This window comes from Pseudoclavibacter sp. JSM 162008, from assembly GCF_041366455.1.
Lineage (GTDB): Bacteria > Actinomycetota > Actinomycetes > Actinomycetales > Microbacteriaceae > Pseudoclavibacter.
In genome coordinates, this window is the sequence record NZ_JBEWYX010000021.1 from 1 (window position 1) to 56978 (window position 56978).

Sequence of the window (56978 nt, forward strand, 5' to 3'; positions counted from 1 at the left end):
GACTCGTACAGATCCACCGCCCGCTGCCGGAACTCGTCCGTGTAGTTCTTCCTAGCCATCCCTTGGATTCTCGCTTCCCCAGCGCCGTGCTGGAATCAGCGTGTCCAAGATCAGGGGTCAAGCGCCCTCCCCCCGGGGCGCACGATCACGACGTCACCGACCGCCAAATCGGCGGGCGCGACCTTCGACACAACGTCCCCCTGCACTCGTTCCGCCTCATCGGGCAGCAGCGCGGCGAGCGAATCCAACGCCGAGGTCGTCTGCGCCAGGGAGCGCATCTCGATCCAGTGCCCGAGCAGCATGATCACGATCAGCAGCGCCAGTTCCCACCAGAACTCGAGCTCGTGGTGGAGCAGCCCCAGGCTCGCACCCCACGACGCAACGAACGCGACCGTGATCGCCAGAGCGATCAGGAGCATCATTCCGGGCTTGCGGGAACGGAGTTCGGCAACAGCACCCGAGAGGAACGGAGCTCCACCCCACACGTACATGACCGTGCCGAGGATCGGTGACACCCACATCGCCCACGCCGCATCAGGGAGTTGATAGCCGAGGAGCATCGCGAACATCCCCGAGAAGACGATCACTGGGACCGCGAGGATCAGGTTCGCCCAGAACAACTTCCTGAACTGCGCGACATGGTCTCCGTGTCCAGAGTGCCCGCCGTGCCCCGCGTGCTCGCTCTCCGGCTGATGGTCGTGGTGTGCGTGCTCGTCGTGATGTGCGTGCATCTGGACCATGAGGTCCTCCTCGGTGCGCTGATCGGTCACTACTACCAAAATACCCCCATGGGGTACCGGTAAAACAGCGAGGACCTTCGACGTATTCCCGCGCGAATGCGGACGACATCTCCGCGAGCAAGGCAATGAATGCGGAGAAGCCTCAATAACCATTAGCTTTCCAAGACACCCCCATTCGTCGGACATCCCGTGTGGCGTATCGCCTACGTGCAGGTTCGTCAGCGTCTCGGAAACTCGTCTCGCCGCGGAACGTTTCGGCCTGCGTTCGTGTCGGTCTTTTTGAAGCACTCAGATCGAGCGAGGGACACCAATGCACTCGAGTCGACACCGCTGTCCCCGACGTGCAGGGTCAACTCGAGCGCTTGCCGCGCCACGAGCTCCGGCTCGGTGTTCGGTACGAGGTGGCCCGATTTCTCCGCCCGAACGTGCACGGCCCCCGGATGCGCGGCGACCGTCTCGTGGTGCGCCGCGATGAGCGGCCCGGGCGTGCGATCCGCTGACGTCTCCTTCATGCCCGAGATCACCCGCATCGGCAGGTCGCCAAGCCTCGGTGGGCGCGATCGCAACCCGGCGAGCTCGCTCGCAACGAGGCGCTGCTCGGCGGCCGCCGCCCGCGCCGCACCCGGGTTCGTGGATGCATCCAGGGTTTGCGCCGCCGCGACTGGGTCCATCCCCTCGACGAGGCTCCGCAGCTGCACGCGCAGCAGACCAAGCCTGGCGGCCGGCTCGAGCACCGCCGCCGAGAATCCGAAGAGGCGCCGAGTCGACGGCCGGAAGTACAGCGCCGCGTGCTCGTCGCTCTGGTCGACGAGCACAAGCCCATCCATCGGCGCACCCGCCGCCATGCGACGAGCTGCCAGGCGCCGAACGATCGGCCCGCCCCAGCTGTGGCCGACGAGCACCAGCCGCGACGGCTCCTGCGCATCCACGACCACGTCGAGGTCGTCGGCGAGGCGATCCAGCGTTCGAGGGGCTAGATCCGGCGTGCTCTCCCCGTACCCCGCTCGCTCGTAAGCGACGACCCGCACGCGCTCCGCGAGCATCCCGTGCACGAGCCCCCAGTACAGGCCGCTCGCACCCAGGCCCGCCTCGAGCACGACCACGGCGCCCGAGTCGCGCGGCCCGCTCACGAACGTGCGCAGGCAGCGACCGTCAGGGGTGGTCACGAAGACGGCGGAGTCGATCATCCCGGCATGCTCTCACGCCCCGACAACCATCCGCCAGGCAACGGTTGCGGCCTCCGGTGCAAGGATGGCCCCAATGGATATCGAATTCTCGGCCATCGACGGCGGCACCGTCGAACTGCACGACGCGCGACGCAAGATCCGCCGCCGCGTGGAGCTCGAGCCGTTCGAGATCGGCGTCTACGCGGTCACCCAGTCGCAACTCGGCGAGCTCCTCGGCGAGGCGACCGACGACGGGATGAGCCACCCCGACCGGCCCGCGACCGATGTCAGCTGGCTGCGCGCCATCCGCTTCTGCAACGCCGCCTCCGAATGGGAGGGCCTCGACCCCGCCTACTCGTACGACGGCGAGCAGGTCACCTGGCACGTCGACTCCGACGGCATCCGCCTCCCCACCGAATCCGAGTGGGAGTTCGCGTGCCGGGCCGGATCGACGGCCGCGCAGTACGGGCCGCTCGCTGACGTCGCCTGGACCAGCCTCGACGGCGTCACCAGCCCGCAGCCCGTCGGTGGCAAGCACCCCAACCTCAACGGCCTCTTCGACACCCTCGGCAACACGTGGGAATGGTGCTGGGACTTCCTCGACCCGGCCCGCTACGACGACTACCGCGTGTTCCGCGGTGGCGGCTACGCCGACGACACGTGGAGCGTGCGCGCGTCCGTCCGCCGTGGTGGTGCGCCACGCATGCACCACGAGGACGTCGGGTTCCGTGTCGCCCGCGGTGGATTCGACGCCGAGGATGCGGCCCAGGGGTGGTCTGCGCGCGCCGACCGCGAGCGCGCAACACTCGAGGGGCCCACCCCGTTCGGGTGGACCCCGCTGCGCTGACGCATCCGCTGGCCTGATCTGCGGCCGGCTGACCGGCCGGGCATGCGCCGGATCAGACGGCGAAGGCGATGACCCCGGTGATGAAGAGGGTCAGCAGCGTCGTCCACAGCACGATCGCGACCGCCTGCCAGACGAGCACGCGCCCCTTCGAGATGCCGCTGCCCGCGAGCGCCGCGGCCGTGAAGTGCGTCGGGAGTAGCAGCGGGCCGAGGAGGCTCACACCGGCGACGCCGTACCGGTTGAAGGCGCGCTGGAACTTCTCGCGTCGGGCCGTCTTCGGCGTCGCGTCCTCGGGCGACTTCGCGAAGCGGGCCCGGATGGCAGCGCCAAGGTAGACGACAAGCGCAACGGCGATGAAGTTGCCGAGGGCACCCGCGGTGGCGGCGATGACCGGGTTGATGCCGCCGATGATACCGATCGTCGCGGCCCCCTCACCCTCGATGAAGGGAACGGCGCCGGCAAGCGCGACGATCAGCGGCTGCAGCCACTCTGGCAACTGCGCCATCAGGTCCTGGAAACCGAGGATGAGCTCTGCGATGGGGTTCATGGTGTGGCCTTTCGGAGCTGAAGTGGGCTGCCGCGTCGGGTGCCGCGGCGATGTCTCCATTCCACCCGGGATGCGCGGCGTGCGGCAGTGCCGCCGCGTCACCACTCCTCGTGAGGATGCGCGTGCGGGTTCATGACAAATGTCACGGGCCGCTCGCCCACGCCTGGCCTACCGTGGAGGGATGAGCACTCCACGCATCGGCGAGACGGCGCTGGCCCGCGGCGTCACCGCCACCTGGTGGTACACGGCGGTGGGGGTCGCCTTCTTCGTCGCTCTCACGGCCCTGTTCTGGATCCTCTGGGCCTGGGCGGCGCCGGCACTCGACGCGCCCTGGCGGTTCCCCCTCTCGATCGCCGGCAGTGTGGCCTGGATCGCCGCCAGCATCCTGCTGCTCCTCGACTACCGGCCGAGCGTGCTCGCGGCGCGCGACGGCGAACGGCACCCACCCTCGACGCTCACCATGGCGGGGTTCGTGCTCGCGGCGCTCGGCGCGCTCCTCCTCGGGCTCGGCACATCGTCGCTGCTGGCCGCCGCGGCGGTCGTCGCGTTTGTCCTCTCCGTCCGCCCCTGGACACCCGGGGTGCGGTGGCGGGTCGTCGTCGGCGCGACGCTGCTCGTGCTCGTGCTCGTGTTCGTGGAGGCGTCGGCCTTCGCGACGCAGGGCATCCCGGTGAGCGCGTTCTCGGCGCCCGCCTTCTTCGTCCTGATGGTGCCCTCGATGACCGCGTTCTCCCTCTGGTGGTGGGAGATCGTGCTGGAACTCGACTGGGCCCGCACCGCCGAGAGCCAGCTCGCCGCGACCCGCGAGCGCCTCCGCCTCGCCAACGACGTGCACGACCTGCAAGGGCACCACCTGCAGGTCATCGCCCTGCAGCTCGAGCTCGCGGAGCGCCTCATCACGAAGGATCCAGCCGCGGCGGCCGAGCAGATCCGGGCCGCGCAGGGAGCCGTCAACGAGGCGCGCGCTGGCACGCGCGCCCTCGCGACGAGCTTCCGCGGCGTACCCCTCCCAGATGAACTCGAGAACGCGGCCGACCTGCTCCGCGCCGCAGGCCACGACGTGCGGATGCACGTGGGAGCCGGCGCCGCATCCGCCCCCGCCGACGTGCTCGGGCCGATCGTGCGCGAAAGCGTCACCAACGTGCTCAAGCACGGTGACGGTGCCCGCGCCCGCATCGAGCTCGCCCGCGACGGCGACACGTGGGTGTACCGCATGATGAACGACGCGGCGGGCCACGACGGCGGCGCCGGAGGCGTGGCCGGAGCTGAGGGCGGGGCCGGGACCGACGTTGCGTGGGGCAGTGGCTTGACCGGCATGGGCGAGCGACTCGAGGTCAGCGGCGGCAAAGTCGAGGCGTGGAACGACGGCACGAGCTTCACCGTGCAAGTGCGCCTGCCCGTCGGACACGCCCCGGTCGCCGGCGACTCCGGCCTCCCCGCGACGACAGGAGACCACGCATGATCCGGGTGCTGCTCGCCGACGACGAGGACATGATCCGCACGGCCCTCGCCTCACTGCTCCGCCTCGAAGACGACCTCGAGGTGATCGCCGAGTGCAGCACCGGCACCTCCGCCGTCGAAGAGGCGCTGCGCCTCAAGCCCGACATCTGCCTCCTCGACCTCGAGATGCCGGGCCTCGACGGCGTCGAAGTCGCCGAGCGCCTGCAAGACCTGCCCGAGGTGCGATGCATCGTCGTCACCCGGCACGCCCGGCCCGGGGTGCTGCGCCGCGCGCTCGCCGCGGGAGTCCAGGGGTTCATCCCGAAGTCCCGCCGCGCCGAAGAAGTCGCCGACATCATCCGCCGAGTCGCCGCCGGTCGACGCTACGTCGACCCCGAGATCGCCGCGGACGCACTGGCCGACGAACGCAGCCCCCTCACCGACCGCGAGCTCGACGTGCTGCGTGCCGGACAGCGCGGCGAGACAATCGCCGAGATCGCCCGCAGCCTGCACCTCTCCCCCGGCACCGTGCGCAACTACGTGTCGTCGGTGCTCGGAAAGCTCGCCGTCTCGACGAGGCAGCAGGCGACCGTCGTCGCCCGCGAGCGCGGCTGGATCTAGCGCGGCGGCGCATCCGCCCACACCGTAGCCTGGCGAACGTCTCGGGCTGGCGCTCGTCTCGGGACGGGATTCGTCTCGGGATGGCAACGTCACCTCGTTGAGGAAAACTTCCCTGAACGAAGCGAGGTTCTCATCCCGAAACCGCCGCCGGCGACCGTCCCGCGACCCCGGTGGTGACCGTCACCCGGACCACATTTCGAGATGTCTTCCACGCACGCAGGTGGCTTGCAACCCATCCCGAAGCGAGGAACCCATCCCGAAAACCCCGCGCAGCCGCGCGTCAGCGCGTCAGCGCGCGGCCACGCCAATGGCCGGCTGCACGCGGCTCGCGGCTTGCATGGGCGCGACCGCGGCGAGCACGGAGGTGGCGATCACGCCCACCCCGAGCACCGCGAGCGTGCCGAACGGTGGTATGCCGCCTGCCATTCCGAGGATGTGCAGGGCGAGCACCCCGTATCCGCAGCCCACGGTGACGCCGATCGCCGAGCCGACCGTGGCGGCGAGCGCGGCCTCGGCTGCGACGGAGCGGCGAGTCCCCGACCGGCTGACGCCCAGGGCGCGCAGCAGCGCGATCTCCTGGCGCCGCTCGGCGACCGAGAGCGCCAGCGTCACGGTCACCCCGATCATCGCGACGAGCAGCGTCACGCCGATCATGGCCGCCCCGATGAGCTGCCCGACCAGGATGGTCTGCTCGATCCCGGCCTGGACGTCGGCGGCCCAGTAGACGGGGACGCCCGGCACCAGGCGGTCGAGCACGGCTGATCGCAGCGCCTCGGGCGTCACCCCTGGTGCCGGGTCGATGAGGATGTCGGACTCGCCGAGGCGTGCCTCCACGGACGGGTCCGCCGATAGGCGTTCGACGACCGCGTCGGGGTCGTCGACGAGGTCGACGGGGATGATGGCCGCGGTCGGGAAGTTGCGGGCGACGCTCTCCTCGGCGTCGGCGGTCGCCCCTGCGACGCCGACGGTGAGCGCGGCCGTGAGGCCGACGCCCAGCGTCAGCACGGTGGTCATGGCGGCGGTGCGGCGCGATGCGCGACTCGCGTTGGACATCGTCAGTCGGAGCGCGACCGACCGGGATGCGAGCGGTCGCAGCAGGAGCGCCGAGCAGCGGATGAGGAAGGGCCCGGCGGCGACGAGCCCCGCGAAGACGAGCGTGCCGCTCAGCGCGGCGAGCGCGAGGCCGAGGAACTCGTCGGTGGATGCGACGGCCACCCCCGCGAGCGCGGCCAGGGCCGCGACGACGAGCGCTGCGCCAGCGAAGAGCAGGCGGGGCGCACCTCGCAGCGAGCGGGCATCCGAGGAGCGAGCCTCGCCGAGCGCGGCGACCGGTGAGGTCCTGCCCGCCGCCCGCGCAGCTGGCAGTGCGGCGACGATGGAGCAACACACGGCGAGGACGAGGCACGCGATGAGTCCCGCCGGCGCGGCATCGAAGGGCGCATCGAGCAGCCCGGCGCCTCTGGCCGCCGCGACGAGCACCGCCGCGGCCGCGAGCCCGACCGCGACGCCCACGGCACCGCCGACGAGGCCGATGAACGCCGCCTCGACGAGCACCGAGCGGCGCACCTGAGCGCGGGATGCTCCGACGCAGCGCAGCAGCGCGAGCTCGGCGGCCCGGCGGGCGAGCAGGACGCGGAAGGTCGAGCTGACGATCACGACGGCCGACAGCACGGCGAGGCCGACGAACACGGTGAGGGCACCGAAGACACCTACGAGCGTGTCGATCACCGAGCGGGCCTCCTCCGCGCGGCGCTCCTCGCCGCCCATGACGGTGCTCTCCCCCGCGACCGCGTTCAGCACGTCGAGGTCGGGGTCGCCCGTGACGAAGATCTGCACCGGGGCCAGCGACCCGCCGAGCGCCACCGCATCCTCTTCCCGGATGAGGGCGACGTCCTGCCCGAACTCGTGCACCTGCCCGATCCCCGCGACCATGAGCTCACGTCCGCCCGCGACGAAGACGTCACCGACGGCCGCGCCGGAGCGCTCGGCCGTGCTCGTGCCGATGACCACCTCGCCGACCTCCGGTGCGGAGCCGGCCGACAGCTCGCCGATGCCACTCAGGGGGCCGGAGCCGGGGTCGCTCGTCAGCTTCCAGACGGCGGTGGTGCCGCCGAGCTGCACCTCGACGTCGCCGAGGTACTCGACGGCGACCTCGTCCACGCCGGGGAGCGTGCGCACCCGCTCGGCGATCTCCGCGGCCGCCTCCGACGTCAGATCGCTCGGCGGGATGACCACGGCATCCGCCGTCGTGGGCGTGCTCATGCCGAACGCGACGAGCGCGGTCCTCGCGGTGAGGGCGATGAGCAGCGACGCCGCCGCGAAGGCCGTCGCCGCGACGATCGCGATGCCGATAAGCACCGCCTGGCCTGGCCGCCGGAGCACGCTTCTCGCGGCCGCGCGGATGACGATCATGCGGGCACCCCTGCACCGGCCGCGAGCGCCGCGACGTGCTCGAGCACCCGACCGCGGGTGGGCGCGCTCAGGCTGCCGGCCGCCCTGCCGTCCTTGAGCAGCACGACCTCGTCGGTGACGGCCGCAGCCACCGGGTCGTGGGTGACCATCACCACGGTCTGCCCGTACTCGTCGACGCACGCGCGCAGAAGTGCGAGCAGCGAGCTCCCCGACTCGCTGTCGAGGGCGCCCGTCGGCTCGTCGGCGACGATCAGGTCGGGGCGCCCGAGCAGGGCCCTCGCGACGGCGACCCGCTGGCGCTGGCCGCCGGAGAGCTGCGCCGGCAGGTGCCGGAGCCGGTCGGAGATGCCGAGGCGTTCGACGAGCTCAGCCCGCCAGCCGCGCTCGGGGCGACGCCTCGCAAGCGACGCACCCAGGTCGATGTTCTCGCCCGCGGTGAGATGCGGGAGCAGGTTGCCGTCTTGAAACACGAACCCGATCCGGTCGCGCCGCGCAGCCGTCAGGGCCGCGTCGTCGAGCGGCCCGAGGTCGGTATCACCGAGCAGGATGCGGCCGGTGGTCGGCTGGTCGAGCCCCGCGAGGCAGTGCAGCAGGGTCGACTTGCCAGAACCGGATGCGCCCATGATGGCCGTGAACCGCCTCGCGGGCAGATCGAGGCTCAGCCCGTCGAGGGCGCGGACGCGGTTGCCGGTGTCGCCGTACTCGCGCACGACGTCGATGGCCCGGGCGGCCAGCGGAACCGGCGGAGCGGAGGGCGGGGAACGGAGGTCGCCGAGGTCTGAAGTCATGCATCCACCCTCTGAGGTGGGCACGGCTGCCCGCGTCGACCGAGGGGACGGTCATGGCCGGCGCGCTCGTTCCTTCGAACGATTTGCCCACAAAACGGAGTGTTGCTTGAGGCGCGTCCGCGAGGATGGAGACGTGACGACAAGCAGCGATGGCGGACGGCGGCGGCTCGGGTCGCTTGCAGCCCGCCTCAAGGCCGCGCCGAAGATCGCCGAGTTCGCGGCGCTCGCGCTGCTGTTCGTGGTGGACTTCGAGCTCGCCGCCCGGGTTGCGGTCGTCCCGGAGACCGGTCCCGCCGACGGTCTCATCGCCGGGGCCCTGGCGACCGCGTTCGTCGCCATCGTCGTGGCTGCACTCGCGCTCGCCCGCGGCCGGCTGCCCGTCGTCGTGACCGTGGGATCCGCCTTCGCGGTCTCGCTCCTCGGGTCCGGGGTCGCCGCATCCGCCGGCGCCCCTGGCCTTCGCTGACCGAGTCGGCAGCCCTCGTCGTGCTCACGGTGTTCGGCGTGCGCGCGGCTTCCCTCCGGGGCGCGATCGCCGCCGGCGCCGGCGCTCTGGTCGTCGCGCTCGCCATGACCCTGCTGCGCATCGGCGTCGACGAAACCGCGATCCTCCGTGCCGTCCTGGTGTGGGGGTGCGCCGTCATCGGCGGCGTCGCCGGGCGGTTCGTGCGCCTGCGCCGCGAATCCGCGCTCGAGGCCGCCCGGCGAGCGGAGCGGCTGGAGCTGGCGCGGGAACTCCACGACGTGGTCGCGCACCAGGTCACCGGGATCGTCGTGCAGGCGCAGGCGGCGCTCGCGGTGGCCCGCGCCGACCCCGAACGCACCACCGAGGCCCTAACCGCTATCGAGGCGGCCGGCACCGAGGCGCTCGCCGGCATGCGTCGCATGGTCGGCGCGATCCGCGACGAGCACAGCGATGGGGAGCCTGCTCCCCTGACCGTGCCATACGGCCTCGACGACATCCCGACGCTCGTCGACCGGTTCGACCCAGGCCACGAGCGCACGACCCTGCACCTCGAGGACGCGGACGCTCCCCTGCCGCCCGGCGTCGGCGAGTCCGCGTACCGCGTGGTCAGGGAGGCGCTCACGAACGCGCGCAAGCACGCGCCCGACGGGACAACCGCCGTGTCGGTGCGCGTGGTCGACGCCGAGCTGCTGCTCGAGATCGAGAACGACGGAGTGCGCGCCGGCAGCCGCGAGGAAGGCGCCGCCGGGTTCGGACTCACGGGCCTGTCCGAGCGGGTCACGGCGCTCGGCGGGGCCATGCGCGCGGGCGCCGACACCCCCGACACGTGGACGGTCTCGGTCACCCTGCCCCTGGAGCCGCAGCGATGATCACCGTCGTCCTCGCCGACGACCAGGAGATGGTGCGCGCGGGCTTCCGCATGATCCTCGAGGCGGAGGGCGACATCCGCGTGGTCGGCATCGCCGGTTCGGGTGACGAGGCGGTCGCCGCAGCCACGCGGCTGCTGCCCGACGTCGTGCTCATGGACATCCGCATGCCCGGGATGAACGGGCTCGACGCCACACGGATCATCACCGCCCGGCAGGACGCGCCGCGAGTGGTCATCGTCACGACCTTCGACACCGACGAGTACCTGCGCTCGGCGCTGCAGGCCGGCGCATCCGGGTTCATGCTCAAGGATGCGGGGCCCCGGCTGCTCGTCGAAGCGGTTCGCGCCGCGGCAGACGGCGACGCGCTCGTCTCGCCCTCGATCACGGTGCGGCTGCTCGACGAACTCGCCGGGAGTGCCACCAGACGGCTTGCATCCGATGTTGAGCACGAGCTGTCCGACCGCGAAGTGGAGATCGCGGCCGCGATCGCGCGCGGCGGCACCAACGAGGAGATCGCGGCCGACCTCTTCGTGTCCGTCTCGACCGTGAAGACCCACGCGCGCAACATCAGCGTGAAGCTCGGCGCCCGCAACCGCGTCGAGATCGCGGCCTGGGCGTGGCGGATAGGCCTCGTCAGGTGACCGAGCGATGACGGAGGCGGGAGCCGCTGCGCGCGACCCCCGCCTCCGTTGTCAGACCTGCGACCGAGCTCAGCTCTGGCGGCGGCGCGTCAGGCCGTAGGCTCCAAGTCCCAGCAGCAGGGCGCCGATGCCGGCGATCCAACCGAAGGTCGCGGCGCCGTCGAAGCCCGTGTTGGCGAGCGCGTCAGGGGTATCGGCTCCGCCCGTTCCACCCGCTCCGCCCGCTGGCGGGGTCGTGCTCGTCGAGCCAGGGCCGGCAGTCGCGGACGGCGGCGCGGAGGCCGTTGGGGTCTCGCCGCTCGTGGAGGTCGGGGAGGTGGTCGGGGCCGTGGTCGGCGTTACGGTCGGGGTCGGAATAGCCGTCGGTGCTGGCGTGGATGCGACCGGCACGATCTCGATGGCGTCCCAGCCGATTAGTGCGTCGGTGGCGTCGGAGACCGCGATGGTCCGGGCTCCGGGCTCCAGCTCGGCCGGCAGGGTCACGGTGATGCTTCCGGCGTCGTCGACAAGCACCGAGCCGAGCAGGAGCGGCTCCGGGGTCTGCAGCCAGACATTGACCGTCGCGCCCGCGTAGTCGGCGCCCACGCCGAGGGCGATCGTTCCGCCGACCTCGGCGGATGCCGGCGCGGAGATGCCGCCGCGGCGTTCATCCGTCAGATCCTCCGCACCGATGGGTGCCGGGGCGGGAGTCGGGGTGGCTGTGGGGGTCGGGGTGCCCGTCGGCGTCGGGGTCGCGGTCGGCGTTGGCGTCGCGGTCGGCGTTGGCGTCGCGGTCGGCGTTGGCGTCGCGGTTGGCGTTGCCGTCGCGGTTGGCGTTGCCGTGGGCGTCGCAGTCGCGGTGGCAGTCGGCGCGGGGGTTGCGGTCGCGGTCCCAGTCGGCGTGGGCGTCGCAGTCGCCGTGGGCGTCGGCGTCGCAGTCGCCGTCGGCGTCGGCTGCGGAGTCACGCCGCCGATCGCGGCGGTCCACTCGAAGGGCGAGGCGACGCAGGGTAGGACGGGCAGGTCCATCTGCGCCAGTCCTTCCCCGGTGAAGGTGCCATCCGCATCCAGTACCCCGGAGAGCTCGTAGGTGGTGGTGCCGCTGCCGCCGCTCAGCTCCCATTCGACCTCGAAGGGCACGCCGACCTCGACGTCGACGGCCGGGTTGTCACCGGGCCACACGATGAAGATCGTCTGCGGGAACATGCCGAAGATCGTGCAGGTGCTGGTGGTCGAGAAGCCGGTGAGCGAGCCGGTGCCGTCGATGTCGAACTCGACGTCGCGACCGCTGTCGGTGGTGCCCGAGTAGCTGCCGGCGGTCGCCGGTGCCGCCGAGGCTGGGAGTGCCGCTGCCGCAGCGAGGAACCCGCCGAGCGCGAGCGAGGCTCCAGTGAGCAGGGCCGCGCGCCGCCGCGTCCGTCGTCGTGTGGTCATAGGGGAGGTCACCTTTCATCGAGCACCGGCACTGGCCGCGCCACCTCGTTGCAGGGCGCAGCCACACCAGCCTCGCGGCGTGCATCCGAGCACGGCAAGGCCGCACCCCGAGCCCGTACGAACCCGTACGGGGTCGACGCCTGACGGCCCGCCGACCCCTGTGCCGGCCAGCGGAGGCGACAATCCGCTCTCTGCTACCTTCGTCGGCATGAGCGCGCCGGCCTCGACCCTCGACGATCCCGACCTCCCTCCCGAGACGTTCGACGAGCTCGTCGGGCGCCTCCGGGAGCTGCGGCAGCGCGCCGGTTCGCCGTCGTTCTCGGAGCTCACGGAGCGAGTGCGCGTCGTTCGAGTCGGCCGCGGGGCTCACGCGCGGGAGTCCACGGTCGGCCGCATGACCGTCTACGACTGCTTCAGGCTTGGTCGCCGTCGCCTCGACGTGCCCCTGGTGCTGGACATCGTTCGGGCTCTCGGCGTCGACGATCTCGTCGTGCAGCTGTGGTCTGACTGGTGCGGACACGTGCTGAGCGGCGGCACGGCGCTGCGGGTCGCGCGGCTCGGGCTCGGTGACGCCGCCAGCTCCGAGACTTCCCTGGTCGGTCGGGCGGACGAGTTGCGCCTGCTGACGGCGGGCGAAGGCCCGGCCGTGATCACGGGGATGCCCGGGGTCGGCAAGACGGAGCTCGCGATCCAGGCGCTGCGCACCCTGCTGGGCACCGGCGCGATGAACGACGTGGTCGTCGTCGACCTGCGCGAGCAGCTGAGCCAGGGCGGGGCAGCGGATGCGCGCTCGCTCGCGGATGCGCTGGCTCGCGCCCTCGACGTGCCCGCGGAGGCTCGCGACGCCGAGGCGTCGGTGATCGCCGCGGTCGCCGACGCCACCGCCGAGCGCCGGATCGGGGTCTTCGTCGACGACGTCAGCGAGCTCGCTCCCCTCGAGTCGCTCCTCCGTGCGCTGCGCACCCCCACCATCGTCGTGTCGCGGAACGAGGCCGAGCAAGCGCGGTGGCTGCGGCTCGTCGAGCTCGCGCCCTGGCGCGAAGAGGAGACCAGCGACTACCTGCGGGCCAGCATCGGGGCGGATCGCGCCGTCTCGGAGCCGGAAGCGCTGCAGGGGCTCGCTGCCGCGACCGGCGGACTGCCGCTTGCCGCGCACCTGCTGGCAACGCGCATCCTGCAGCGACCGCAGTGGCGGCTCGCCGACCACCTCGACGAGCTCGATGAGCGCGACACCGCGCCGGATGGGCCGCTGCGGGCGTCGATCGAGCTGAGCTACGCGGCGCTCGACGCGCAGGCCCAGCGCTTGCTGCGGCTTCTCGCGACGGTTCCCAGCGACGGCCTCGACACGGCGGCCGTCGGGGTCGTGGCGGATGCACGCGCCGAGGTGCGCGGATCCGCGGATCCCTCGGCGCTCTCGCAGGCGTCGATCCTCGACGCCCTGCAGGAGGCGCAGCTCGTGCGGCGCTCGACCGGGGCGACGCTGCACCCGGTTGTCCGATCGTTCGCGGTGTCGCGCAGCCTCGAGGAGGACGCCCCGGCTGAGCGCCGGGCCGCGCTCGACCGAGTGCTCGACCTCTACCTCCGACGCGGCTGGGCGGCGCTCGAGACCAGCTACCCCGACGCGTTCGAGCGCGCACGTTCGGGTGCACGACCGGTCGCCGGGGCGGTGGGCTCGGCGGGGCCGGCGACGGCGGAGGACTCCGACGCCTTGGCCGACTCGGCGGGGAACCGCGGGCTCGAGCCACCGCTCGGCGACGGCAGAGCGGCGGAGTTCTGGCGGACCCAGCTGCCAGTGCTCATCGAGCTCTCCGCGGCGGTCGGGGGCAGGCGACCCGAGGTGCCCGTCGAGGTCAGCGAGCTCGTCGCGCACCACCTCGACGTCGACGGCCGGCACCGCACCGCCGAGCAGGTGCACCGCGAGGCCCTCCGCCACGCGGAAGCGCTCGGAAGCGCCGATGCCATCGCGGTGGCGGCGCACCGCGTCGGCCAGTCGCTCGTGCGGATGGGCAGCCCGTATGCACGTGCCGAGCTGCTGCGAGCTCAGCAGCTCGCGGAGCACGCTGGCAACGCTGAGCTTGTGCTCAAGGCGTCGAACACCCTCGCCATCCTCGCGGCGCAGGGCGGCGACCTCGACGAGGCCGCCCTCCGGTTCGAGCAGGCCGTCGCGGCCGCCGAGCACGGCGGACTCGACCACTTCGCGGCGTCGCTCAACGACAACCTGGGCATCGTGCTGCGACGCCTGGGCGACGTCGAGGGCGCCCGGAGTCGGCACGGTGCAGCCCATCGGATCGCGCGCGACCGGGGCGACGAGGTCGCCGCGGGTGTTGCGCTGGTCAACCTGAGCGACGTCGAGGTGGAGCTCGGCGACTTCTCGAGCGCCGCGGACACCGCGCGCGAAGCGGTTCGCCTGACCGAGCACCAGGCCGGGCTGCCGCACGCCTACGCGCTCACGAATCTCGCCCTCGCGTTCGCCGGCCTCGGTGACCCGGACGCCGCGGCGGAACAGCACGGCGCCGCGCTCAAGCTGGCCGAGTCCATGGGGAACTCGTCGCTCGTCGCGTCGGTGAGGAACAACTTGGGGGAACTGCACGGACAGGCGGGCCGGGTCGCGGATGCGGCCGGGCACCACACCGTCGCTCTCGAGGTTGCCGAGGGCTCCGCGAACGCGCACGAACGCGCCAGGGCACTGCTCGGACTCGCGGAAGCCGAGATCCAAGGCGGACAGCGGCACCTGGCCCGACAGCACCTCGAGGCTCTGGTGACCGGCAGCAGTTCGGCCGCGCCCGAGGCGGCGACGGTAACGCCGACGCCGCAGCTCGAGCGCGCCCGCGCGCTGCTCGCCGAGCTCGACGCCGTCTGAGACTGCCCCGACCTCGCCGCCCATCCGCTCTCGGGATGGAAAACTCACCTCGTTGCGGGAAAATTCCCCGAACGAAGCGAACTTGCCATCCCAAGACCGCCGTCGGCGACCGCGGGCTCCGGTCAGGTCACCACCCCCGACTCCGGATGACGTTCACGCACGCAGATGGCTTGCACCCCATCCCGACGCGGAACCCTTCTCAAAGTTCCTCTGGAGTCGGTCGGCGGCGAACGGCGGGACTCAGCCGCCGGTGAGGCGGTCGAGCACGTGGCGCAGCAGCGGCCACTCCGCGGTGCCGCGGAGGTAGGCGGCGGATGCGCGCAGCATGGGCGGCTGCTGCATCCGCACGATCTGCACGTTGTCGCGCGGCGCTCGCGTGAGGGGGAGCATCCCGACCCCGAACTCGGCCGCGATGAGGTCTTCGACCAGCGCGAGGTCGTCGGACTGGTGGGTGACGTTCGGCTCGTAGTCGGCGAGCGACGCGAGCACGCCGATGGCGATCTCGTCGGCGTCGTTCCTGGAGTTGCCGATCCACTCCTGGTGGCGCAACGCGAGCATGAGGTCGCGGTTGGGCAGAGGCTCGAGGCCGCCGCCGGGGAGGGCCGCCGCGACGCTGTCCGGAACGCCGATCCCCCACTCCCCTTCCCACAGGCGCACGCTCTCGTAGCCTGGCGGGATGCGCAGGGGTGCGAGCGTGTAGTCGTAGACCAGCGCGAGGTCGATGCGGCCGGCGTCGACCAGCGCGAACGCCTCGTCGGGTTCCTGCTCCTCGAGCACGAGCCGCACGCCGGGGTGTGACGCGGCGAGTTCGCGCATGATCGGGAACAGGGCTCGCGCGGCGGTCGCGAAGCCCGCCACGCGCAGCGTGCCCTGCGGTTCCGCGTCTGGATCGAAGTCGCGTCTCGCCTCATCGAGGCTGGCGAGGATCCCGGATGCGCGTGCGGCGAGCCGCGAGCCGGCGGCGGTCAGCCGCACCCCACGCCCCACCCGCTCGAGGAGGTGCGCGCCCAGTTCCTGCTGGAGGAGCGCGAGCTGCTGCGAGACGACGGAGGTCGTCGTGAGGTGCTGGTCCGCGACGGCCCGCATCGAGCCGAGGCGCTCGAGGTCGACGAGGTACTCGAGCCGTCGCGTCTCCATGTGGACTCCCGCCGATCATCCGGACCGCGGGCCAGGCGCCCACGGAACCATTGTGCGCGAATCGCGAACGATGCGTTCGTATTTCTCGCGTGGACACGGATGCACGGGCGCGCCATCCTGAATCCATGACCGCGTCCACACCTCAGGCAGCTCCACGGGGCAGTGCCCGCTCTGGCACCCTCATGACGATCAGCGCCATGCTGTTCGTGCAGCTCGGCCTGGCGCTCAGCACCGGTCTCTTCGAGCAGCTCGGGCCGCTCGGCACCGGCTGGATCCGCCTGGTGTTCGCGGCAGCACTCGTATTGGTGATCGTGCGGCCGCGACACGCGTGGTTCACGCGCAGCAGCTTCCTCGCGTGCGTCGTGCTCGGCGCGGCGACCTCGGGGATGACGCTGCTCTTCACGCTCGCGATCGACCGCATCCCGCTCGGCACTGCCGCTGCCCTCGAATTCCTGGGCCCCCTCGCGGTCGCCGTGCTGCGCAGTCGGGGCCGGGCGCTCCTGTGGCCACTGATCGCGGCCGTCGGTGTCGTGCTGTTGACGGAGCCGTGGACCGGGAACATCGACCCGATCGGCGTGCTGTACGCGCTCGCCGCGGCGGCCTGCTGGGCCGTCTACATCCTGTGCACGCAGCGCGTGGGCGACGAGCTGAGCGGGGTGCGCGGCCTGGCCGTTTCGATTCCCGTGGCGGCCGTCATCGCGAGCATCATCGCGGCGCCGAGCACCATTCCGCTGCTCACGTGGGAGGCGGCCCTCGCCGGCCTCGGCTTGGCCGCGCTCCTGCCGACCGTGCCGTTCATGCTCGAGATTCAGGCGCTGCGCCGCATCACGGCCGCCGCCTACGGAACTCTCACGAGTCTCGAGCCCGCGGTCGCGCTCGTCATTGGCTTGCTGCTGCTGCATCAGGTGCCCGGGTTGCTGCCGGTCGTCGGCCTCGTGCTGGTCATCGTCGCTGGCATCGGCGTCGAGCGCTCGGCCGGACGCGCACCCACGGCCGCTGCGCCTCCAGATGCAGCTCCAGCTGCCACCGCGACACCGAGTACTGATGCGGCGGCGGCACCCTCAGGCTCCGGTGAGGCGCCCCTTGAGCGCGGCGAGCTCCGCACCGGTGAGCCCGCCTGACTGCAGGTACGCGGCTGAACCGCCCTGCGCATCAACCCACTCGAGCGCGTGCTCGATAGCGGATGGGGGCGTCGCGGCGACCAGGTCTTTGATCTGGTCGGTGAGCGGCAGCCCGTACTGCGCGACCATGCCGTACATGCGCTCGGCCCACTCACCTGAGAGGTTCGCGCCGGACGACGCGTAGTCGGCGATGGTCGCGGAGCGCTCGACCCCGACCGCGTCGAGTACCAGCGCCGAGCCGATGCCGGTGCGGTCCTTGCCAGCCGTGCAGTGGACGACCACGGCGTTCGGCGGGGTGACGGTCGCGGATGCGACGAGTCGGGCGAGCTCGGCGAACGTGGTCGCGCTGTGCTCGAGCATTTCCACGTAGAGGGCGCCCAGGGTCGGGATCTGCGCGAGCACCGCATCCATCGCCTTCGCCTGCTCGGCGGGGTCGCCGCCGCGCGCAGCCGACTGCAGGCCCTGCTGCACCAGTCCGGTCACGGCCCCTTCAAGCAGCGGCAGCTCGACGACGTGGAAGGGCCGACTCACGGGCAGGCGATCGGGCGCCATCTGCCGCTCGGCGGGTGTGCGGAAGTCGACGATCGTGCCGATGTCGCTCGCCGCGAGCTGCTCCAGCCCCTTCGGAGTCAGCGAGCTCAGCGCGTCTGATCTGTAGAAGATGCCAGGCGCGGTCACACCGCCGGATGTGACCGGCATGCCGCCGGTGTCACGGAAGTTGAAGGTGCCGTCGAGGGAAGTCGCCGTCGTCATGCGATCACCTTAGACGCGGGCACCGACATTCGGGCGAGGCGGGTCTCACCAACCCCCTGGCTTCGCAGGCCACCTCGGACGCCTCAACCGGGTGCATCGGCACGAGAGAACCACCGTCATCGGACCGGGAGACTGCGTCTCTCGTGTGGATCCACCGGGCTCGCGACCACCCCGACCCGGTGCGACCGGCGTCGCGCGGGCGTAAGACCGTGTCGGGAGCGGACGCGGGTTTGTGGGGCGCATCGTAGCGCGTGGCACCGACCTCGTCCATCGTCCGGTCGAGCGCTTGACACGGTCGCCGACTGGTGTCAGTCTCTACGAAAGGAAACCGGTTTTCTAACCGCTTTCGAGGACAACCGAGAGGGCCCCAATGGCGAGGATCCAATCAGTGGTTGCTGACCACTACCGAGTACCCCTGCCCGTGAAGCTGACCGACAGCATGCACGGCGATATGGACGACTTCGAGCTCATCACCGTGCGCATCCGCGATGAGGATGGAGGCGAGGGCCTCGGCTACACGTACACGGTCAATGCCGGCGGGCGGGCGGTCGCCGTCATGATCAATGACTACATGGCCGGCGCACTCATCGGCGAAGAGGCGAACCGCATCGAACAGCTCTGGGAAAAACTCTGGTGGCAGCTCCACTACGCGGGGCGCGGCGGTCACCAGACATCGGCGATCTCGGCGATCGACATCGCGCTCTGGGACCTTCTCGGCCGACGCGTCGAGGAACCGCTCTGGAAGATCTTCGGTGGCTATGACCCGAAGGTTCCCGTCTACGCCGGTGGCATCGACCTGCAGTTCAGCCTCGACCAGCTGCTCAGGCAGGCCGACGGCTTCCAGGAGGCTGGTTTCCGCGCAATCAAGATGAAGGTCGGCCGCGACAGCATGCGCGAAGACATCGAACGAGTCGCAGCGATGAGGACGCACCTCGGCGACAGCTTCCCGCTCATGGTCGACGCCAACATGCGATGGAGCGCGGACCAGGCCATCGCAGCGGCGCGTGAACTCCGCGAGTACAACCTCGTCTGGCTCGAAGAGCCCACGATCCCGGATGACCTTCCCGGCCATCAGCGGATCCTCCGCGAAGGAGGCATCCCAATCGCCGGAGGGGAAAACCTCCACACGCTCCACGAGTTCCGAGCTGCGATCACCTCGGAGGCGCTCAGCTATCCCGAACCGGATGTGACGAACTGCGGCGGATACACGGTCTTCCGCAAGATCGCCTCGCTCGCGGAGGCGCACAACCTGCCCGTGACAAGCCACGGCGTGCATGACCTCACCGTGCACGCCCTCGCCGCCGCCCCCAACCGCACCTATATGGAAGCGCACGGCTTCAGCCTCGAGGCCTACATGACGGACCCCATGCCCATCGTCGACGGGCATGTCACAGCCCCCAGCACTCCCGGCCACGGAATCGACCTCGACTTCGCGGCCCTCGAACCCCACCGCGCCTGATCGCGCGCCCCAGAACCCAACAAGGAGCATCATGAAACAACGACGTTTTATCTTCCTCGCCGCGGCTGCCGCCACAGCCCTCGGCCTCACGGCCTGCACGGCACCGTTGGAGAACGGCGCGGGCGCGAGCGGCGCACCGGCGGCGACCGGAGCTACGCAGGTCGTTGAGTCCGAGTCAGCGGAGACCTGCGTGAACGACGCCCCGAGCGATATCGAGATGTCCGAGATGGTCATCGGATTCTCCCAATCGGAGAACGAGCAGAACCCGTTCCGAGCCGTCGAGACGGAGTCGGTCCGGCAGTCCGTGGAGGGTGCGGGCGCGGAGTTCGTCTACACCAACGCCAACAGCGACCAGGCGAAGCAGCTGACCGACATCCAGTCGATGATCAACCAGGGTGTGGATGCGCTCATCGTGGCCCCCATCAGCTCGACCGGCCTGCAGGGTGCGTTCGCGGACGCTCAGGCGCAGGGCATCCCCGTTGTCACCATCGACCGGCAGTCGGAGGGCACGCCGTGCGATGACTACCTGACGTTCCTTGGCTCGGACTTCTACGAGCAGGGGGTGCGAGCCGCACAGGCCGTCGTCGAGGCGACCGGCGGGGAGGGCAAGATCGCGGAGATCCAGGGTGCCCCCGGGAGCGACGTCGCGACGCTGCGCACGGAGGGTTTCGCCGAAGAGATCGCGAAGCACGAGGGCCTTGAGATCGTCGCGCAGCAGACCGGCAACTGGTCGACGAGCGAGGCCCAAGAGGTGCTGAGCCAGATCGTCTCCGCCAACTCGGACATCACCGCCGTCTACACGCACAGCGACACGATGGCCCTTGGTGCGGTGACCGCGCTCACGAACTTCGGCAAGGATCCGGGCGCTGATGTCTCGATCGTGTCCATCGACGGCACGGCCGACGCTGTCACCGAGATTGCGAACGGCAACATCTACGCCGTCGTCGAGACCAATCCCCGTTTCGGCCCGGCCGCCGTCGATGCCCTCACCTCGTGGTTCGCGGGCGAGCCCGTGTCGCAGGAGATCATCATGAAGGACGCCCTGTACACGAGCGAGAACGCGCAGGAGGCGCTCGACTCCGGCGCGGCCTACTGAGCCGGCTGCGGCCGACGAACCTCGATTGGCAGTCATGGCTGACACATCACTCGTGCTGCAGGCACGCGGAATCACCAAGACCTTCGGCGCCGTTCGCGCGCTCACGGACGTCTCTCTGAACCTCTACGCAGGGGAAGTGCATGGGCTCAACGGCGAGAACGGCGCCGGGAAGTCGACGCTCATCAAGATCATCACGGGCTTCCACAAGCCGGACGAGGGGGAGCTCCTGCTGCAGGGCGAGAACGTGAGCTTCGCCCGACCCCTCGACTCGCAGAACGCCGGTATCGCAACGGTCTACCAGGAGGTCAATCTCATCCCGGAGCGAACGGTCGCGGAGAACATCCTCCTCGGCAGGGAGCCACGGGTGGCCGGGATCCTGAACAAGCGGGCGGCCCTCACGCAGGTGCAAGAGATCCTCGACCGATACGCATTGCGTCTCGACCCGAAGTCGAAGGTCTCCGAGCTCGGACTCGGGATGCAGCAGATGGTTGCGATCGTCCGCTCGGTGGCGTTCGAGGCGAAGGTCGTGATTCTCGACGAGCCGACCTCCGCGCTCAACGGCTACGAGATCGAAACGCTGTTCTCCGTCATCCGGCAGCTGCGCGACGAGGGCACCGCCATCCTCTTCGTCAGTCACCGGATGTCAGAGCTGTATGAATTGTGTGACCGCTTCACGGTGCTGCGAGACGGTGCGTTCGTGACCGAGAGCACCCCGTCGAAGCTGCCGCGGCCAGCACTCGTGAAGGCGATGCTCGGCGGCGTCGACCTCGAAGAGGGGGTGCTCGACCGCGAGGCCGCCCAGCAGCGCGTCGACGCGATCTCAACCCATGACGTCGGGCTGTCGGTGCGGAACCTCAGCTGGAGCACTCGCGTCCGCGACGTGTCGTTCGACGTCCGCAAGGGCGAGATCGTCGGCCTCCTCGGTCTGCTCGGCGCGGGTCGCACGGAGACGTGCAAGGCCATCTTCGGTGCCGTCAAGCCCGACTCCGGAACCGTGATCGTGGACGGCACTCCCCTCAGGAAGGTCACCCCGTCTGGTTCGCTCGCCGCTGGCATCGCCTACCTGTCCGAGGACCGCCGCACCGAGGGGATCTTCCCGGGCCTCAGCATCAGGGAGAACATGACCGCCGCCATCCTGACCCGTATCTCGAAGCTCGGCTTCGTGAGTCGAGCCGCGCAGAACGATGTCTTCCGGGAGTTCTCCGATGAGCTCCGGATCAAGGCGGCCGCACCCGATCAGGCGATCAACGAGCTCTCCGGAGGCAACCAGCAGAAGGTGCTGCTCGGACGCTGGCTCTCCCTCGGTCCGAAGGTCATCCTGCTGGACGATCCGACCCGCGGCATCGATATCGGAGCGAAAGCCGAAGTGCACCGGGTCATCCGGGAGCTCGCGAAGAAGGACATCGCCGTCGTCGTCACCTCGAGCGAGACCGAGGAGCTCCTCGCGCTCTGCGACCGCCTGGTCGTCCTCAGCGAGGGTGCCGTGACGGGCGAGGTCTTTCCACACGAGGTCGACTACGACTCCGTCATCTCGCTGCTGTCAGGTCAGAGCGCAGCGACTCACACGATGGAGGAAACAGCATGAGCACGCAAACTTCTGCAGCTGGCACCACCGGCCTCGTCCGTGGACCGACACCGGGCAAGACCCTTGCGACGTGGGCGAGCAAGTACTCCGTCTACGCGGCGCTCGTGCTCCTGTTCGTGTTCAACCTGGTCGCGACCGAGGGTTTCGCGAGCGCCTTCACCTTCCAGAACCTACTCTTCTCGGCGGCACCGATCATCATGATCGCGGTCGGCCAGACCCTCGCCATCGGGACGGGCGGCATCGACCTCTCCGTGGGATCGGTGATGGCGCTCGCCTCCGCGACCGTCGCGCTCTACCTGGGCTACGGCGAGGTCGCGGCGATCCTCATCACGATCGCCGCTGCGGCACTCATCGGGCTCTTCAACGGCTCGCTCATCGCCTTCGCCCGCATCAACCCGCTCATCACAGGTCTCGGTCTCCTCGTGGCGGTCCGAGGATTTGCTCAGGCGGTTTCGGGAGGTTCGCGGAGCACGATTCCCGCCGGCGGTGTCTTCACTTGGATCGGCAATGCCACATTCCTCGGGATCCCCGTCGTCGCCCTCTTCGCGCTCGCCGTCGCGGGAGCGATCGCGATCGTCGTCCGCTCGACAGCATTCGGTCGGTACGCACTGTTCACCGGGTCGAACCGCAGCGCCGCCTACCTCGCCGGGACGCCGCGCAACGCGACGCTGCTCACCATCTACACGATCAGCGCCGCACTGGCCGGAATCGCCGGCCTCATGGTCTCGGCTCGCATCGGCGCCTCCGACCCGAGCTTCATCGGCCTCAACTTCGAGCTGACGGCTATCGCGGCAGTCGTCATCGGCGGCACCCCGCTCGTCGGAGGCCGGATCTCCGTGCCGGGCACCGTCGCAGCGGCCATCTTCCTCCAGCTGATCGACACCACGTTCGTGATGCGGGGAATCGACTTCGCATTCGCACAGGTCCTCAAAGCGGTCCTCATCATCGCAGCGCTCTACCTGCAGCAGTCGAGAAAGGACACCAGGTGACCACCCCAGCCACACCGACGGCCGCCATCCCGCGCCCAACCGCCCAGCGCCGCAACCGGGTGCTCGAGCTCACCCAATCCCACGGCGTGATCGGGGCGGTGCTGCTCCTCTGCATCGTCGCAGCCATCGCGTTCCCCTCGTTCGCAACTCCCGCCAATCTGTCGGCCATCGCCACAGCGGCTTGCTTCATCGGACTCATCACCATCGGGCAGAGCCTCGTGCTCATCTCCGGCGGGATCGACCTCTCGGTCGGATCCACGGTGGGGCTCGCGACCGTCGTCGCCGCCCTCGCGGCACCGTACGGGTGGGCGGCGGCGCTCCTGGCTCCCGTCCTGGTCGGTGCGGTCGGCGGCCTGCTCAACGGCCTGCTCATCGGCAAGGCGAGGATGGCACCCTTCATCGTCACGCTCTCTGCCCTGCTCGCTTTCAAGGGCATCGCGGTCGCACTTGCATCGTCGAGCATCGTGATCGACGCCAGCAGCGGCTTCAGCGCCATCGGCAACGGCTCCTTCCTCGGCATCAGCAACCTGATCTGGGTACTGCTCGCTGCCTTCGCGATCGCCGGCCTCGTGCTCAACCGGACCGCGTTCGGCTCCGACCTCTTCGCGCTCGGCGGCAACGAGGACGCGGCGCGCATGATGGGCAGCAACACGAGCCGCGTGAAGGTCGCTGTCTATGTCATCAGCGGTTCGCTCGCGGGTCTCGCCGGAGCGCTCCTGGCTTCGCGCCTCTCCTCCGGCGTCTCGACGCTCGGGACCGGGTACGAGCTGACCTCCATTGCCGCGGCCGTCATCGGTGGCGTGCTCCTCACCGGCGGCGTCGGGACGATGCTCGGCGCGCTCTTCGGAGTGCTGCTCATCGGCATCATCCAGAACATCATCAACCAGGTCGGCACACTCAACGCCTACTACCAGGACCTCGTCACGGGCCTCTTCCTCGTCCTCGCCGTCGTCGTTCAGGGCGTCCTGTCCAACCGTCAACGACAGTGACCACCCACCCCAGATCCGCACCAGCATCACCCCCACCTACCCCACAACGAAGGAGAACTCCCTTGGGAACCCTCGACAGCAAGATCGCACTCATCACCGGAGCAGCCTCAGGCATGGGCCGCGCCATGGCACTCGGATACGCGCAGGAAGGCGCCCACGTGGTCATCGCCGACCTCAATCTCGACGGCGCCAACACCGTCGTCGACGAGATCCGAGCGGCGGGCGACTCCGCGTCCGCGAAGTCGCTCAACGTGAGCAGCACGGAAGAATCGAAGCGGGTCGTCGACGAGATCGTCGCCGAGCACGGGAGCCTCGACATCCTCGTCAACAACGCGGGGGTCGGCCTCATCAAGCCCCTCGACGAGATGACCCCGGATGAGTGGGACCGCATCTTCAACGTCAACGTCAAGGGGCTCATGTTCCTGACGCAGGCCGCCTGCGTGCCGATGCGCGAGCAGAACAGCGGCAAGATCATCAACATGGCCTCCATCGCGGGACGCCGCGGCGAAGCCCTGGTCTCCGCGTACTGCGCCTCGAAAGCGGCCGTCATCTCCATCACCCAGTCGGTCGCCCTCGCCATGGCCCCGTACGGCGTGAACGTCAACGCCATGGCCCCTGGCATCGTCGACACGCCCTACTGGAAGCAGGTCGACAAGCAGTTCGGCGACCTCACCGGCAAGGCCGAGGGTGAGACGTTCAAGGAGAAGTCCGCGGACGTCCCTCTGGGGCGCACCTCCGTGCCCGAGGACATCGTGCCCCTCGCCGTCTTCCTGGCCGGCCCGGGATCCAACTACATCACCGCCCAGACGTACAACGTCGAGGGCGGGATGGTGATGAGCTGAAAGGCACTCAATGACCTACGACATCTTCACAACCGGCTCGCTCCTCGGAGCGCAGCCCGCCATGCGCATCGGCGGGGACTGGGTGCACACCGACAGCACCAGCACGGTCGACAATCCATCGACTGGCGACGTCATCGCTCGCGTCCCCATCGGCGAGACCGCGCATATCGATGCCGCCCTCGAACAGGCCAGCGACGCGCAGCGCGTCTGGGCCAAGCGCTCGTACGCGGACCGCGCATCCGTGCTCGAGGAAGTGGTGAGGCAGGTGGAAGCGCACGCCGAGGAACTCGCGCAGATCGTCGTCGCCGAACAGGGCAAGACCATCGTCGAGGCCCGTGGCGAGATCGAGGGCGTGAAGGGGTTCCTCGGCTACGCGATCAGCCAGAAGTACCGCAACATCGGCGAGCTCGCGGCCCCGTCGAATCGCGATCAGCAGCTTGCAATCCGGGAGGAGCCCGTCGGTGTGGTCGCTGCGATCATCCCGTGGAACTTCCCCGCCGCGATCTTCTCCAGGAAGGTGGCGCCCGCCCTCATGGCAGGCAACGCCATCGTCGTGAAGCCGAGCGGCGTCACCCCGTTGTCGTCGATCGCACTCGCACGCGTCTTCGAACGCGCCGGGGTGCCCGACGGACTCGTCAACGTCATCACGGGGCCAGGCCGCACGCTCGGCTCGGCGCTCGTCGAGCATCCGCTCGTCAGCATGGTGACCGTCACCGGGTCGACGAGGGCGGGGCAGGAGATCCTGGCCGCCGCGGCGAAGAAGGTCATCCCCGTCTCCCTCGAGCTCGGGGGCAAGGCTCCCGTGATCGTCTTCGACGACGCAGATCTCGACCTCGCCGTCGACCACGCTTTCGAGGCGCGCTTCATGAACTGCGGCCAGGTGTGCACCTGCAACGAGCGCACGTACGTGCAGCGCGGCGTCTACGACGAGTTCGTCGCTCGGTTCCTCGAGCGGACGCGCAATCTCATCGTCGGCGATCCGATGGATGAGGCGACCCAGATGGGGCCGAAGGTCTCTCAGGAGGAGTGGCAGAAGGTGAAAGAGCACGTCGACCGCGCTGTCGCGGCGGGTGCGACGCTCGAGTTCGGCGGTGGCACACCCGCCGGTATGGAGGACAGCCCCGGCTACTGGTTCGCCCCCACGGTGCTCACCAACGTCACGAACGACATGGACATCGTGCAACAGGAGGTGTTCGGTCCGGTCCTGCCGATCATCGTCTTCGACGAGTACGAGGAGGTCATCGAGTGGGCGAATTCAACCGTCTATGGGCTCACCTCACACGTCTACACGACTGACATCCGCACGGCGATGTCCGCAACCGACGACCTGGAGTTCGGCGAGGTCTACATCAACCGAATCGGCCCGGAAGAAGTCCAGGGGTTCCACGCGGGCTGGAAGATGTCCGGTCTCGGCGGAGACGACGGCATCCACGGGTTCGAGCGGTACACCCGTCGCAAGACGATCTACACGGAGTACGCCAGAAGGGCCGGATAGCCTGGGGGCGAGGGCCGGCGCCGCGCGCGTCGGGCCTCGCACCGCTCAGCACGCACGAGTACCGACACACCGCGAAAGCCGGCCGCACCATGAACGCCACCCCTCAGCCGATGCGCGCTCGCCTCATCGACGTCGCCAACGCGGCCGGCGTCACGAAGTCGGTGGTCTCCCGGGCGCTCAACGGTGACACGACGCTGAGCATCAGGGACGAGACGCGAGCGCGGATCCTCGAGACCGCGCTCGCGTTGAACTACGAGCCGCACGCGGGCGCGCGGGCGCTCGCAGGTGCCCGTACACGCTCCATCGCACTGCTTGTTCCCGACCTCACCAACGCCGTCTATGCGCGGATCGCGCGTGGAACGTACCTCCGCGCCAGGGAGCGTGGCTTCGTCGTGCTGCTGGCCGAAGACGCGGAATGGTCCGAGACGCAGTCCGACTACACCGACCTCGTCAGCGCCGGGCGAGTGGAGGGCCTCCTCATCGCGTCGGTAAGGGAGAAGCACCCTCTTCTCGAGGATGGGCGGCTCGACAACGTGCCGCACGTCTTCGTGAACCGGACCGTGGCAGGGTCCAACAGGAACGTCGGGGTCGACATGGCGAATGCCAGCAAGACGGCGCTCGACTACTTGTACGGTCTCGGCCACCGGACCCTCGGCCACATCTCGGGGCCCGGGGATGTCTCTCCGGCGAGGGAACGGGAACGCGGTTTCATTCTCGAAGCCGTCGCGCTCGGGATCGCCCGGCCATGCGTCGTGCGCGAGCCGTATACGGAGGCCGGAGGGTACGTCGCGACGCAGCGCATCCTCGACACGGATCCGGCAGTGACCGCCATCTACGCCGGAACGCTGCCGCAGTCGATCGGAGCGCTCAAAGCCCTCCACGATCTGGGAAAGCGGGTTCCGGAGGATGTCTCGCTACTCTCCTACGATGACATGCCGGTTGCCGCCTACCTGCAACCATCGCTGACGACCATGGCCCTTCCCCTGCAAGAGCTTGGTACCGCGGCGACGGACGCACTCCTCGATCAGCTCAGCGGCATTCCCCCGAGCGATGTGATCTTGACGAGGCAACCGGAGGTCATCGAGCGCGACTCGACGGCACCGCCTCGCCAGTGATCGTCGGTGTGGGCGTATCAACACCAGCCACGCACCTTCATCGCGCCGAGAAGCTGCATCTCACGTGTGGATGCATCGGGCGCGAGCTGAGAGGGGTCAGCCGCGGCGGCGGCGCATGCCGAACAGGGCCGCGATGACGGAGACGAGAAGTCCTGCCGCCCCGGTGACGAGGCCGACGATGATGAGGAAGCCCGCGCCGATGTTGGCGTCGAGGGCTGTCGGGTCGGTGATGAGGTGCGCTCCCGCGAGCGCGAGGAATCCGACGGCGAGCAGGACGGTGCCGAGGCTCTGCAATTGGGTTCTCGCTTTCGTCGCGGCGTTCGGGGGTCACTCCACCCAACAGCACCGGGATGCGCCGAAAACCGGGAGCGGGCGCGGCTCGCGCTTTGACAGCACGCCTCGTCTCTTCGGGCAGGTTGCGAATCGTGGATGTAGCCATGTGACCCCCTCGAGTGCGAGCACTGCCAGCACTCGAGAAGGTCGACTTCAGTCAGCTGATCCTGCGCTGGTAGACCACGTTCGCAACCACGAAGGCTGCGAGGAGGATCCCGACGCACCAGCCCAGCGCGACCCAGATGTCCCCGCTCACCGGCTGCCCCTCGAGGAGCTGCCGGATGCTGTTGACGATGGACGTCACGGGCTGGTTCTCCGCGAACCACCGCACTGGGCCCGGCATCGTCTCGGTCGGCACGAACGCGGAGCTCACGAACGGCAGGAAGATGAGCGGGTAGGAGAAGGCGCTCGCGCCCTCGACGGTCTTCGCGGAGAGACCCGCGAGCACCGCCATCCAGGTGAGGGCGAGCGTGAAGAGCACGAGGATGCCCGCGACCGCGAGCCACTCGAGCAGTCCGGCACCCGACCGGAAGCCCATGATCAGGGCAGCGCCGACGACGACGGCCACCGAGACGAGGTTCGCGACCAGGGAGGTGATCACGTGCGCCCACAGGGCCGACGATCTGGCGATCGGCATCGACTGGAACCGCTCGAAGATACCGCCCTTCAGGTCGAGGAACAACCGGTACGCCGTGTAGGCGACGCCGGATGCGACGGTGATGAGCAGGATCCCTGGCAGCAGGTAGTCGACGTAGGCGCCCGCGCCGATGTCGATCGCCCCGCCGAACACGTAGACGAACATGAGCATGAACGCGATCGGCATGACGGCTGTCGTCACGATCGTGTCTGGGCTGCGGAGCACGTGGCGCAGCGAGCGACCCGTCAGGACGGCGGTGTCGCCGACGAAGTGCGCGGTCATGAGGCCAGCCCCATTTCTCCGCCGGAATCCCCGACGACAGCCAGGAAGAACTCCTCGAGCGTCGGCTGCTTCTCCACGTATTCGACGTTGGCAGGCGGCAGCAGCCGCTTGAGCTCGGCGAGCGTGCCGTTCGCGATGATGCGTCCCTCGTTCAGGATCGCGATCCGATCGGCGAGCTGCTCCGCCTCGTCGAGGTACTGCGTCGTGAGCAGCACAGTCGTGCCGGTGGCGGCGAGCTCGCGCACCGCGCCCCACACCTCGAGCCTGGCCTGCGAGTCGAGTCCCGTCGTGGGTTCGTCGAGGAACACGACGGGTGGGTTGCCGATGAGACTCATCGCGATGTCGAGCCGACGCCGCATGCCGCCGGAGTATGTCGCGGCGCGACGCCTGCCCGCGTCGGCCAACGAGAAGCGCTCGAGCAAGGCGTCCGCGACCTCGTTGGGCCGCGGAACGTGCCGCAAACGCGCGACGAGGGCGAGGTTCTCGCGACCCGTGAGCACCTCATCCACCGCCGCGAACTGGCCGGTGAGGCTGATGGATCCACGAACCTCGGACGCCTGCGACGCCACGTCGAAGCCGGTGACGGCTGCCGACCCGTCGTCGGCGCGGAGGAGCGTCGAGAGGATGCGCACCAGTGTGGTCTTGCCGGCCCCGTTCGAGCCGAGGAGCGCGAAGATGCTGCCGCGCTCGACGGCGAAGTCGACGCCGGTCAGTACGGCGAGGTCGCCGTACGACTTCGTGATGCCATCGACGACGATGGCCGGAGGAGCGCTCATGGCTACTGCCCTCGCTCCGCTTCCTCGACGGCCTTCACCAGTCGCGCACGTTCCTTGTCGATCCACTGCTTGCCGGAGTACGACTGGCCGAAGGTCTCGGCGAAGTCGACCGGGTCGGAGCCCACGATGTCGTGGACGGGAGTGCCGTCGGCGGCCGCGCGCTCCCACAGGTCGGCGAGGTCCGCATTCATGCGCACCATCGACTCCCCATCGGTGACGCCGCCGTAGTACATGAGGTAGCGCTGGATGGCCTGCGCCACCTTCGCGTAGGGAGCCGGCAGCGCATCCAATCGCGCCTGTGCCTCCTTGTACAGCTTCTTCTCCTCGAGTGAGCCCGTGAGCGCTTCGATCCACTTGGCGGCCATGTCAGTTGCCTCTTCCTTCATCTGTGCTGGTTGCAGTTGGTTCTGCGGTGGTGGTGCGGAGCTGCTCGAGGCGCTCCGCGAGGAACCCCCAGGTGCGCCAGAACTCCGCGAGGTACTCGGTGCCTTCTGCGTTGATCGTGTAGACCTTCCGCGGCGGACCCTTCTCCGAGGGGACCTTCTCGACGTCGACCAGCCCCTTCTGCTCGATGCGCACAAGGAGCGCGTACACCGTGCCCTCGGCGATGTCCGCGAAGCCCTGTTCGCGAAGCCAGGTCGTGATCTCGTACCCGTAGGCGGAACGCGTGGCGAGAATCGCGAGCACGATGCCCTCGAGCGTGCCCTTGAGCATTTCGGTTGCTTGCTTGCCCACGATCACCCTCTCTACTCAGTAATGATGACTACCAGTACAAAGTAACACTGAGTACCAGTACCTAGCAACACTTGGTTCCTTCAGTTCAACCCGCATTCAGGAACCCCGGAATGCACAGCTTCACCGACATTCACCGATGTATCGTCGGGTGTCGTCAGGTATCGGCACCCCTTCGAAAGGAATGCTCATGGTCGCTCAGCACACCCCAGGCGGACTCGGCTTCGGCCTCCGCGAAGCCGTCGACGAGATCCGCGAGAGCTTCGCATCCCGTCCCACCACGTCCCGCGCTGGCCGCGGGGACGTCCGCACCGCACTGCTCGTCGCGCTGCTCGAAGGCCCCCAGCACGGCTACCAGCTCATCCAGGCCATCGAGGAGCGCACCAGCGGCGCGTGGAAGCCGAGCCCCGGCTCCGTCTATCCGACGCTGCAGCTCCTCTCCGACGAGGGCCTCGTCGTGCCGGAGGTCACCGGCGAGCGCAAGGTCTACGCGCTCACCGAAGAAGGCCGCGCCGTCGCCGTCGACGCTTCGACTGGCGACCTGCCGTGGGAGTCCCCCGCCGCACGCCGCGCCGAGCGCGCCGCGACCCTCCCGAAGGCCGGCGCCCGACTCGCGCAAGCCGTCGTTCAGGTGCAGAGCAGCGCAACCCCGGACCAGGCCGAGCGCGCCGCGGCCCTCCTCGACGAGACACGGCGCAAGCTGTACTCGATCCTCGCCGAGGACTGAACGTGACAGATGGCCCCGGCCTGACCGAAGAGCGAGCGGCGGCGGCGAGCAGGCTGACCGCCGCCGCCGCACAGGCGCAAGCAGTCACTCGAGCCCGGGCCGCCCGGGACGGCGACACGAAGCTCTCGGCCGAGGGCCGCGCCAGGTACCGCAGGATCGTCCGCTTCGCGCAGCGCGCGATGCTGCAGATCTGGTGGTTCGAGATCTTCCTGCCGCGCATCCGCCTCGGCAAGCTCTCGGAGCGAGGACGTACCGCGCGTATGCAGCGGCTCGCCCGCCGCTTCCATGCACTCGCGGTCGACCTCGGCGGGCTCATGATCAAGGTGGGGCAGTTCATGTCGTCGCGCCTCGACGTGCTGCCTCCCGAGATCACAGCCGAACTCGAGGGCCTGCAGGATGAGGTTCCGGCCGTCGCCTTCCCCGCCATCCGGGCGCAGGCCGAAGCTGAACTGGGCATGTCGCTCAGCCAGGCGTACGCGCGCTTCGACGAAGCCCCCATCGCGGCAGCCTCGTTCGGGCAGGCCCACCGCGCGACGCTCACGCCCGCCCTCGCGGAGGAGACGGGTTACACCAGCGTCGTCGTGAAGGTGCAGCGGCCGGGCATCGAGGACCTCGTCGAGACCGACCTGCGCGCGCTGCGCCGTGTCGGCCAGCTCCTCAAGCGAGTCGAGCTGGTGTCGAAGCGCGCCGACGCACCCGCCCTCGTGGAGGAGTTCGCGGCGACCAGCCTCGAGGAGATCGACTACATCCACGAGGGCTCCAGCGCTGAGCGCTTCGCCGCCGACTTCGAGACCGACCCCCGCGTGGGCGCCGCGCAGGTCGTGTGGGAGCGCACGGCGTCCCGCATCCTCACCCTGTCGGATGTCACCGCGATCAAGATCACTGATGTGGATGCCCTCCGCGCCGCGGGCATCGACCCCGTCGAGGTCGCCAACGAGCTCGCGAGGGCCACGTTCCAGCAGCTCTTCGTCGCCGGCTTCTTCCACGCCGACCCGCACCCGGGCAACATCTTCGTGACGCCGCTGGCGACGCCGCGCATCCCAGCTCCATCGGACGTGGAGGGCGAGGCCACCGATGAGCGTCCCGCACCCGTCACATGGGAGCTGACCTACATCGACTTCGGCATGATGGGCGTCATCTCCGACACCCTGCGAGCCAGCCTGCGGGAGCTCATCTTCGCGATCGTGTCCCGCGACGGGCCTGGCCTCGTCAGGTCCATGCGCAGCGTCGGCGTGCTGCTGCCAGCCGGCGACACGATGGAGCTCGAACGGGCCATGACGGAACTGTTCGGTCGCTTCGGCGGCATGGGCGTGGCCGAGCTGCAGCGCGTCGACCCCGCAGAGCTCGGCGACTTCGCCGACCGCTTCAGGGACACCATCCGCGAGATGCCGTTCCAGCTGCCAGAGAACTTCCTGCTCATCATTCGCGCGATCTCCCTGGTCTCGGGCGTGACCTCGGCGCTCGACAAGAACTTCAACATGTGGGAGGCGGTCGACCCGTTCGCCCGCACCCTCACGCGCGACGAGGGCGGCAACACCATCCAGGCGGTGGCGAAACAGGCCGTCTCCGCACTGGCAACCGCAGTGACGCTGCCAGGGCGACTGGATGCGCTCACGACCCGCCTCGAAGCTGGCCAGCTGAAGGTGCAGACGCCGAGCGTCGACCGACACATGCGCTCCCTCGAGCGGATGCTGCGCGGCGTGGTGTCAGCAGTCGTGTTCGCCGCGCTGCTCATCGCGGGCGTCCTGCTGCTGCCTCAGCTCGCTCCGCTCGGAATCGTGCTCATGAGCGTCTCCGTCGTTCCGCTGCTTCACGCCGCGGCCGTCGCCCTCGGCCGACGGCGCCACTGACCGCTCGCCGAACGCATCGGTCAGACGGCGAGCTTGCCGCTTTTCGAGAGCTCGGGGTCGGTGCACGATGAGAGGTCGAAGCAGCACGGGCGCCGCTTTCCGGCCTCGAGCTTCGACAGGCCGACCTCGATGCGACGCTCTCGGGTCTTCACGACGCGCGTGGAGTTGATCCACCGCACCCACTCCCACCTCGCCATCGGCGTGATGTCACGCCAGGTCTCCGCAGAATCGGGGGCGTCCGCGAGCGCCTCGGCGAAGTCCGCCGGGATCTCGGGCTCGGGCCACTCGCCGCCCGGCCGCAGCTCGACGCTGACGGTGTCGCCGTCGGCGGCACCGGCTCCGAGTGCGGCGGCGGCGTCGAGCCAGTGCCCGCGCAGGCCATCGGGCTCGATGACCGTCTCGAAAGCTCGCGGAGCAGCACCGGAGTCCGCGGTGGAGCCTGAGGCGGGCTCGGCGCGGATCACGCCCGCGACGGCGACCTGCCCACGCGACGGCAGCATCCGGCTCGCGTCCTCCGGAAGCCGGACGATGAGCCGTTCGCCCTCGTCGCCCACAACGGGGACGGCGATCACCCGGGCCGTGAACCGGACGGCGCTCGTGTCCGGAACCGCGGTGTCCTCGGCGAGCGCGCCCTGCTTGTCAGCCATGGCAGAAAGCGTACGCCCCACCGACGCGTGAACGCAGATTCCCACAGTCGTCCACGAAAACCTCATCGCTCAGTACCCTGATTGCATGACTGACCAGCCCATCATCCTCATCGCCGCCGATGAGCGACTCGCGCGGATCGAAGCCGAATTCAGGGCAAGGTACGACCGTGACTACAGAATCATCACGGCAGAAGATGCTGAGGGCGGCCCTGCAGCTCCTGAGGGAACTCGTCGATTCCGGTGCCGCTGTCGCCATGGTCGTCGCCGACGTCTCCGTCGGCGAGACCCCGGGCCCGACGTTCCTGCGCCGCACGCAATCGATCTCCCCGACAGCGCGCAGACTCGTCCTCGCGACACCCGGAGCTGGATATGCCGCGAACCTCGACGCTCTGCGGGAAGCAACCGTCCGTCGAGACATCGACACCTTCACCGGCATCCCGATGGGACCGCGCGACGAGGAGTTCCACACGGTCGTCACGGAACTGCTCTCCGAGTGGGGCTGGTCGGTCGCTCGGCCGGCGGTCAGCATGATCGATGTCGTCGCCGAACCGCATGACCGCGAGGCGGGCGCCATTCGGGACCTCCTCGAGCGACTCGGCTTCCCGAACCGCATCCTCACCCCGGACAGCATCGAGGGCGCCGCACTCATCGCCGCGGCGACTGCTGAGTCCTCGGCGCCAGTCGTGCTCCCGCTGGCCCGGGCATACGACGGCAGGCTCTTTCCCTCAGCAACGGCGAGGGGTCTCAACGAGCTGCTCTCGACCCGCTTCGACTTGGTGCCCGAAGGCGAGGTCTCGGATGTCCTGGTCATCGGAGCAGGCCCCGCAGGCCTCGCCGCCGCCGTCTACGCGGCCTCCGAAGGGCTCACCACGGCGGTACTCGAGCGGGATGCGATCGGCGGGCAGGCAGGGTCGAGCTCGATGATCCGCAACTACCTCGGCTTCCCACGGGGCATCTCGGGCATGCGCCTGGCGCAGCGCTCCCGCATTCAGGCCGGACGCTTCGGCGCGAAGTTCTACACGGGACGGTCCGTCACCGGACTGGAGCCCTGCACGCTCGACGGCGTCCCCAGCTACCGGGTGCATCTCGGCGACACCGAGCTGCGTGCACGGACCGTCCTCATCGCGACCGGGGTCGCGTATCGGCGCCTCGGCATCGAAGCGGTCGATGTGCACACGGGCGCCGGCGTCTACTACGGGGCGGCCACCTCGATGGCCAGGGAGATGCAGGGCAAAGACGTCATCGTCGTCGGCGGTGGCAACTCCGCCGGTCAGGCGGCCGTGCATCTCGCGAAGTTCGCGAAGCACGTCACCATCCTCATCCGGCGCGCATCGCTGAACGAGTCGATGTCCGAGTACCTGATCCGCGAGCTCGACTCGACCCCGAACGTCTCCGTCGCCAGCAACAGCGAGATCGCGGATGGCGGGGGTGAAGCCGCCCTCGAGTGGGTGACCGTGCGCGACCGGACCTCGGGCGAGGAGCATCGCTTCGACGTCGGCGGGCTCTTCTGCATGCTCGGCGCCCACCCGGACTGCACGTGGCTGCCCGAGGGAATCGCGCTCGACAAGGCGGGCTTCGTCCTCACGGGACGAGATGTCCCCAAGGATGCTTGGACCGATGGCATGCCTCCCGCTGACCTCGAGACCACCCTGCCTGGCGTCTTCGTCGCCGGCGACGTGCGCTCCGGGTCGATGAAGCGCGTCGCCTCGGCCAGTGGGGAGGGCGCATCCTCACTGCCCCTCATCCACGCCCACCTCGCCGCCCTCCGCGCCCGCGAGTTCGGCGGGGAGTAGGCTCGCCGGCCCTCCCACGCGGCCGGCGGCGCATCCACACGAGAGATGCCGCGTCGTTTCGAAACGAAGCGGCATCTCTCGTGTGCTTGCAGATGGATGCGGCGCGCGGGGGTCAGGAGTACGCGCGCTCAGGACCGGCGACGGATGGCGGCTTCCTTGCGTTGCGCCTCGATCGTCGCGATGAGGGTTCGTGCGTCGTGGGCGCCGCTGTGCCGCGTCTCGCCGAGGAAGAACGTCGGGGTTCCGCGGGCTCCGCTGTCGATGGCGCTCTGCATGTCGGCGCGGATGCGCTGCGGCAGCGCCTCGTCGAGCATGTCCGCGTCGAAGCGGTGGAGGTCGAGCGCTATCTCTTCCGCGTAGCCGCGCAGGTACTGCGCGTCGAGTCGCTCCTGGTTCGCGAAGAGCAGGTTGTGCATCTCCCAGAACTTGCCCTGGTTGGCGGCCGCCTCGGAGGCGATCGCGGCCTGGAAGGCGTGCGGATGGTAGTCCTCGAGCGGCAGGTGGCGCACGACGTAGCGCGCCCCGCCGTCGCTGAAGTGCTCGCCCAGGTCCTGCCACATGCCGGTCGCCCGAGCGCAGAACGGGCATTCGAAGTCCAGGTACTCGACGATCGTGACCTGCGCGTCCGGGTCGCCCAGCATGTGGTCGCGCTCCGGGTCGACCGGGCGGGAGAGGGTCGTCGGCAGGTCAGCCGTGGTCTCGTTCATCTTGACGCGCGCGAACGTGAACGTGAGCCAGCCGATGACCCACGACAGCACCATGGCGATGAAGACGCCGACGATCGCCTGCCCGGCGACCTCACCCTCCAGGGCCAGAGAGATGATGAGCAGCGACATCGTGAAGCCGATGCCGCTGAGCGCGGCACCACCGAAGACGCTGCCCATGCCGACGCCCTGCGGCAGCGAGCCGAGACCGGCCCGGACCGCGATCCAGCTGCCGAGCGCGATGCCGCCGAACTTGCCGAGCACCAGACCTGCGACGACACCCCAGGTGACGGGGGACGTGAGCGCGTTGCCGAGCATCCCGCCCCGCAGGTCGACACCCGCATTGGCGAGCGCGAAGACCGGAACGATGAACAGCGCCACCGGGCTCAGCAGCACCTCGTGGAGGCGTTCGTTGACGGAGATCGACTTGGCGAGACCGAGCCGCACGTTGCGTGCGGCGTCGGCGCGGGGCGACTGCCAGAAGTCCCGGAAGAGGCGCTTCGCGCGAACCACGTCTTCGCGGTCAGGGTCGGAGGCGGGGATGAGCAGGCCGGCGGCCATGCCCGCGAGCGATGGATGAACGCCGGACAGCAGCGTCGCCGCCCACAGCACGACGATGATGACGATGTACGGCGTGCTGCGCCACTCGTTCGCTCGAGCGAGGAGGAAGAGGAGGACGAGGCAGACGACGGCGATCGCAAGCGGCATCCACTGCACCGACTCGGTGTAGACGATGCCGATGATGGAGACTGCGAGAAAGTCGTCGACGACGGTGAGCGTCAGCAGGAAGACGCGCAGCTGGCTCGACATCTTCGGGCCGACCAGTGCGAGCGCGCCGAGGAGGAAGGCGGTGTCGGTGCCGATGACGGCGCCCCATGCCTCAGGTGCCTCACGGCCGGCGATGGCCAGGTAGATCAGGGCCGGCAGGACGACGCCTGCCACTCCGGCGACGATCGGAACGAGGGCTTGCCGCCGGTCGCGCAGGGAGCCGACGGCGAACTCCTGCCGCACCTCGAGTCCGATGAGGAAGAAGAAGATGACCATGAAGCCGTCGTTCACCCAGTGGTGGAGGCTCATGTCGATGCGGAAGTCGCCGATTCCGACGGCCGCGTGCGTCTCCCAGAGGTGAACGTATGACTCCGACCAGGGAGAGTTCGCCCAGAGGAGCGCGAAGACCGCGACTCCCACCAGCAGGAGCGCGCTTCCAGACTCTGTGCGAAGTCGGTCCGCGACCAGACGCACCCAGTCCTGTTTCTGCTTCCCCAATGGATCCCCCTCCACGTCGGCGCGGGTCTGCGTTCAGACCCCTGGCACCGGATGGAAAGCATACGTCCCAGCGGAGACGCGCGGGGGCCTCAGGCAGGCCCCGCCAATCCCTCCTGGCGTCGAGGTCGACCGCGTCAGCTGTGGCGAGCGGATGCGTCGAGCCAGGCATGCACGTCTGGCCAGTGCGGCGCGTCCGGCGCGATCGCGGCGCGGTGCTCGAGGCTCGCGGGCTCGATGAGCTCGATGTCGGCGCCCGCCTGCCTGGCGGCGGCGACGTAGGCCCGGGTGTGCTCGACCGGCACACGCGCGTCGTCGGCGCCGTGCACAAGCATCGCTCGCGCCTGCAGGGGCAGATGCTCGATCGGTGACGCAGACGCGTAGACCTCCGGGGCTTGGGCAGCCGCCACGCGGAAGAAGTCCGAGACGGCTCCGTCGCCGTTGCCTTCTTCGTAGCCGCGCGCGAGGTCAGTGACCGGCGCGAGCGCTACAACCGCGTCGCCTGGTTCTCCGCCGAGCAGCGCGAGCTGCCCGCCAACCGAGTGCCCGACGATCACGAGCCGCGCATCCCGCGTCAACCGGAATGCCTCGCTGCGCGCCACCGAGAGGCCACGCAAGAGGTCCGCACGCGTCGCCGACCACCCATCGTCGCCTCGCCGGTACTCGAGATTCGCCACGGCCCAGCCGCGTCGGGTGAACTCCGGCACCAGCGGCAGCATGAGTTCGGCGGTGAACTGCGATCGCCAGTACCCACCGTGGATGAGCACCGTGAGCCCGCGAGCGGACCCGGAAGGTGCCCAGAACGTCAGATGCTGGTCTCCATCTGGGCCGTACGTCTCGCGCCTTGCTTTCGGGTCGCCCGGCATGCCCCGGATGCTCGCATCCGTCACGTGCGCCGTCTCACGCGCCTTCCACGGCACCTTCTGGCAGGAAGTCGACGCCGTTCAGGGCTGAGAGACGCACGACTTCGGCCGGGTCGGTCACGTTGTGAAGCAGGCTGAAGAGGTTCGCGAGCTTGCCGCCTGGGCTCACCCAGAACAGCGACTTCGCTGCCGCGTCCTGCTTGTTGTAGTAGGCGTGCGGAATGCCCTTCGGCATCTGCACGAGGTCGCCCGGGCCGGCCGTGGTCCATTGGCCGTCGAGGTAGAGGGTGTAGACCCCCTCGAACACGTAGATGAACTCGTCCTGGGTGGGGTGCACGTGCGGCGGCACCCCGGTTCCGGCTGGGTCGAGCGAGAGCCATGAGTAGGTCGAGGCGCTCTCGGCCTTCGTGATGTAGGTGTGGCCGAGCACATTCCACACACGGCCGGCCACGGCCTCGTCAGCTCGGACGATACCTGCGGGCAGGTCGCCCAGGACGATCTCTTCAGAACTCACCATTGGGTTCCTCCAGTTGGGGTCGGTGCGCTCAGTCTGGCAGATGCCGCGCAGCCTCGGCGACCGCGTTCAGGCTACTTGCTGGCCCGCTGGCGGATCGCGAGGACGCCGGTCGTCCAGGCCGTGGCGATCGCGGCGCAACCGCTGCTGCCGGCGATGATCATGGGTGCAGAGCTGGCCATGACGCCGGCAACCAGCATGACGAGGACCGCGAGCAACAGCACGCCCATGGCGATGGTGAGGATGAGGATCGCCCGGCGCTGCTTCGTGGTGGCCGGCTGCGTCGCGTCTGCGTTCATGATGTACCCCTTGTCTGTGTCACCGCGAGTAGGTGCTGCATTCAAGGTACGAAGCACAGGGCCCCGGCGCTTCGGTCGTGGGGCTGAACTCGATAGCCGGAGGGATGAACCCGCGGCGCGTCCCCTTACTGACCCGTCGCGTACCCCGGCGCCATGTCCATGAACCGCGAGAAGTGGCCCTGGAAGGTGACGGTGATGGTGTCGGTCGGGCCGTTGCGGTGCTTCGCGAGGATGAAGTCGGCCTCGCCGCCTCGCGGGCTTTCGCGGTCGTAGGCGCCTTCGCGGTGCAGCAGGATGATCATGTCGGCGTCCTGCTCGAGCGATCCGGACTCACGGAGGTCGCTCGCCGCTGGCCGCTTGTCGGCACGCTGCTCGGGACCACGGTTCAGCTGGGACAGCGCGATCACAGGAACGTCGAGCTCCTTGGCGAGCAGCTTGAGCGCACGCGAGAACTCGGAGACCTCTTGCTGACGGCTCTCGACGCGCTTGCCGCTCGTCATGAGCTGCAGGTAGTCGATGACGACGAGGTTGAGGCCGACCTTCTGCTTGAGCCTGCGGCACTTGGCGCGAATTTCGACGAGCGTCATGTTGGGGCTGTCGTCGATGTAGAGCGGTGCGTCGGAGATGTCGCCCTGCGTGCGCGCGATCTGCGTGAGGTCTTCCTGCGTGAGGCCTCCCGCGCGCATGTGCTGCAGGCGCACGCTCGCCTCAGCGGAGATGAGGCGCATGGCGATCTCGCTCTTGCCCATCTCCAGGCTGAAGAAGATCGACGGCTTGCCGTGGGTGATGGATGCTGAGCGCGCGAAGTCGAGGGCGACCGTCGACTTTCCGAGGCCGGGGCGGGCCGCGACGATGATGAGCTGACCGCCGTGGAAGCCGTTCGTGATGCGATCGAGGTCGCTGAACCCGGTCGGCACACCCGTCATGCCGCCGGACTTGTTCTGCGCGGCGTCGATGTCGTTCTGCGCCTCGAGGATGGCCTCAGCGAGGACGACGTAGTCCTCCTTTTCCACGGCGCCCGTGACACCGTAGATCTCCGCCTGCGCCTGGTTGACGAGGTCGACGACCTCACCTTCCGCGAGGTAGCCCATCTGCACGATGCGCGTTCCGGCCTCGACGAGGCGACGAAGCACGGCTCGCTCGGAGACGATCGCCGCGTAGTAGCCGGCGTTGGCTGCGGTGGGGACGATGCCGGCCAGGGTGTGGAGGTACTCGGCGCCCCCGGCACGCGAGAGCTCGCCCGACTTCGTCAGGTGGTCGGTGACCGTGATGACGTCGGTCGGCTCACCAGCCGCGTAGAGCGCGTGCACGGCGTCGAAGATGATCTCGTGCTTGGGCACGTAGAAGTCGATGCCGCGGACGGCTTCGACGACGTCGGCGACGGCGTCTTTCGAGAGCAGCATGCCGCCGAGGGCCGACTGCTCTGCAAGCAGATCGTGGGGAGGAGTGCGAACACCGTCGTGCGTTTCGCGCTCACCCTGTGGAGGGGAACCGAGGTGCGCGATCGACACGGATGCTCCTGACTGCGCTCGTAGGTCTGAGAGAGATTTCCCCACAGTAGTCCTCACCTCCCCCAACGAGCGAACCCAAAACAGGACGCCTGTGGATAACTCTGTGTGTAACTGTGGAGACGCGCCGTGCGGCTTGTGGAAACTGTGTGGAGAACGCCGCTACCGTTTGGAAGGTAATGTCCAAAAAACAGTCACTGACCAGCGGCTTATACGGATGCTCCAGTTGTGCACAAGTGACGTGAAGCAGCCCTTGAAGGTTGAGCCCCGAGCGCGTCGCTGTGCATAACACCCGGCGGAGCACCCACGCAAACCGACGATATCCGGGCGTTTTCCACAGACTGTCGGCCCGACGGTGTCGTCAGAGGGGGCTCTCTGTGCGCTGCTGCAGCCTGCGTTCCCGGCGCGCGACGATCCGGTCGACGAGCACCTGCCCGTATGGCACGGCGATGAGCACGGCCCGACCAGAGACATTGTTCGAACGCCACCACCAGACGAGCACGGAGAGCGCGAACAGCACCGTGATGGACGCGACGACGATGCGCGTGTACGGCCCCTCGAAGAACGAGTCGGTCGGTTCGGCGAGCGTCACGGTCGTGAAGAAGATCGTCGCGAGCACGGCGAGGTGCTCCTGACCTCTGCGCCACGGACCAGCAACTGCAGCGAAGGGCAGTATCCACAAGACGTACCAGGGGTGAATGGCCGTCGAGGCGGCGACGATGACCGCGGTGCACAGTACGAGGCGGAGAACGGGATCGATGGGCCGCTTCGTGATGACCAGCCAGGAGGCGACGAGGCCGGCGATCGAGAAGGCGATGACCTTCAGGACCACTTCGAAGACGAATGGATCCAGGCCGACGAGTTCGGCGAGGCCGCGCACGGTGCCCACCATGAGGGTCAGCGGCGAGTACCAGTGCTGGATCGCGCCTGGGACCGTGAGCGCGGTCACCCAGCCGAAGCCGAGGCCGAGCACGAGCCCGAGCGCACCGACGAGCCCGATCGCAATGGCACCGTGAAGCGCCCAGCTCTTCACCCGGTCCCAGAGGGGGAGAGTGCTCGGTCTGCCGACGAGCGCCACGATGGGCAGGGCGATGAGCGCGATGGGCTTGATAGCGACGGCGAGTGCGATCAAGATGACCGCGAGGACGCGCCGCCCCTTGAGAGCGGACAGCAGACCGAACCCCATACCGGCGAGCATGAGGCCGTCGTTGTGCCCGGAGGCGATGAACAAGAGCAGCGTGAGCGGGTTCGCGGCGATCATCCACGCAACGAACGCGCGGCTGCGTCCCCGAAGGGCCGCGATCTTGAGGAACGCGACCACCATGAGCACGGCGCCAGCGGTCGCGGCCAGACGATTCAGGAACAGCGCGTACTCGGGCGTCTGAGCTCCGAGCCAGGAGAACACGGCGGCGACGGCGATGAAGAGCGGACCGTATGGCGACTCGGTGCTCGACCAGAAGGGGTCGACCCCCAGCGAGTACCATCCGGCGATCTCGTTGACGCCGTGCTGGTACGGGTCGATGCCGGCTGCCATGAGTCGCCCCACGGCGACATACGAGAACATGTCGCGGCTGAACACGGGGACGCAGATCAGCAGAGGCAGTGCCCAGATGATGGAAGTCCTGATCACGCGTCGCAGGGACGCGTCGGTGTCGGAGACGCTCGATCGGAAGCGCAGCCAGGCGATGAGCAGCAGGAAGCCGCCGACGATCAGGAGCATCGTGCACAGCCGTGTCAGGTCGGGTGAGCTGCGGAGGAACGCGATGGGGAACCACTCACGCAGGCCGAGCCCGTCGCCGATCCAGCCAGCACCGAACGAGCCGACGAGGATGCACAGCGACCCGATGAGGCCGAGGATCGTCGGGCTCACCGTCAACGGGAACCGGCGCGGCTCGCGCTCGGTCGCCCATCGGTGGACTTGCTGCGGCATGGTCGTGAATCAATCAGGAGAGGTTCTGGCGGGATGCTGGACTCCGCTGACCTTATAGCGTTCGTCCCTGCGTCTGCCCCACGGTGGCGTCGACGCGCCAGACGGTGTAACCGGGCGCGGTTGCAACGAGAACGGCCCCGGACATCGAGATGTCCGGGGCCGTTCTTCTGCTGCCGTGGTTATCGCTGGGCGATGACCTGGAGCTTGACCGTCGCAACGAGGTCGTCACGGAGGCGAACAGTCGCCTCGTGGTTGCCCGTGTACTTGATCGGGTTGGGGAACTCGACCTTGCGCTTGTCGATCTTGCCGAGGCCGGCTGCTTCCACAGCGGTCGCGACGTCGGCGCCGCGAACGGAACCGAAGAGGCGGCCTTCGGCACCCGACTTCACGTGGAGCTTGACGAGGGCGGACTCGAGCTTGTCCTTGAGCGCCTTCGCCTCTTCGAGGGTTGCGAGTTCGCGTGCGGCGCGAGCGGAACGGATCTGCTCGACCTGCTTCTCGCTGCCACGGGACCAGCTGACCGCGTAGCCCTTGGGGACGAGGTAGTTGCGGGCGTAGCCGCTCTTGACCTCGATGACGTCACCGGCTGCACCGAGGCCGGAGACCTCGTGCGTAAGAATTACCTTTGCCATGTCGACTACTCCTTAGCGGCCAGAGCCGGCGTAGGGCAGGAGCGCCATTTCACGTGCGTTCTTGACTGCACGTGCGATGAGGCGCTGCTCCTGGACGGAGACGCCGGTGATGCGACGTGCGCGAATCTTTCCGCGCTCCGAGATGAACTTGCGGAGGGTGTTGACATCCTTGTAGTCGATGACTCCGACCCGGATCTGCTTCGCGGGAGCAGCGGGCTTGCCGCCCTTCCCGCGTACACCCTTGCGGCGGTCGCCGCTTGACTTTCCAGCCATTGGGATCTTCTTTCGTTGAGTGTGCTTGCGAGCGCCCTTTAGAAGGGGGGCTCGTCAAAATCGTTCGATGCGCCGGGCGTCGCCCAGCCGGATGCGCCGTTGTCGCGAGGCTGGCCCGCGGGCTGTCCCCACGGCTCGTCCGCAGGGGCGGACTGACGTCCACCGCCACCGGCGTTGCCGCCGCCGCTGTTGCCGCCGAAGGAGCGCTGCTGGCCTCCACCGAAGCCGCCCTGGCCGCCGCCACCCTGCTGTCCGCCGGCGCCGCCGGAGGACGTGCGGGTGAGCTGAGCTGTGGCGTAGCGAAGGCTTGGTCCGATCTCTTCGATCTCGAGCTCGATGGAAGTGCGCTTCTCGCCTTCCTTCGTCTCGTAGGACCGCTGCTTCAGGCGACCCTGCGCGATGACTCGCGAGCCCTTGGAGAGGCTCGAGGCGACATGCTCAGCGAATTCACGCCAGACGCTCGCCCGAAGGAAGAGTGCCTCGCCGTCCTTCCACTCGTTCGCCTGACGGTCGAACACGCGGGGGGTGGATGCGATGGTGAAGTTCGCGACTGCGAGCCCGTTCTGCGTGTAACGCAGTTCGGGGTCAGCCGTGAGGTTGCCCACCACGGTGATGATCGTGTCGCCGGCCATGACTACGCCTCGGTGGTCGCCGCGGGCTTCGCTGCGATAGCAGCGGCCTTGGCAGCCTTGCGAGCCTCGTCGCGCTTCGCCTCGGAGGCGACGCGTGCGATGGCCTCTTCTGCGCGGAGCACCTTGGTGCGCATGACAGCTTCGGACAGGTTCAGCTGGCGGTCGAGCTCGTTCGCCGTTGCCGAGGTCGACGTGAAGTCAACGACGGCGTAGATGCCTTCGCTCTTCTTGTTGATCTCGTAGGCGAGGCGACGACGGCCCCAGATGTCGGTCTTCTCGATGGTTCCACCGTCGTTGCGAATGACGTTGAGGAACTTATCGAGGCTCGGAGCTACGGTGCGCTCGTCGATCTCTGGATCGAGGATCACCATCAACTCATACTGATGCACGATAAACCCACCTCCTTCGGTCTAGAACGGCTGCAGACGATCTGCAGCAGGAGGGTTATTGCGCGTGTCTGGGCAGTTGATCGCACAGACAACCTCGCCAGCATAGTCGTTTCTTCCTCCTAAATGCCAGCCAATTGGAAGAACTCCCCTTCTCGCGAACGAATATGCTCGTTCCAGCACAACCGGCGGCCCCCGTGGTCCGCTGAAACGCACCACTACCTAGGGGAATCATGAGCGATCCAACAGGCGGCGCGGGCGAACGCGACCCGAACGCCCCAGTGCCACAGAACCCAGCGCCGCAGAACGGCGACTCGGCCGCACCGCAGGCGCCGCAGGCGTCCTTCGGCGACCAGCCCGCCAACGGCGAGCAGGGCGGCTACGGCGTCGGCAGCAGCTACGGCTCCAGCGGCGACAACTACCAGGCCCCGAGGAACTACTCAGCTCCTGGTGGTTCGTATGAGGCCCCCGGTTCGGCCTCCGACTACCAGGGCGGGCAGTCCTCGTACTCGGGCTCCACCGGATCGAGTGTGCCGAGGTACTCGGGCTCCACCGGATCGAGTGTGCCGAGCGCCTCGTCGAACTCCGGCTACTCGACCCCGAGCTACGGATCGTCGGGTGACTCCTCGTACTCGTCGCCGAGCGCAGGCTCGTACACGGGCGACACCTCGTACACGGCGCCATCCGCTTCTGGCAGCGACTACTCGGCTCCCGGGTACGGCAGCACCCCCGACTACACCTCCGGCAACAGCTACGGCAACGAGCCGAGCTCCTACGGATCCGCTCCGGCACCTGACGCGTATGGCGCCCCCGCGCAGAACGCGTACGGCTCGGCACCCCAGGACCAGAACGCCTACGGCGCATCCGCACCGAACGCGTACGGGTCCACTCCCCAGGACCAGAACGCAGCGGGCGCCTACGGTGCCGCTCCCGCGTACGGTGCGGCCGGCGGCGCTGGTGGCGGACAGCAGCAGTACGGCAACTACGCCCCGCAGGGTCAGGGCGGCGGCATGAACACCCTCGGCCTGATCGCGCTCATCGCGGGTGTCCTCAGCATCGCGATCGCGTTCATCCCGTTCTTCGGATACTTCGGAATCGCGCTGGCCCTCGCGGCCATCGGCCTGGGCATCGCGGGGCTGGTCGTCAAGCGCTTCAACGCGAAGAAGCTGCTCGCGATCATCGGTCTCGTGCTCGGTGGGCTCGGCCTCATCGTCGGCCCGATCATCACGACCTGGACGAGCGTGGCAACTGTCACGAACACGGTCGGCGACAGCGTCGACGACTACGAGACGCTCATGGACGACGAGTACTCGACGCTCGAGAACGGTGTTCCGTCTGAAGGCGAGATCACCGTGGAGATGACGGTGACGAGCACGTCGACCTCGCCCATCGATGTCAGCTACAGCTACGACAACGACCTGTCGGGTGCCGACCGAGTCCAGGTTGACACCGAGGCCCTCGCCACCGCGGTGCCGTGGTCGGAGACCGTCACCATGAAGTACAAGGCCGACTACGGGTACGACAGCTCGTCCGCCTACCTGTCGGCGTCAACCGTCGACTACACCGACGACCAGCTGACCTGCACGATCACGGTCAACGGCAACGTAGTCCAGGAAGCGACGAGCTCGAGCTACGTCTCCTGCTCCGGGTACAGCCTCGCGGAGTACCTGACCGCCGAGTAGGTTCCGGTCACCCGCACGCGAACGGCCCCCTCTTCGGAGGGGGCCGTTCTGCGTTCACTCGGCTGACCGGACGCGCCGTCTTCCCCAGCGGCCGGGATGCACCTACGGGCGGTTCGCTTCCCACCAGTCGAGGAGGCGCTGCTTCGCATCGTCGTGCTCGAGCGGGCCCTCATCGAGTCGAACCTCGAGCATGTGCTTGTAGGCCTTCCCCACGACCGGGCCGGGCGCGATCTCGAGGATCGCCATGATCTGCTCGCCATCCAGGCTGGGCCGCACCGAGTCGAGCTCTTCCTTCTCCTGAAGCTCCAGGATGCGCCGCTCCAGGTCGTCGATCGCGAAGAGCAGGCGGTCTGACTTCCGCTGGTTACGAGTCGTGATGTCGGCGCGGATGAGGATGAGGAGGCGCTGCAGCTCCGGGCCGGCATCCCGTGCGAAGCGACGCACGGCCGAGTCCGTCCATCCGGCGCCCTCGTAGTTGAAGACCCGCATGTGGAGTTCCACGAGGCGCGAGACCGACTTCATCGTGTCGTTGTCGAAGCGCAGCGAGGTGAGGCGCTTGCGCGCGAGCTTCGCGCCGACGACGTCGTGGTTGTAGAAGGTGACCTTGCGGTTCTCCCCGAAGCGGCGCGTCTTGGGCTTTCCGATGTCGTGCAGCAGTGCCGCGAGGCGGAGGACGATGTCGGCGTCGGCGCCGGGGTTGCGCTCGCGCTCGAGTGCGATGGCCTGCTCGAGCACCGTGATCGAGTGCTCGTAGACATCCTTGTGGCGGTGCGCGTCGTCGCGCTCGAGCTGCAGGGCGGGGAGCTCTGGCAGCACGAGTTCGGCAAGTCCCGTCTCGACGAAGAGCTCGAGACCCGCGCGAGGCGTGTCGGTCTTGAGCAGCTTCACGAGTTCGTCTCTGACCCGCTCGGCGGAGATGTCGAGGATGCGTCGCCGCAGTTCGACGATCGCGTCGAAGGAGTCGATGTCGAGCTGGAAGCCCAGCTGCGAGGTGAACCGCACGGCTCTGAGCATGCGCAGCGGGTCGTCGCCGAAGGAGACTGCTGCCTCGATGGGCGTGCGCAGCGTCGCCTCCATGAGGTCCTTCGTGCCGTCGGAGGGGTCCACGAGCGTGAGGGCGGGCAGCTGCAGCGCGAGCGCGTTGACAGTGAAGTCGCGGCGGTGCAGGTCACCCTCGATCGTGTCCCCGAACGCGACCACCGGCTTGCGGGACGTGCCGTCGTAGCTGTCGGCCCGGTAGGTCGTGATCTCGACCGTCTCGCCGGAGAACCGTGCGCCGATCGTGCCGAACTCGCGGCCGATGTCCCAGTGCGCATCCGCGATGGGCGCGACGATGCGCAGGATGTCGTCGGGGCGCGCGTCGGTCGTGAAGTCGAGGTCGGTGACCTCCCTCCCGAGGAAGGCGTCGCGGACTGGCCCACCCACGAGGGCCAGCTCGAATCCGGCCGCCTCGAAGGCGGCGGCGAGCTCGGCGACGGGCGACGCGGTCGCGAGTCCGCGAAGGCGTTCCATGGCGGACTGCACGTTTTGCATCCGCTCATTCTACGAGCCGAGGCGGGTGCTCGCCGTGCGCTTGAGGGCGCGTTCAGCTCGCCACTTCCCCGTCCGTCCTTACTATGGAGGTCATGGACCACGCACCGCGCGCAGCTGTGCCACGGTTCCTGCGTGCCTGTGCACGCCGGGTTGTCCCTGCGACGCTCCTGGCGTCGTTGCTGGCGCTCGGGGTCGCCGGGGGCGCGTCAGCAGCACCCACGAGCCAGCCCGCAGCGGCCACGACGAGCGTCGCCACCGTCGGGAATGCGGTGGTCGGGACGGCCGCGGTCGAGCCGCGGGCGATCGCCGATGCCCCTGACGACCAGGTATCGATCTATGCCGCGCCCGCTGACGGCGGGCTCGTGCAGCCGGGCGGACCGCTGGTCGTCGAGCTGGTCGTCGTCAACAAGACCGACGCGGACCTCGCACCGGCCCAGCTCGAGCTGTCCGTCGGCTCCTCCACGATCGACACGAGGTTCGCCCTGGATGCGTGGAGCGAGTCGAGCAGTGAGGCTGAGCTCGACCGTCTTGCCCTCGTCGCAAGCCTCGGCTCCGGTCCGATCGCCGCAGGTGAGACCACCACCGTGAGCGTCTCGGTTCCCGCTGATGGCCTCCCCTTCGAGGCAGCTGACGACTTCGGTCCGCGAGCCATGGCGGCGACGCTCGTGAGCGGCGACTCGAAGCTCGCGCAGGCTCGTTCGACGATCGTGCTCAACGGGACTGCGGCCGTGGAACCGACCCTCGTCTCAACCGTTGTCCCCATCACCTCCGGGCTGCTCGCCGACGCCGACGAACCGCTGCTCGGCGTCGACACCCTCCTCGAGCAGACGGCGCCAGGGGGGCGCCTCGACGAGATCCTGAGCGCCGTCGAGGCCAGCCCGAACGCGACCGTCGCCATCGATCCGCGCCTCCTCGCATCCATCCGCGTCCTCGGCTCGGCCGCGCCAGAGTCGGCGATCAGCTGGCTGGACCGCCTGACCGCGCTGGAGAATCAGACGTTCGAGCTGCCGTTCGCTGACGCGAGCCTCACGCTCCAGTCGCAGTGGGGAGCCCAGCAGCCGCTCGAGGTCACGAACTTCGACTTCGCCATCGACCCCGCGAACTTCGCCGACCCGGCAGACACCGCGACGCCGACGCCGACCCCCACGGCGACGGAGACGACCGACACGGGCACCACCACCCCCTCGGAGGACGGCGACGCCGACACGTCGAACGGCGTCGATGCATCCGCCACCCCGGAGGCCACGGACGCGGAGTCGCCCACCGCATCCCCCACTGAAGAACCCGAGCCCCTCGCGCCTCCGCTCCCCACCGCCGAGAGCCTCGTGAGCTTCCCCTACTCCATGAGCGGAGTCGTCTGGCCGCAGGCGGGCACGGTCCAGTCGACCGACCTCGACAAGTTCCGCGGCTGGGGTGGCGAGTCGATCATCCTGGACGACACCAACGCGGGGATGAGCGCCGACGCGGACTTCACGGAGAGCGCCCAGGCCACCGTCGCGGGGTGGAACGCGGTCGTCGCCGAGAAGATCCTCGACGACGCGTTCGACGACGCAGTGCACGCGACGACCGACGAGGAGTGGAACGAGGCGGCGACCCGCATCGCGACGCTGCTCGCCGTCGTCACGCGCGAGCTGCCCTACGAGCCTCGGACATTGGTCGGCACGGTCACGCGCGACGAGTTCGACGGCGAGCGCCTCGCGCAGACGCTGCAGTTCGTGGATGGACTCAGCTGGGCCGCCACGACACCCCTGACGTTCCCCGGAGACGACGACACCGATCGCCGCGAGGCCTCGCTCATCGACGGAAGCGTGGGCGAGACCGCGTTCAACCGGATGACCGGGGTCATGCAGACCATCGAGCGCGCCCAGGTCATCTCGACGATCTTCGACGACCCGCTCGACTACAGCGACCCGGTCCGCACGGCAGGCGCCGGGGCCCTGTCCACCGGGTGGGCGAATGACCCGGCAGGGGCCCAGACGGTGGTGAGCAGTCTTCGCGACTACGTGACGGTCACCGAGTCCTCGGTGCAACTCGGCGACACGAGCGAGGCGCTCATCGTCGGCCGTGACACCGAGCTGCCGCTCTTCGTGTCGAACGCGGTCCCGAACCGCAAGGTGACCGTGCTCGTCGAACTCAGGCCAACCACAGGCGCGGTCGAGACCGGTGACGCCGTGGCCCTGTCCATCGAGCCGAACTCCATGTCCCGCGTCGGCATCCCGATCACAGCCATCGCCAACGGCACCACCTACGTCACCGTCAACGTCATGACGCCCGAGGGCGAGCCACTCGCCTCGACGAAGCAGATCCGACTGGATGTGCGAGCCGAGTGGGAGAGCATCGCCATCCTCATCGCGAGCATCGGCCTCGCCGTCCTCTTCATCGCCGGCCTCGTGCGCACCATCCGACGGCGGCGCGCGGCGGGGGCCGGGGACTCCTCGGACGACGACACCGAGGCAGGACCGGACGCTGGCATCGAAACGGATACCGTCGACGCGACCGAGAGCACCAAGGAGTAAGCATGGCTCAGGGCATCGCTCGGGCGAGCGCGCTCCTGGCATCCGGCACCATGGTGTCGCGCGTGCTGGGCTTCGTGAAGGCCATCGTCATCGCGCAGACGATCGGCGTCATCGGCGTCTCCGCCGACGCGTTCGCCGGTGCGAACCAGCTGCCGAGCAACATCTACTCGATCATCTCGGTCGGCCTCCTCAACGCCGTCATCGTGCCGCAGGTCGTGAAGGCGGCCAGGCACGAGGATGGCGGCCAGCTGTACGTCAATCGACTCGTCACGCTGGCCATGGTGCTGCTCGGCGGGCTGACCATCCTCGCGACCGTGGGCGCCCCTATCATCGGCGCGCTCTACGGCGCGAGCCTCAGCTCGGAGCAGCTCGGCCTGCTCGTGGCGTTCGCGTACTGGTGCATGCCGCAGATCTTCTTCTACGGCATGTACGCGGTGCTCGGCGAGATCCTCAACGCGCGCGGCCTGTTCGGACCGTTCGCGTGGGCACCCGTCACCAACAACGTCGTCGGCATCGCGGGCCTGCTGCTCTTCAGCTCCGTCTTCGGAGCCGACCCCACGGGCGATGGACGCAACATCGACTCGTGGGACCCGACGATGATCGCCATGCTCGGCGGCACCGCCACGCTCGGCGTCGCCATGCAGACCATCGTGCTGCTGTTCTTCTGGCGTCGCGCGGGGCTCCGCTTCGGCCTCGACTTCCAGTTCCGGGGCACGGGGCTCGGCCAGGTCGGCAGGCTGGCCGGGTGGACCCTCGGGATGCTGCTGGTCATGCAGCTCGCGGGCCTCGTCGAGACGATCGTCGCGAATGTCGCCTTCGGTCGGGCAGCGTCAATCGCTGCCATGCAGAACGCGTTCCTCATCTTCGCCCTTCCGCACGCCGTCATCGCGGTCTCCATCGCCACCGCGTTCTTCACCCGCATGAGCGCTGCGATCAGCGACGGACGGCCGAAGGATTTCATCCGCGATCTCTCCGAGGGCTCACGGCTCATCGGCATGTTCCTGGTCTTCTCGGGGTTCGGACTCGCGCTCGTCTCGGTACCCTTCGCGAGGATCTTCGCGTCGACGGATGCCGGCATCAACTCCATCGCGCTGACGCTCGTCGCGTTCCTCGTCGGGCTGATCCCGTTCAGCGGGCTGTTCATCGTGCAGCGTGCGTTCTACGCGCTCGAGGACACCAAGACGGTGTTCTTCGTGTTCCTGTTCACGGTTCCGCTGCACATCTTCGGCATGGCGCTCGCCGCCATCGGCCCTGTCGAGTTCATCGTCGTCGGGCTCGCCCTCATGCAGTCGATCATGTCGACGCTGCGACTCGCGATCCTCCTCGTCATCCTCAGGAAGCGGATGGGGCAGCTCGACTTCGCGAACATCACCCGCTCCTACGTGCGCTTCACGGTCGCGGCCATCGCCGCCTCCATCCCGGCGCTGATCGTCATGGTCCTGCTCGGCACGTTCCAGGAAGACGGCTTCCCTCGCTCCGGAATCTTCCAGGCCCTGATCTCCTGCGCCATCGGCGCCGGCACCATGGCCCTCTTCTACTTCCCGCTGCTCTGGGTCCTCAAGTCGCCGGAGTTCCGCGGCTTCGCCGGACCACTGCTGGCCCGCTTCGGCGTCAAGACCGGTGGCCCCTCGAGTGCCGCACGCCGCGACGACGAGGACGGCGAGCTCGACGCGGACATCCTCGCAACGTTCCCCGACACGGTGGCCGTCTCAGGCAACGACGCTGCACCGACGCCGTGGAACCTCGCGTCTGAAGACGTGGAACCGGACATCGCCGAGGAACGCCGTCAGGCCGAGGAGCAGGAAGAGCGCGAAGAGCGCGTCAACGCCGCCTCGTGGGCGTTCGGCGGCGCGACCGAGGACCTCTCGACCGCGGGCATCATCCTGCCCATGCACTCGCGCACGACCGAGATCCCGAAGGTCGGTCGCACGGAGCCGCCGCGCACGCGTCGCGAACGCCGTGAGGAGGAGCGCCGCGCGGTGATCGAGCTGGCAGCCCGCCGTGAAGAGGAAGCCCGGCTCGCCCGCGAAGCGCGGAACAGCGCCGATGACGACGATGGGCGCGGTTCACCACCTCGTCCGAAGGAATAGTCGCTAGTCTCAACGCGTTTGCCTGTATGTCGAGCCGCGATTCCCGCGGTTCGAAGAAGCGTGGAGGACTCATGCGGAACGTCATCATCATCGGCTCCGGCCCCGCGGGCTACACCGCCGCCATCTACGCGGCGCGCGCAGGCCTGAAGCCGGTTGTCATCACCTCGAGCGTCGAGGTCGGCGGCGAGCTCATGAACACGACCGACGTCGAGAACTTCCCCGGCTTCCCCGAGGGCATCATGGGGCCCGAGCTCATGGAGCGCATGCAGGCGCAGGCCGAGCGCTTCGGCGCCGAGCTCGTCTACGACGACGTCACGTCCGTCGAGCTCGACGGCGACGTCAAGCGTGTCTCCACGTCGTACAGCGGGGACTTCGAAGCGCGCACCATCATCATCTCCACTGGATCCGCGTACCGGAAGCTCGGCCTCGATGCCGAAGCTCGCCTCTCCGGCCGCGGCGTCTCCTGGTGCGCGACCTGCGATGGCGCGTTCTTCAAGGACCAGCACATCGCCGTCGTCGGCGGCGGCGACTCGGCCATGGAGGAGGCGACGTTCCTGACGCGCTTCGCGAGCAAGGTCACGATCATCCACCGCTCCGAGAACCTGCGCGCGTCGGTCATCATGCGCGAGCGCGCGGAGCACAACCCGAAGATCGACTGGATGCTCAACTCCCGCATCGAAGACATCGCCGGTGAGGCCAGCGTCGAGGGTGCGAGCGTGCTCAACACCGCGACCAACGAACGCACCGAGCTGCCGGTGACCGGCGTGTTCGTCGCCATCGGCAACGACCCGCGCATCGACCTGTTCAGGAACATCCTCGACATCACCGACGAGGGCACCATCTGGGTCGACGGCCGGTCCTCGCGCACCAGCATCCCCGGCGTCTTCGCGGCCGGCGACGTCATCGACCCGCACTACCGCCAGGCCATCACTGCCGCGGGGTCCGGCACGGTCGCCGCGTTGGACGCCGAGGCGTACCTCGCGGCGCAGCCTGAGCCCATCGCGGAAGAGTCCGAGGAGCAGGCTGCAGCAGCGGTCACCGAGAACGAGACCGTCATCGTCTGACCCGCCTGGTGCCGCATCCGCTCAATCCGAGCAGGCACTCTGCGCCGAACACCATCCACCACGAAGCACGACAACTCCCACGGAGGTACCAATGTCAGAACCGATCGTCGCCACCACGGCGAACTTCGACCAGATCGTGGCAGACGCCCCAGGTCCCGTCATCGTCGACTTCTGGGCGCCCTGGTGCGGCCCGTGCCGTCAGGTCGCGCCGGTGCTCGACCAGATGAGCGAAGCCCACGAGAACCTCTCCATCGTCAAGGTGAACGTCGATGACGAGCCCGACCTGGCCATGAAGTTCCGCATCACGAGCATCCCCGCCCTCAAGCTGTTCTCGAACGGCGAGGTCGTCAAGGAGGTCGTCGGCGCGTACCCGCGCGCGGCCCTCGAGAAGCAGTTCGCCGACTACCTGGGCTAAGCCTCAGAGCTAGGTCACGCAGACATGGCGCGAGCGCCCATCACCCCCGCGACGAAGGCGCTCGACGCAGCCGGGGTCGAGCACGTGGTTCACAGCTACGTGCACAACCCCGGCGTCTCTGCGTTCGGGGCGGAGGCCGCCGAGAAGCTCGGCGTCGACGAGTCACGCGTCTTCAAGACACTCGTCGTGCAGCTGGATGACAAGCAGCTCGCGGTTGCCGTCGTCCCCGTCAGCGGCTCCCTCGACGTGCGCGCTCTGGCCCAGGCGGCCGGATGCAAGCGCGCGGCCCTCGCCGACACGGCGCTCGCCGAGAAGCGCACCGGGTACGTGCGGGGCGGTATCAGCCCGTTCGGGCAACGGATGCGCCTGGCCACCTACCTCGACGACTCCGCCTTCGCGTACCCGACGATCTTCGTGTCCGGCGGTCGACGCGGCCTCGACATCGAGGTCGCCCCCAGCGCCCTCCTGCACGTGTTGGACGGGCAGCGCGCGCCGATCGCTCGCGACTGACCCCGGACACGGGAGGGCCGTGCAGTCCACTTCCTGCATGCGGTTCGCGAAGGAACTCTCCGCTCGGGCGTATCCTGGGATTTCGACTCTCGCGAAGGAACCCCGTGACGCATCCAGGAGACGTCGGCCCGCAGACAGGCCGCAACCTTGACCCGTGGTACACCAGCTACGCCGACCGCACCGCCGGTCTGGCCGCCAGCGAGGTCCGAGCGCTCTTCGCCGTCGCCTCCCGCCCCGAGGTCGTCTCCCTCGCAGGCGGAATGCCGTTCGTGCAGGCGCTCCCCGAGGAGCTCATCCACTCCGCCTTCACCACGATGATGCGAGAGCACGGCTCCGAGGCGCTGCAGTACGGCGGCGGACAGGGCATCCCCGAGGTGCGAGAGCAGATCCTGCAGGTCATGAGCCTCGAGGGCATCAACGACGCCTCCGCGGATGACGTCGTCACGACGACCGGCTCGCAGCACGCACTCGACCTCGTGTCGAAGCTCTTCCTCAACCCGGGCGACGTCGTCCTCACGGAGGCGCCCAGCTACGTCGGCGCGCTCGGAACGTTCAAGTCGTATCAGGCAGACGTTGCGCAGGTCACGATTGACGAAGACGGGCTCATCCCCGAGGCCCTCGAGGAGAACATCGCGCGTCTTCGAGCCGACGGCAGAACCATCAAGTTCCTCTACACCGTCGCGAACTACAACAACCCGGCCGGCGTGACCATGAGCCTCGAGCGGCGTATCCGCGTGCTCGAGATCTGCAAGCGCGAGCACATCCTGATCCTCGAGGACAACCCGTACGGGCTCCTGTACTTCGACAAGCCGGGCCTTCCCGCGCTGCGCTCGATGGACGCCGAGAACGTCATCTACCTCGGCTCGTTCTCGAAGATCCTCTCGCCCGGCCTGCGCGTCGGCTGGGCCCTCGCGCCACACGCCATCCGCGAGAAACTGATTCTGGCGGTCGAGGCTTCGATCCTCTCCCCGTCGACCTTCAACCAGTGGGTCGTCACGGAGTACCTGCGGCAGAGCGACTGGCAACAGCAGATCGAGGGCTACCGCGCTGTCTACCGCGAACGCCGCGACGTGATGGACCGGGCGCTGCACGAGCACCTGCCCCAGCTCAGCTGGACGAAGCCGAACGGTGGCTTCTTCGTCTGGGTGCGCCTTCCCGAGCAGCTCGACTCGAAGCAGATGCTGCCCCGCGCCGTCAAAGAGCTCGTCGCGTACACGCCCGGAACCGCGTTCTACGCCGACGGCCGCGGCCGCCACGAGATGCGCCTTTCGTTCTGCTACCCCACGCCCGAACGCATCAAGGTAGGCGTGCGACGTCTCGCCAACGTGATCAACGGCGAGCTCGACCTCGTCGAGACGTTCGGCACGTCGGCGCGACGCGGGCCGGACGAGGACCGCGTCAACATGCCCCCGCCGAACATCTCCTGACCGCGGCACCTGACTCTCCTACGAAGGGAACCCCATTGAGCATCGAGGGCCTGCACGTCGTCATCCTCTCCGGCGGCATCTCGCACGAGCGAGACGTGTCGCTGCGCTCCGGCAGGCGAGTCGCGGATGCGCTCAGTCGAGCGGGTGCGGACGTCACCATCCGCGAGCCCGACGCGTCGCTGCTCGGTTTTCTCGAGGAGACGAAGCCTGATGTCGTGTGGCCGCTGCTGCACGGCTCCAGCGGTGAGAACGGTGCGCTCTACTCCCTGCTCCGCGCTGGCCGCTTCCCGTACGTCGGGTCGCGTCCGACGTCCGCGCGGCTCGCCTGGAACAAGGCGACAGCGAAGGCGATCGCGAAGCGCGCTGGCCTGGCCACGCCGCCTTCGATCGTGCTCGAGAACAGCACGTTCCGGGAACTCGGTGCCGAGGCCGTGATGCGCCTCATCGCCCGCGGTATCGAGCTGCCGGCCGTCGTGAAGCCCGTCGAGGGCGGCTCCGCACAGGGGGTCACCTCGGTGGTCTCGTTCGAGGAGCTCCCGCAGGCGCTCGTCACCGCCTTCACCTACGACGACACCGTCATCATCGAGAAGCGCATCGAGGGCCGTGAGGTGATGGTCGGCGTGCTCGACCTGGATGGCGAGCCGCTCGCACTCCCCGCGGTCGAGGTCGTCGCCAACAACGGCGTGTACGACTACGAGGCGCGCTACAACGCCGGCGAGACGACCTACTACGCGCCGGCCAGGCTCTCCGACGACGAGGCCGCGCGCGTCAGTGACGCCGCGCGCCTCGCGATCGCGAGCATCGGGCTGTCGGACATCGCCCGTGCAGACTTCATCGTCGACGAAGCCGGTGTTGTGTGGTTCCTCGAGGCCGACCCCATTCCTGGCCTCACTGAGACCTCGATCGTGCCGCTCGGCATCGAAGCGGACGACTCGGAGTTGAGCACCATCTACGCCCAGCTGGCTGCCGCAGCTGCCGGGCGCGGGCCGCTCGAGTAGCTCCACACCAAGCCTCGGATGACGAAGCGGGTGGATGCGCCTTCCGGCCCATCCACCCGCTTCGTCGCGCGGTGCGGAGTTCTCAGCGCTTCATGCGGCTCGGCTACTTTCCGGGGGCCGACTCGCCGAGTTCTTCGAGGATGCGGTTGAGATCGGCGATCGAGGCGAAGTCGACGACGATCTGACCCTTGGTGCGGCGGAGCGTGACCTTGACGCGGGTGTTGAGCCGGTCGCCGAGCTGCTCGCCGATCTCGTCGAGGTACCCGGTGAGACCGCTGCGTGGCTCCTTGTGGATGGGTGCCTGCGTGTCGGCCTTGGCGCTGCTGGACTTCGCTGCGGCTGCTTCGGCGGATCGAACGCTGAGGTCTTCGTTGACGATCTTGTCGGCGAGCTGCTGCATCGCCGCGGGTTCCCCGGCGCTGAGGATCGCGCGTGCGTGACCGGCGGAGAGGACTCCGGCCGCGACACGACGCTGCACTTCCAGCGGGAGGCGCAGGAGGCGCAGCGTGTTGCTGATCTGTGGCCGCGAACGGCCGATGCGTTCGGCGAGCACCTCTTGGGTGATCCCGAA

Annotated in this window: 51 protein-coding genes and 2 pseudogenes (1 of these 53 running past the window's edge); 27 read left to right on the forward strand and 26 right to left on the reverse strand. The window is 68.7% G+C overall.

Annotation, left to right across the window (positions count from 1 at the left end; translation table 11 throughout):
* Positions 1-128: 128 nt before the first annotated feature.
* Together ABVF28_RS15020 and ABVF28_RS15025 are read right to left on the reverse strand one after the other, a co-directional pair.
* Positions 129-731: pseudogene (locus ABVF28_RS15020) on the reverse strand (heavy metal translocating P-type ATPase); the annotation flags it as partial.
* A 227-nt stretch (positions 732-958) separates the two neighbouring features.
* Complete coding sequence (locus ABVF28_RS15025) at positions 959-1927, reverse strand: alpha/beta fold hydrolase (RefSeq protein WP_371031110.1); 969 nt, start codon at positions 1925-1927, stop codon at positions 959-961.
* 73 nt (positions 1928-2000) lie between these two features.
* Between ABVF28_RS15025 and ABVF28_RS15030 the strand changes: the two genes are divergently transcribed.
* Positions 2001-2753 carry a formylglycine-generating enzyme family protein gene (locus ABVF28_RS15030; protein ID WP_371031111.1) on the forward strand — a complete coding sequence of 251 codons (753 nt, stop codon included), beginning with the start codon at positions 2001-2003 and terminating at the stop codon, positions 2751-2753.
* A 52-nt stretch (positions 2754-2805) separates the two neighbouring features.
* Here the strand turns inward: ABVF28_RS15030 and ABVF28_RS15035 are convergent, their stop codons facing one another.
* On the reverse strand, positions 2806-3300 hold the full coding sequence (locus tag ABVF28_RS15035; protein ID WP_371031112.1) for a small multidrug efflux protein: 495 nt from the start codon (positions 3298-3300) through the stop codon (positions 2806-2808).
* Positions 3301-3481: 181 nt separating this feature from the next.
* Here ABVF28_RS15035 and ABVF28_RS15040 point away from each other — a divergent pair, with 181 nt between their 5' ends.
* Together ABVF28_RS15040 and ABVF28_RS15045 are read left to right on the forward strand one after the other, a co-directional pair.
* Positions 3482-4762 carry a histidine kinase gene (locus ABVF28_RS15040; protein WP_371031113.1) on the forward strand — a complete coding sequence of 427 codons (1281 nt, stop codon included), beginning with the start codon at positions 3482-3484 and terminating at the stop codon, positions 4760-4762.
* Positions 4759-5361 (forward strand): response regulator, encoded by a 603-nt coding sequence (locus ABVF28_RS15045; RefSeq protein ID WP_371031114.1) that lies wholly within the window; start codon positions 4759-4761, stop codon positions 5359-5361. The genes ABVF28_RS15040 and ABVF28_RS15045 overlap by 4 nt, the downstream gene beginning before the upstream one ends.
* Positions 5362-5649: 288 nt before the next feature.
* Here ABVF28_RS15045 and ABVF28_RS15050 read toward each other — a convergent pair whose 3' ends face one another.
* Together ABVF28_RS15050 and ABVF28_RS15055 are read right to left on the reverse strand one after the other, a co-directional pair.
* Positions 5650-7773: an FtsX-like permease family protein gene (locus tag ABVF28_RS15050; RefSeq protein WP_371031115.1), complete on the reverse strand. Its 2124-nt coding sequence runs from the start codon at positions 7771-7773 to the stop codon at positions 5650-5652.
* Complete coding sequence (locus ABVF28_RS15055; protein ID WP_371031116.1) at positions 7770-8561, reverse strand: ABC transporter ATP-binding protein; 792 nt, start codon at positions 8559-8561, stop codon at positions 7770-7772. Before ABVF28_RS15055 ends, ABVF28_RS15050 begins: the two co-directional genes overlap by 4 nt.
* A 133-nt stretch (positions 8562-8694) precedes the next feature.
* Between ABVF28_RS15055 and ABVF28_RS15060 the strand changes: the two genes are divergently transcribed.
* From ABVF28_RS15060 to ABVF28_RS15070, 3 genes are read left to right on the forward strand one after another with little or no spacing between them, the layout of a single operon-like run.
* Entirely contained in the window at positions 8695-9027 is a 333-nt protein-coding gene (locus ABVF28_RS15060; RefSeq protein WP_371031117.1) for a hypothetical protein, read from the forward strand.
* A gap of 38 nt (positions 9028-9065) precedes the next feature.
* Positions 9066-9896, forward strand: coding sequence for a sensor histidine kinase (locus ABVF28_RS15065; protein ID WP_371031118.1), 831 nt, complete (start codon positions 9066-9068; stop codon positions 9894-9896).
* Positions 9893-10537: a response regulator transcription factor gene (locus tag ABVF28_RS15070; RefSeq protein WP_211891273.1), complete on the forward strand. Its 645-nt coding sequence runs from the start codon at positions 9893-9895 to the stop codon at positions 10535-10537. Before ABVF28_RS15065 ends, ABVF28_RS15070 begins: the two co-directional genes overlap by 4 nt.
* A gap of 69 nt (positions 10538-10606) precedes the next feature.
* Here ABVF28_RS15070 and ABVF28_RS15075 read toward each other — a convergent pair whose 3' ends face one another.
* Positions 10607-11950 (reverse strand): hypothetical protein, encoded by a 1344-nt coding sequence (locus ABVF28_RS15075; protein WP_371031119.1) that lies wholly within the window; start codon positions 11948-11950, stop codon positions 10607-10609.
* Between the two features lie 208 nt (positions 11951-12158).
* Here ABVF28_RS15075 and ABVF28_RS15080 point away from each other — a divergent pair, with 208 nt between their 5' ends.
* Positions 12159-14810, forward strand: a complete 2652-nt coding sequence (locus ABVF28_RS15080) for a tetratricopeptide repeat protein (RefSeq protein WP_371031120.1) — start codon at positions 12159-12161, stop codon at positions 14808-14810.
* A 240-nt stretch (positions 14811-15050) separates the two neighbouring features.
* Here the strand turns inward: ABVF28_RS15080 and ABVF28_RS15085 are convergent, their stop codons facing one another.
* Complete coding sequence (locus ABVF28_RS15085; protein ID WP_371031121.1) at positions 15051-15947, reverse strand: LysR substrate-binding domain-containing protein; 897 nt, start codon at positions 15945-15947, stop codon at positions 15051-15053.
* A gap of 125 nt (positions 15948-16072) precedes the next feature.
* Here ABVF28_RS15085 and ABVF28_RS15090 point away from each other — a divergent pair, with 125 nt between their 5' ends.
* A complete protein-coding gene (locus tag ABVF28_RS15090; RefSeq protein ID WP_371031122.1) occupies positions 16073-17068 on the forward strand; it encodes a DMT family transporter in 996 nt (331 codons plus the stop codon).
* On the opposite strand, the gene ABVF28_RS15095 is transcribed toward ABVF28_RS15090, so the two are convergent.
* On the reverse strand, positions 17009-17821 hold the full coding sequence (locus ABVF28_RS15095) for a tyrosine-protein phosphatase (protein ID WP_371031123.1): 813 nt from the start codon (positions 17819-17821) through the stop codon (positions 17009-17011). The two genes, ABVF28_RS15090 and ABVF28_RS15095, sit on opposite strands and share 60 nt — an antisense overlap.
* Before the next feature lie 388 nt (positions 17822-18209).
* Between ABVF28_RS15095 and ABVF28_RS15100 the strand changes: the two genes are divergently transcribed.
* The 8 genes from ABVF28_RS15100 (at position 18210) to ABVF28_RS15135 (ending at position 27391) form a co-directional block, all read left to right on the forward strand.
* Positions 18210-19280, forward strand: coding sequence for a mandelate racemase/muconate lactonizing enzyme family protein (locus ABVF28_RS15100; RefSeq protein ID WP_307852815.1), 1071 nt, complete (start codon positions 18210-18212; stop codon positions 19278-19280).
* A 31-nt stretch (positions 19281-19311) separates the two neighbouring features.
* On the forward strand, positions 19312-20376 hold the full coding sequence (locus ABVF28_RS15105) for an ABC transporter substrate-binding protein (RefSeq protein ID WP_371031124.1): 1065 nt from the start codon (positions 19312-19314) through the stop codon (positions 20374-20376).
* A 34-nt stretch (positions 20377-20410) separates the two neighbouring features.
* Complete coding sequence (locus ABVF28_RS15110; protein ID WP_371031125.1) at positions 20411-21961, forward strand: sugar ABC transporter ATP-binding protein; 1551 nt, start codon at positions 20411-20413, stop codon at positions 21959-21961.
* Entirely contained in the window at positions 21958-22950 is a 993-nt protein-coding gene (locus tag ABVF28_RS15115) for an ABC transporter permease (RefSeq protein WP_104254375.1), read from the forward strand. Before ABVF28_RS15110 ends, ABVF28_RS15115 begins: the two co-directional genes overlap by 4 nt.
* Positions 22947-23939, forward strand: a complete 993-nt coding sequence (locus tag ABVF28_RS15120) for an ABC transporter permease (protein WP_371031126.1) — start codon at positions 22947-22949, stop codon at positions 23937-23939. The genes ABVF28_RS15115 and ABVF28_RS15120 overlap by 4 nt, the downstream gene beginning before the upstream one ends.
* 62 nt (positions 23940-24001) lie before the next feature.
* Positions 24002-24781: a glucose 1-dehydrogenase gene (locus ABVF28_RS15125; protein ID WP_371031127.1), complete on the forward strand. Its 780-nt coding sequence runs from the start codon at positions 24002-24004 to the stop codon at positions 24779-24781.
* 10 nt (positions 24782-24791) lie between these two features.
* Positions 24792-26276, forward strand: coding sequence for an aldehyde dehydrogenase family protein (locus ABVF28_RS15130; RefSeq protein WP_371031128.1), 1485 nt, complete (start codon positions 24792-24794; stop codon positions 26274-26276).
* An 89-nt stretch (positions 26277-26365) separates the two neighbouring features.
* Positions 26366-27391, forward strand: a complete 1026-nt coding sequence (locus ABVF28_RS15135) for a LacI family DNA-binding transcriptional regulator (RefSeq protein WP_211891262.1) — start codon at positions 26366-26368, stop codon at positions 27389-27391.
* A 96-nt stretch (positions 27392-27487) separates the two neighbouring features.
* Here the strand turns inward: ABVF28_RS15135 and ABVF28_RS15140 are convergent, their stop codons facing one another.
* From ABVF28_RS15140 to ABVF28_RS15160, 5 genes are all read right to left on the reverse strand, one after another.
* Positions 27488-27685, reverse strand: coding sequence for a hypothetical protein (locus ABVF28_RS15140; RefSeq protein WP_371031129.1), 198 nt, complete (start codon positions 27683-27685; stop codon positions 27488-27490).
* 196 nt (positions 27686-27881) lie between these two features.
* Positions 27882-28643 carry an ABC transporter permease gene (locus ABVF28_RS15145; RefSeq protein WP_371031130.1) on the reverse strand — a complete coding sequence of 254 codons (762 nt, stop codon included), beginning with the start codon at positions 28641-28643 and terminating at the stop codon, positions 27882-27884.
* The gene (locus tag ABVF28_RS15150; RefSeq protein WP_371031131.1) at positions 28640-29419 is read right to left on the reverse strand and encodes an ABC transporter ATP-binding protein; all 780 of its coding nucleotides are present in this window, start codon (positions 29417-29419) and stop codon (positions 28640-28642) included. Before ABVF28_RS15150 ends, ABVF28_RS15145 begins: the two co-directional genes overlap by 4 nt.
* Before the next feature lie 2 nt (positions 29420-29421).
* Positions 29422-29784: a DUF1048 domain-containing protein gene (locus ABVF28_RS15155; RefSeq protein WP_179555498.1), complete on the reverse strand. Its 363-nt coding sequence runs from the start codon at positions 29782-29784 to the stop codon at positions 29422-29424.
* Between the two features lies 1 nt (position 29785).
* Entirely contained in the window at positions 29786-30154 is a 369-nt protein-coding gene (locus ABVF28_RS15160) for a PadR family transcriptional regulator (protein ID WP_104254615.1), read from the reverse strand.
* Positions 30155-30341: 187 nt separating this feature from the next.
* On the opposite strand from ABVF28_RS15160, the gene ABVF28_RS15165 reads away from it, so the two are divergent.
* Positions 30342-30878: a PadR family transcriptional regulator gene (locus ABVF28_RS15165; RefSeq protein WP_249312289.1), complete on the forward strand. Its 537-nt coding sequence runs from the start codon at positions 30342-30344 to the stop codon at positions 30876-30878.
* Positions 30879-31057: 179 nt separating this feature from the next.
* Positions 31058-32728 carry an ABC1 kinase family protein gene (locus ABVF28_RS15170; RefSeq protein WP_371031145.1) on the forward strand — a complete coding sequence of 557 codons (1671 nt, stop codon included), beginning with the start codon at positions 31058-31060 and terminating at the stop codon, positions 32726-32728.
* Positions 32729-32748: 20 nt separating this feature from the next.
* Here the strand turns inward: ABVF28_RS15170 and ABVF28_RS15175 are convergent, their stop codons facing one another.
* Positions 32749-33375 carry a YdeI/OmpD-associated family protein gene (locus tag ABVF28_RS15175; RefSeq protein WP_371031132.1) on the reverse strand — a complete coding sequence of 209 codons (627 nt, stop codon included), beginning with the start codon at positions 33373-33375 and terminating at the stop codon, positions 32749-32751.
* A 167-nt stretch (positions 33376-33542) separates the two neighbouring features.
* Between ABVF28_RS15175 and ABVF28_RS15180 the strand changes: the two genes are divergently transcribed.
* Positions 33543-35168, forward strand: coding sequence for an FAD-dependent oxidoreductase (locus tag ABVF28_RS15180; RefSeq protein ID WP_371031133.1), 1626 nt, complete (start codon positions 33543-33545; stop codon positions 35166-35168).
* A gap of 128 nt (positions 35169-35296) precedes the next feature.
* Here the strand turns inward: ABVF28_RS15180 and nhaA are convergent, their stop codons facing one another.
* The 10 genes from nhaA to rpsF all read right to left on the reverse strand — a co-directional run bounded on the left by nhaA (position 35297) and on the right by rpsF (position 44178).
* Positions 35297-37138 (reverse strand): Na+/H+ antiporter NhaA, encoded by a 1842-nt coding sequence (gene nhaA, locus ABVF28_RS15185; protein WP_371031134.1) that lies wholly within the window; start codon positions 37136-37138, stop codon positions 35297-35299.
* Between the two features lie 134 nt (positions 37139-37272).
* Positions 37273-38025, reverse strand: coding sequence for an alpha/beta hydrolase family protein (locus tag ABVF28_RS15190; protein WP_371031135.1), 753 nt, complete (start codon positions 38023-38025; stop codon positions 37273-37275).
* 10 nt (positions 38026-38035) lie between these two features.
* Complete coding sequence (locus ABVF28_RS15195) at positions 38036-38515, reverse strand: cupin domain-containing protein (RefSeq protein WP_371031136.1); 480 nt, start codon at positions 38513-38515, stop codon at positions 38036-38038.
* A 71-nt stretch (positions 38516-38586) separates the two neighbouring features.
* Positions 38587-38811 carry a hypothetical protein gene (locus ABVF28_RS15200; RefSeq protein ID WP_371031137.1) on the reverse strand — a complete coding sequence of 75 codons (225 nt, stop codon included), beginning with the start codon at positions 38809-38811 and terminating at the stop codon, positions 38587-38589.
* A gap of 125 nt (positions 38812-38936) precedes the next feature.
* Positions 38937-40322, reverse strand: a complete 1386-nt coding sequence (dnaB, locus tag ABVF28_RS15205; RefSeq protein ID WP_104254411.1) for a replicative DNA helicase — start codon at positions 40320-40322, stop codon at positions 38937-38939.
* Between the two features lie 358 nt (positions 40323-40680).
* Entirely contained in the window at positions 40681-42249 is a 1569-nt protein-coding gene (mptB, locus tag ABVF28_RS15210; protein ID WP_104310775.1) for a polyprenol phosphomannose-dependent alpha 1,6 mannosyltransferase MptB, read from the reverse strand.
* A gap of 179 nt (positions 42250-42428) precedes the next feature.
* Positions 42429-42881, reverse strand: a complete 453-nt coding sequence (rplI, locus tag ABVF28_RS15215; protein ID WP_104254413.1) for a 50S ribosomal protein L9 — start codon at positions 42879-42881, stop codon at positions 42429-42431.
* Between the two features lie 12 nt (positions 42882-42893).
* Complete coding sequence (gene rpsR / locus ABVF28_RS15220) at positions 42894-43154, reverse strand: 30S ribosomal protein S18 (protein WP_068482210.1); 261 nt, start codon at positions 43152-43154, stop codon at positions 42894-42896.
* Between the two features lie 38 nt (positions 43155-43192).
* The gene (locus tag ABVF28_RS15225; RefSeq protein ID WP_104254414.1) at positions 43193-43786 is read right to left on the reverse strand and encodes a single-stranded DNA-binding protein; all 594 of its coding nucleotides are present in this window, start codon (positions 43784-43786) and stop codon (positions 43193-43195) included.
* Between the two features lie 2 nt (positions 43787-43788).
* Positions 43789-44178 (reverse strand): 30S ribosomal protein S6, encoded by a 390-nt coding sequence (gene rpsF, locus ABVF28_RS15230; protein ID WP_104244003.1) that lies wholly within the window; start codon positions 44176-44178, stop codon positions 43789-43791.
* A 227-nt stretch (positions 44179-44405) separates the two neighbouring features.
* On the opposite strand from rpsF, the gene ABVF28_RS15235 reads away from it, so the two are divergent.
* Positions 44406-45854, forward strand: a complete 1449-nt coding sequence (locus ABVF28_RS15235; RefSeq protein WP_371031138.1) for a hypothetical protein — start codon at positions 44406-44408, stop codon at positions 45852-45854.
* 102 nt (positions 45855-45956) lie between these two features.
* Here the strand turns inward: ABVF28_RS15235 and ABVF28_RS15240 are convergent, their stop codons facing one another.
* The gene (locus ABVF28_RS15240) at positions 45957-47387 is read right to left on the reverse strand and encodes a CCA tRNA nucleotidyltransferase (protein WP_371031139.1); all 1431 of its coding nucleotides are present in this window, start codon (positions 47385-47387) and stop codon (positions 45957-45959) included.
* A 92-nt stretch (positions 47388-47479) separates the two neighbouring features.
* Here ABVF28_RS15240 and ABVF28_RS15245 point away from each other — a divergent pair, with 92 nt between their 5' ends.
* From ABVF28_RS15245 to ABVF28_RS15275, 7 genes are all read left to right on the forward strand, one after another.
* On the forward strand, positions 47480-49903 hold the full coding sequence (locus ABVF28_RS15245) for a DUF6049 family protein (protein ID WP_371031140.1): 2424 nt from the start codon (positions 47480-47482) through the stop codon (positions 49901-49903).
* Between the two features lie 2 nt (positions 49904-49905).
* A complete protein-coding gene (murJ, locus tag ABVF28_RS15250; protein WP_371031141.1) occupies positions 49906-51993 on the forward strand; it encodes a murein biosynthesis integral membrane protein MurJ in 2088 nt (695 codons plus the stop codon).
* Positions 51994-52064: 71 nt separating this feature from the next.
* On the forward strand, positions 52065-53057 hold the full coding sequence (trxB, locus tag ABVF28_RS15255) for a thioredoxin-disulfide reductase (protein WP_104310956.1): 993 nt from the start codon (positions 52065-52067) through the stop codon (positions 53055-53057).
* 91 nt (positions 53058-53148) lie between these two features.
* Entirely contained in the window at positions 53149-53472 is a 324-nt protein-coding gene (gene trxA / locus ABVF28_RS15260) for a thioredoxin (RefSeq protein ID WP_104244011.1), read from the forward strand.
* Between the two features lie 24 nt (positions 53473-53496).
* Positions 53497-53982, forward strand: a complete 486-nt coding sequence (ybaK, locus tag ABVF28_RS15265; RefSeq protein WP_371031142.1) for a Cys-tRNA(Pro) deacylase — start codon at positions 53497-53499, stop codon at positions 53980-53982.
* Between the two features lie 104 nt (positions 53983-54086).
* Complete coding sequence (locus ABVF28_RS15270) at positions 54087-55409, forward strand: PLP-dependent aminotransferase family protein (RefSeq protein WP_371031143.1); 1323 nt, start codon at positions 54087-54089, stop codon at positions 55407-55409.
* A 35-nt stretch (positions 55410-55444) separates the two neighbouring features.
* Complete coding sequence (locus ABVF28_RS15275; protein WP_371031144.1) at positions 55445-56407, forward strand: D-alanine--D-alanine ligase; 963 nt, start codon at positions 55445-55447, stop codon at positions 56405-56407.
* A 103-nt stretch (positions 56408-56510) separates the two neighbouring features.
* Here ABVF28_RS15275 and ABVF28_RS15280 read toward each other — a convergent pair.
* Positions 56511-56978: pseudogene (locus tag ABVF28_RS15280) on the reverse strand (ParB/RepB/Spo0J family partition protein); its annotated part runs 396 nt beyond the window's last position; the annotation flags it as partial.

Bases quoted from the DNA above. Each gene is read 5' to 3' on its own strand.
- ABVF28_RS15025 (WP_371031110.1), bottom strand. From the start codon at position 1,927: ATGATCGACTCCGCCGTCTTCGTGACCACCCCTGACGGTCGCTGCCTG.
- ABVF28_RS15030 (WP_371031111.1), top strand. From the start codon at position 2,001: ATGGATATCGAATTCTCGGCCATCGACGGCGGCACCGTCGAACTGCAC.
- ABVF28_RS15035 (WP_371031112.1), bottom strand. From the start codon at position 3,300: ATGAACCCCATCGCAGAGCTCATCCTCGGTTTCCAGGACCTGATGGCG.
- ABVF28_RS15040 (WP_371031113.1), top strand. From the start codon at position 3,482: ATGAGCACTCCACGCATCGGCGAGACGGCGCTGGCCCGCGGCGTCACC.
- ABVF28_RS15045 (WP_371031114.1), top strand. From the start codon at position 4,759: ATGATCCGGGTGCTGCTCGCCGACGACGAGGACATGATCCGCACGGCC.
- ABVF28_RS15050 (WP_371031115.1), bottom strand. From the start codon at position 7,773: ATGATCGTCATCCGCGCGGCCGCGAGAAGCGTGCTCCGGCGGCCAGGC.
- ABVF28_RS15055 (WP_371031116.1), bottom strand. From the start codon at position 8,561: ATGACTTCAGACCTCGGCGACCTCCGTTCCCCGCCCTCCGCTCCGCCG.
- ABVF28_RS15070 (WP_211891273.1), top strand. From the start codon at position 9,893: ATGATCACCGTCGTCCTCGCCGACGACCAGGAGATGGTGCGCGCGGGC.
- ABVF28_RS15075 (WP_371031119.1), bottom strand. From the start codon at position 11,950: ATGACCACACGACGACGGACGCGGCGGCGCGCGGCCCTGCTCACTGGA.
- ABVF28_RS15080 (WP_371031120.1), top strand. From the start codon at position 12,159: ATGAGCGCGCCGGCCTCGACCCTCGACGATCCCGACCTCCCTCCCGAG.
- ABVF28_RS15085 (WP_371031121.1), bottom strand. From the start codon at position 15,947: ATGGAGACGCGACGGCTCGAGTACCTCGTCGACCTCGAGCGCCTCGGC.
- ABVF28_RS15090 (WP_371031122.1), top strand. From the start codon at position 16,073: ATGACCGCGTCCACACCTCAGGCAGCTCCACGGGGCAGTGCCCGCTCT.
- ABVF28_RS15095 (WP_371031123.1), bottom strand. From the start codon at position 17,821: ATGACGACGGCGACTTCCCTCGACGGCACCTTCAACTTCCGTGACACC.
- ABVF28_RS15105 (WP_371031124.1), top strand. From the start codon at position 19,312: ATGAAACAACGACGTTTTATCTTCCTCGCCGCGGCTGCCGCCACAGCC.
- ABVF28_RS15110 (WP_371031125.1), top strand. From the start codon at position 20,411: ATGGCTGACACATCACTCGTGCTGCAGGCACGCGGAATCACCAAGACC.
- ABVF28_RS15115 (WP_104254375.1), top strand. From the start codon at position 21,958: ATGAGCACGCAAACTTCTGCAGCTGGCACCACCGGCCTCGTCCGTGGA.
- ABVF28_RS15130 (WP_371031128.1), top strand. From the start codon at position 24,792: ATGACCTACGACATCTTCACAACCGGCTCGCTCCTCGGAGCGCAGCCC.
- ABVF28_RS15135 (WP_211891262.1), top strand. From the start codon at position 26,366: ATGAACGCCACCCCTCAGCCGATGCGCGCTCGCCTCATCGACGTCGCC.
- ABVF28_RS15145 (WP_371031130.1), bottom strand. From the start codon at position 28,643: ATGACCGCGCACTTCGTCGGCGACACCGCCGTCCTGACGGGTCGCTCG.
- ABVF28_RS15150 (WP_371031131.1), bottom strand. From the start codon at position 29,419: ATGAGCGCTCCTCCGGCCATCGTCGTCGATGGCATCACGAAGTCGTAC.
- ABVF28_RS15155 (WP_179555498.1), bottom strand. From the start codon at position 29,784: ATGGCCGCCAAGTGGATCGAAGCGCTCACGGGCTCACTCGAGGAGAAG.
- ABVF28_RS15165 (WP_249312289.1), top strand. From the start codon at position 30,342: ATGGTCGCTCAGCACACCCCAGGCGGACTCGGCTTCGGCCTCCGCGAA.
- ABVF28_RS15170 (WP_371031145.1), top strand. From the start codon at position 31,058: ATGCTGCAGATCTGGTGGTTCGAGATCTTCCTGCCGCGCATCCGCCTC.
- ABVF28_RS15175 (WP_371031132.1), bottom strand. From the start codon at position 33,375: ATGGCTGACAAGCAGGGCGCGCTCGCCGAGGACACCGCGGTTCCGGAC.
- ABVF28_RS15195 (WP_371031136.1), bottom strand. From the start codon at position 38,515: ATGGTGAGTTCTGAAGAGATCGTCCTGGGCGACCTGCCCGCAGGTATC.
- ABVF28_RS15200 (WP_371031137.1), bottom strand. From the start codon at position 38,811: ATGAACGCAGACGCGACGCAGCCGGCCACCACGAAGCAGCGCCGGGCG.
- mptB (WP_104310775.1), bottom strand. From the start codon at position 42,249: ATGCCGCAGCAAGTCCACCGATGGGCGACCGAGCGCGAGCCGCGCCGG.
- rplI (WP_104254413.1), bottom strand. From the start codon at position 42,881: ATGGCAAAGGTAATTCTTACGCACGAGGTCTCCGGCCTCGGTGCAGCC.
- rpsR (WP_068482210.1), bottom strand. From the start codon at position 43,154: ATGGCTGGAAAGTCAAGCGGCGACCGCCGCAAGGGTGTACGCGGGAAG.
- ABVF28_RS15225 (WP_104254414.1), bottom strand. From the start codon at position 43,786: ATGGCCGGCGACACGATCATCACCGTGGTGGGCAACCTCACGGCTGAC.
- ABVF28_RS15235 (WP_371031138.1), top strand. From the start codon at position 44,406: ATGAGCGATCCAACAGGCGGCGCGGGCGAACGCGACCCGAACGCCCCA.
- ABVF28_RS15240 (WP_371031139.1), bottom strand. From the start codon at position 47,387: ATGCAAAACGTGCAGTCCGCCATGGAACGCCTTCGCGGACTCGCGACC.
- ABVF28_RS15245 (WP_371031140.1), top strand. From the start codon at position 47,480: ATGGACCACGCACCGCGCGCAGCTGTGCCACGGTTCCTGCGTGCCTGT.
- murJ (WP_371031141.1), top strand. From the start codon at position 49,906: ATGGCTCAGGGCATCGCTCGGGCGAGCGCGCTCCTGGCATCCGGCACC.
- trxB (WP_104310956.1), top strand. From the start codon at position 52,065: ATGCGGAACGTCATCATCATCGGCTCCGGCCCCGCGGGCTACACCGCC.
- trxA (WP_104244011.1), top strand. From the start codon at position 53,149: ATGTCAGAACCGATCGTCGCCACCACGGCGAACTTCGACCAGATCGTG.
- ybaK (WP_371031142.1), top strand. From the start codon at position 53,497: ATGGCGCGAGCGCCCATCACCCCCGCGACGAAGGCGCTCGACGCAGCC.